This is a genomic window from Rhizobium sp. NPDC090279, assembly GCF_044769665.1.
Taxonomy (GTDB): Bacteria; Pseudomonadota; Alphaproteobacteria; order Rhizobiales; family Rhizobiaceae; genus Rhizobium.
In genome coordinates this window covers 572135-627221 of the sequence record NZ_JBIVYI010000001.1, presented here as the reverse complement: position 1 = coordinate 627221, position 55087 = coordinate 572135, and the positions used below count along the sequence as shown (strand labels likewise).

Below are 55087 nucleotides of genomic sequence, written 5' to 3'. Positions count from 1 at the left end.
TGTCCTTTTCGTCGGAGCGCGGGATCTCGCAGATCTTGCCGTCGGTGATTGGTGTCAGGTTATCGAAATACTTGCCGGCGATCGGCGCGCGCCACTCGCCGCCGATATAATTGCCGTATTTCAGCTTGAACGGAGATTCGACGATCTTCTGATGCAGCATGCCATCCTCCCTTGGTCGGCAGGTTCGCTCAACGAACCCAATGGGGGGAAGTCTGGTTGCATATGGCGGTGGGCGATAGGGGCGGCGTCAAGTGCTGCATCGCACAGTGTCGCAACTCTGCGACAGCTACCTCGCCGAAAGTGCCCTCACCGGCAATTCAGTGCAGATTGAGCCGTTTCATCTTCCGATGCAGCGTCGAGCGGCTCATGCCGAGCGCGGCCGCTGCCTGGGAAACATTGCCATTGGCACGCGAAAGAGCCCTGAGCAGGGCGGCACGTTCGGCCTCTGCCAGGTCTTCGCCCACCGCTGCCTGTTCGCGAAGAACGTCAGATGCAGGAACTCCGGCAGCAATGCTGTGATCGTCGAGTTTCAACGCGAGGCGCGCGGCCCGCGTGGCACCGAGCACGAGGTCGTTGCGATCGACCGCGAGCAGCGCCGAAGTGGATGCAGTGTCCGTGGGAACCATGACGAAGCGGGCCCCGGCAAAGGCGCTCCTGAACAGGTTGAGTTCGATACGCAGTGCGGCATCGCGTACGGTCTGCGACAGAATTGCCAAGGTTGCATCATTAACATCATCGCGGCAGGTGGAAATGTCGAGCGCTCCGGCCAATTGTCCACGATGATCCCGGATCGGTGCGGTCGTGCAGCTCAAGTCGATGTTAGCGCAAAGAAAGTGCTGATCGCGAAAGATCGCCACGGCCCGCTCGTCGGCCAGCGCCGTACCGATTCCGTTTGTACCGATGCTGGCCTCGGTCCAGACGGAGCCGGTCCACAGGCCCAGATCGTGGAACTCCTTGTCGTCGCCGGCAGCGCCGCGGCGTTCCAGTGCGATACCGTCCCGATCGGTCAGAAGCAGGCAGCAGCCGGCTTTACCAACCGCAAGGAAAAGGCGATCCAGCTCGTTGCTGGCTTCGGCGACCAGCCGCTCCGATCGCTCCAGCGCCGCTTGAAACTCCTGAGCGCCGAGACGCATCGGCATACGCTTTTCCTCCGGCGCGAGGCGATGCATGATCATGCATCGTCGCCAGGAGGCAACGACAGACGAACTCGCCGCCGCCGATTGCGCCGACGCGTAAACCTGATCCGCATGCGCGGAATACTCTTGCATTTGGCTCCTCCCACCGAACGCTACCTCGATTGTCGCTAAAAATGGCGGCTGAGGCAATCCTCCCCGCCGCTTTTGCCCGAGATCGCGCCTTTCAGGCGGCTGTCAGCGTGTTGCTGTAGCAGCCCCTTGCAAGGGAAACGGAGCGGAAGGCGATTGGTGAGGCCGGCTCCATGAGCGGCTGTATCGACAGCAACGGAAAGTCAGCTTTATGCAGGCATGGCAGCGGGGCCGACAGGCCGTGAAGGAAATGCTGGAGCGTTCCGCCGACACCGGTCGCAGGCGCATGACCGGCGGCCTGCGCTGCTTCTTCAACACACCGGCCGTTAAACCGCCCGCAAATCGCGCATTTCTCGAGCGTCCGATCGTCATCATCGCCATCTTCCTTGCGCTGTCGTTGCTCGTCATGTGGACGGCCGACTATCCCTTGGGCGTCTGGATGAAGTCGTTTCCCACGCAGTTGCGCGGGATGGCAAAATGGATCAGCAGCCTCGGCACGGGGCTGCTGGTGCTGTCATTCAGCGGCGCGCTGCTGATATTTGCGATCCTCGCACCCGCGCATAAATTGCGCAAATCCATGCGAACGGGCGCAGATCTCATCGCCACCGCAGCCGCCTTCGTTTTCCTGGCGGTCGCCGGCGGCGGCATCGTCGATTCGCTTGCCAAGAACATCATCGGTCGCGCCAGACCGGAACTCCTGGATACGAACGGCGCCTTCTCCTTCAAACCCTTTGCCTTCCAAGCTGATTTCGCCTCCTTTCCCTCCGGACATTCGGCAACGGCCGGGGCCATGGCGATGTCGCTGGCGCTGGTCTTTCCCCGCCTTCGCCCTGTCTTCATGCCTGTCGGCGTCCTGATCTGCCTGTCGCGCCAATGGGTGGGCGCGCATTGGGCAAGCGACACGCTGATGGGCTGGGGCGTTGGCGTCGCCTTCGCCCTGTGGCTGGCACACGCATTCGCCAGACGCCGTCTCCTTTTCACCTATGATGCCAGCGGTCGTCTGTGCCCGGGGGAACAATACAAGGCAATCCTCGCCGTCCTGCGCGCCTTCATCCGGCGCGTACCGATCATCGGCAAGAAAGCGGCCCCCACGGTAAAGTCGTGCCCATCACAGGCTCTCGAAATCCGATCCTGACCCGCGGCAAGCGCGGTTCTCTCGCAGGGCTCGCCGGCTCGTGCGCAGCAAATGCCGGCCCTTTTCATCTCATTGCAAAATGATCGAAATGCAGCGACGGATTTGCCGAACGCAGCCGTTTAAGCGCTGAAGGGATAACAGCGTAAGCTCTTCAAGGACGAATGAGGACATCATGAAAAAGATCATTTTGCTGGCTTTTGCCGCGACCGCCTGCTTTGCGGCCATCACGCCGGCCGAGGCCCGCGACGGGTGCGGTATCGGCTTTCATCGCGGCCCCTATGGCTATTGCCGCCCGGATGGACGGCCTGTCGTCGTCGTGCCCGTCGGCCCGGCTGTCGGCATCTTCTATCCCGGCCGCGGTTACTGGGATGGGCATCGCTATTGGGTGCATCGCGAGCGGTGGCATGGTGGCTGGCGTTATCGCTAAGCCACTCTTCTGACAGGTGCTCGGCCCGGTCCCGGAGATCGGGCCGCATGCCGACTGGCAGTTCGATTGCCTTGCTTCCTGCGATCCTCCCACGGCCTGCCCTGCTCCGCACGGCAAAGGGCATGGTCTCCTTCCAGTTTGACATGGCAGCCCACGGAAACGTGCAATTGACGGCGGGAACTCAACCGGGCAAAGCTGTGGTCAGACCGGTTTATAGAAGCGCCGATGCCAGCATGAGCGAAAGCAATACCAGCAGCGATCAAGGACCGATCATCGTATTCGACGCCATGTGCGTCCTGTGCTCGGCCAATGCTCAATTCGTGCTGCGCCACGATCGCGTCGGTCGCTTCCGGCTTGCCTCCATGCAGGGTGAAACCGGAGCCGCCCTCTACCGGCGCAGCGGGATAGACCCTGCCGATCCCGACAGCATGATCGTCGTCGATGGCCCGAAGGTGCTACGCGACAGCGACGCCGTACTCGGCATCTATGCCGGGCTTGGCTGGCCCTGGAAAGCGCTTTCCCTGTTGCGCCTCGTGCCCCGGATGTTGCGCGACCCGGCCTATCGTTTGCTTGCCCGCAATCGCTATCGCATTTTCGGCAAACGCGAGACATGCTGGCTGCCAACGCCCGAGCAGGCGAGCCGCATCCTTTGACAAAGGTCCTCGTTCTTGGGGGCTATGGCGGGTTCGGCTCGCGCCTGTCACGGCGCCTTGCCGGCGACGGTTTCGACGTTCTGGTCGCCGGTCGCAATCTTGAAGCAGCGAAGACGCTCGCCTCTCAACTGCGGAATGCGATTGCGCTGAAGGCCGATCGCAATGGCGATATCGCAGCGATCCTCGATGAGTATAAGCCCTTTCTGCTGATCGACGCGGCCGGCCCCTTCCAGCAAAGCGACGACAGGGTCGCGCGAGCCTGTATAGAGGCCGGCGTCCACTACATCGATCTTGCCGACGCCCGCGATTTCGTCGGCGCGATCGGCTGCCTCGACGACAAGGCGAAGGCTGCCGGCGTCGCCGTCATCTCAGGCGCGTCGAGCGTGCCGGCGCTATCGAGCGCCGTCATTGGCGAGCTTGCCAAGGACATGCAGGAGCTTCGTTCGATCGAGATGTCGATCAGCGCCTCCAACCGCGCGACAGCGGGCGCCTCGGTCGCATCGGCGATCCTGAGCTACGTCGGTAGGCCGGTGCGGCTCTGGCGCGGCCGGCGCTGGCAGAATACAACCGGCTGGCACATGATGAGGTGCGAAACCTACGCGGTCTCCGGAAGGCAACCGCTGCGCCGGCTGGTGGCGCTTGCCGACGTGCCGGATCACGACCTGCTGGTCGATAGCGTAGCCGGCCGGCCGCGCGTCATTTTCCGGGCCGGGCCCGAATTCGCTTTTCAGACGCTGGCTCTCTGGCTGTTGTCCTGGCCGGTGGTCTGGGGCTGGCTGCCGTCGCTGCGAAAGATAAGTCGCCTCCTGCTCCCATTGCAGGGCCTGACGGCACGGCTTGGCACCGCCTGCTCCGCCGTGACCATCGAAATCAAGGGAATCCGGCAAGGCGCCATGCGAGCCCGGCGCTGGACGCTCATTGCGGACAATGGCGACGGCGTGGAGATCCCGACCCTTGCGGCGCAATTGCTTGCGCGGGCCTTGCGTGATGGCCGGCTTTCGCCCGGCGCCCGTCATGCAGGAGGGCTTCTGTCCCTCGATGACTTCCGAACGCTGTTTCGCGATCTGGCGATCAGCGAGGAAACGACGGAGACGCCTTACACGCCGCTCTATCAACGCGTGATGGGTTCCGCGTTCACCCATCTCTCGGAGCCCGTTCGTGCCATGCACGACGTCTTCGGTGATGGCGGCGCGAAAGGCGAGGCTATCGTCACGCGCGGAAGGTCGCTTGCCGCCCGGCTGGTCGCGAAATTATTCGGCTTTCCCGCAGCGGGAACACATGAGCTCCATGTCTCCTTCGACGAGTGCAATGGCATCGAGCAATGGACGCGGGATTTTTCCGGTCAGCGTTTCCGCAGCCATTTGAGCGAAGAAAGGGGCCACCTCGTCGAACGCTTCGGCCCCTTCCGCTTTGCATTCGATCTTCCGTCTCGCGGCAATGGGCTCGGTATGGAGATCCGGCAATGGTCGTTCCTGCGCCTTCGACTGCCACTTGCTCTTGCGCCCCGGAGCATTGCTCATGAACGAACGCAGGACGCCCGGTTCCATTTCGACGTGTCGATCGCCCTGCCCCTCGTTGGCACCGTCGTTCACTACAGGGGCTGGCTACAGCAGGTCGATTGATCCAACCCGATATCTGCAGCCAACCATATCGGTCAAAGCCGGTCGCTGGCGATATTGCCAATCGTCAACCGACAGCACTTGCCGCGCTGAGGACGGCCTTGACCGTTGCTGTCGCTACATCGTCATCGATCCCGACGCCGAAAACCTGTCTACCGTCCGGCCGGGCGCATTGCAGATAGGCGGCCGCTTTCGCATCGCTGCCGCGACGCTTGCTGCCTTCTGCGAAACCATGCTTGGCGATCTCGCAAGCACGATCTTGATCGAAGAGGCGGCAACCACGCTCCATATGAGCCGGGCGACGCCTATGCGACTGTTTCAGCGCGAGACGGGATTGAGCTTCGGCCGGCGGCGGCAGGCCCGCATGCTGAAGGCTCTGACCTTGCCCGCGGAGGGTCGGAGCGTTCTCGATGTCGCACTGGACTGTGGCTATGACAGCCCAAGCGCCTTCTCAGCGATGTTCCGGCGGTCACTGGGGCGCTCGCCCCGGGATTATTTTCAATCCGCCACACTGCCTGGCCAAACCAGCCAGGGTCTTGACTAGGAGCTACTTCTGCCGGTCGCCGGCCAGGCAACCGAACATGCGGAAATCATGGAAGGCCTCCTTGAACCGCGCCTTCTGCCGAAGCGTGCCCTCATATTGAAACCCCGCTTTCTCAAGAACCCGGTCGGAGGCGGCGTTTCCCGGCAACGTCCAAGCCTCGATGCGGTTCAGCGAAAAATCGTCAAAGCCGCATCGGACGACAGCGCATGCCGCCTCGCTCATCAACCCTTTGCCCCAGGCCGCGGGATGCAGCTCATATCCCAGTTCCGCGCATCTGGCGCGCCGGTCGATACTGTTGAAGCGGATGGCACCGAGCAACAGGCCGGAAACCCGATCCTCGATGATCCATGAACAGCCAGCGCCCTTGGGAAAGATTTTGATCATCCATCGCAGGGAACGCTCGATCTGCGGCATTTTCGGCGTGTCGACCCAGTTCGAGAACCGAGTGATTTCCGGAATCGAAATCAGCGCATGGAAGTCATCGCGATCATCCATGCTTGCTTCGCGAAGCCGCAGCCGCTCCGTCAGGAGTGTGGGAAACTCGATCTTTGACGGTGCCATCTTCACGCTTTCAGGAAATTGGCAAGAATAATCTCGCGCCAGACGCGGGTAGGCGTGATCCAGGCGTCCCATGCATTATACTTGCCGGAATAGATGACGGCGGCAATGCCGGCATCGGGCATGAGCCAGAGCCGTTGGCCGCCATTGCCAAAACCTGCATACCACGTGCGCGGACCGTCGAACGCCGGCACCGGCGCATCCCCGGAGAACCACAATCTGCCATAATTCAAACCGTCCCCAGTCGAAATCGCCGGTGCGAGGGATTGCTCGATCCACGCTTCGGAAACGATCCTTTGGCCGTTCCACAACCCCTTCTGCAGGAAAAGCATGCCGATCTTCAGCAAATCGGGAGCAGTCAGGCGCAATCCGGATGCCGGCGACGCCACACCGTCATGTCCGGCCGACCAGTAGAACTTCGCAATGTCGAGCGGCTCGAAGAGAACCTCTCGCGCGAAATCGGGCAAGCGCTTGCCGGTGCGCCGCTCGATGATCGCCCCCACAAGCGCGACGCTGCCGCCGGAGTAAATCCAGCGCGTTCCCGGCTCGGCGATCACCGGACGCTCCAGAACGAAGCGATATCGGTCCGGCGCATTCTCCATCGCAATTTCGCTATTCAGCGGGTCGGTATAGGGACGATCCTCGTCCCACTCCATGCCGAGCGTCATCGTCAGGGCGTGACCGATGGTAATTTTGGCACGCGCGGGATCGCGGGCAAGATCGCCGTATTCCGGGAACTGCTCATAGAGGGATGCGTCCGCCGGCGGCACCAATCCCCTGTCGAGCGCGATGCCATAGAGAAGACCGGCGATGCTCTTGGTGACCGACCGCAGATCATGCAGCGTGTCCGCATCGAAGGCGACATCACCGAGCGGCACTCCCCAATTTTCGTCGGGGCCGACGGCATAATATTCCAGGCATACGCTCCCTGAACGAGCGGCAAGCACGACAAGCAGATCACGCAGCAATCCGGATTCGATACCGGCTTCAAATTTGCGGCGGAGCCCGGGATCAAAGCCCATGGCCTGCAAGGTTTCGCCATCCGGCGACGAAGGTGAATTGCTCTTGGTAATGACCATGAAATCTCTGCCCTTCGCTCAGTGGCTTTCGCCGGAAGCTACAATCGAAGCGCGTATCGAGCAAGATGACCGGACAGCAATTCGACATCCATGTTCGCTCGACCCTAAATTAGCCCTGCCCCATCTTCACGTCTTCTTCCGACCCCATCGCAAAGGCGGCCACCGTCCGGTTGCGGCCGTTCAACTTCGCCTTCAGCAGGGCACCATCCGCGCGGTTGATCAAGGTCGTGGTCGGCCCTGAAACCGGAGAGGAGGCGATGCCGACGGAGACGGAAAGCGGGCCGACAATGCGCGCGCGGTAGGAGAAGGGTGTGGCGAAGACCCGCGTGCGCAGCTTCTCCGCAAGCGCAAAGCCCTCTACGTCAGCAATGTCGGTGGCGATGACGGTCAGCTCCTCGCCGCCAAAGCGGTAGACCGTGCCGGCGTCGCCGACCGTATCGGCAACGATCTGTCCGACATGCCGCAATACCTCGTCGCCGGCATCGTGACCGAACTCGTCGTTGAAGCGCTTGAAGTGATCGATGTCGATCATCATGCAGATGACTGTGCGAGCGGATTGATCCCTGTGAAGATGATTGAGCGCCTCGTCCAGCGAGCGCCTGTTGAGCAGGCCGGTCAGCGCGTCGCGCACGGCGAGATTGATCAGCCTGTCGCGCAGCTGCAGGTTCGCGATGGCAAGACCGATATTCTCGGCAATCAGCTCCAGATAGAGCCGCGGCGCGTCGGCCGCGGTCGCATCCTTCGTGCGGTCCTCGAAGTAAAGCAGGCCGATTGCTTCGCCGAGCGCCGTCAAGGGAACGCAAAGACCTGGGACACCCGATTGATCCAGATGCTGGCAGGGAATGTCGGTGTCGGCCACATGGCTGACATGCGGCCTGCCGCGGCGCAGCCCCCAGCAGGCCGATGCGGCGAAGGAAGGCTCGGTATGTTCCGGCTCCAGCCACCGGCTGACTTCGCTCAGCGTCGTCCGGCTCTCGTTCATCGTGTAGAGGCACCCCGCAATGCCCGGAAAGATCTGCGGCACGAAGAGCGCAACGACGTCCGCGAGCTCGTTCTGGGCATAGCAGGCCTGGAGGCGATGCATCATCTGCAGGATAAGATCCTTCGTCGCCAGATCGCGCTTGCGCTCGGCATCGAGACGGTTCCGCTCCAGACCGTTCTCGCGGAAGATCTGTATGGCGTCGTTCATCTCGCCGATTTCGTCGCGACGGAGGTCGGTCGGCACTTCGACGGCATAATCCTGTTTTGCCAGCCGGTTGACGATCCCGGTCATGCGCACCAGCGGCAAGGCAACCCGGCGCCGCAATATGAAATAGAGCACGCCAAGGAATATCACGGCGGTCAAGGCAAGCATCACCTTGGCGATATTGGCCCAGAGATCGCTGCGCGCCTGGGCGGAACGAAAGGCCGCCTCTGTGCGCGCTGTCGCCAGAGCGCGGAACTGATTGACGCTGTTGAGCAGTGCCGACTGGATACGTTCGTGATCAGGGCCGAACAGCGTATCGCGCGCGCCGCTCTGATTGCCACTGGTATAGGCGGCAACCGCCGCTTCCTCTACCTTATCGAGCGCTTCAGCATTGGTTGCCACCTGCTCGACGACCTGAAGCTCGCCATCTGGGATGCCGAGGCCGCGCAGGGCATTGATCGCGGTATCGCGACGGCGCTCTTCACCCTCGTCGACGGTGAAGGCATCCAGATGCCTCTCGTCGCCGCGCATGACATAAAGACGGGCCTCATCGGTCGTTTCCTCGGCGCCGAGCGCAAGCTCCTCGCCCATACTGTTCAGCAGCAGATGCTGCTCCACGGCCTGCCGTTCCTGCGTAGCGCTTCGGGCCGAAAGGATGAAGGCCACGGCAGACAGAACGGTCAGGACCACGGTGATGCCGTAGGCCCAATTCGTAATCGTGGTAATTCTCATCTGCCGTCCTCTGCGCTAATTTCAGGCGCTCCTAAAGTACATGCCCCGCCGAACCCTCAGTTATGACATCCAGCCGCAGGATCAAGCGAGAATATGCAGCATGGAAAGCTTATTCCAGGTTCATGGGCGCAAACCGTCCGGCACCCGTCAATCAATGAACAGCCAGCACATCGCATTCTGGCATCCCGGCGCTCCCTGGCCTTCGCCTGCATCGCGTGAAACGAGGCGCTATGGGTATCGCTTTCTTCTGACGGGAATCTTGGTTGCAGCTCGAGGGCCGCTTCCAAGATTCCCGGCTGTCGTCAGGGGTGAGTACGACAGCCGGGCCAACAAATCGATTTTCAGACCGGCAATCCATAGGTCAACTGGAAGCTGGGAAACACATGCTTAAGTTCCACAAGTGACTGCTCCATTTTGGGACACCTTTCATGCAGAGACAAAATTTATCCTGACAAGATTAGTCCTGCTCCCGGCAATTGTTGTTCGGATCTCATACAAGGCCGATGATCTGAACTTTCCAACTTGGCCAATTTTCCTGAATAGCTCCTCGGCCTCTGCACGGATTCTGCAAAGACGGGCGTCATCGTCGCGCCATGAACAAGACGCCTGAGAAAACCACAGCTCCGCCCTCTCGCCTGCCCCGCAGTCTCCTCAAGGACGGTTGGTGGCTGGAGGACGATCGTCATCCTCGCGCCGATCCGCCCGCCCAGGGCTGCAGGATCATACCCTTCGTCGCTGCCCAGCGTCCCGCACGGAGCCGATACCGATGAGCCTATCCGACGCCCCTCGTCTTTCCGCCAATCCCGCAAGTAATTCCAATCGCAAATTCCTGATACTGATTGCTCTTGTCGCGCTGGCCGACATCCTCCTCTTCGACAGGGCGGCCGGACTCAATCTCTTTCTATTCGCCAATACAGTTGCAGCCGGTCTGCTGATCTCTTCCAGAAGAAGGCAATCCATTTCAAAAACCTCGGCGCTTCTCGGCCTCGGAGTTGTCGCGTCGGCGCCGCTTGTCGAGACCGCGTCCTGGATGGGCGTCGCGGTCAGTCTGCTCGGCCTTTCCCTGATCTCTCTTGGCGTCGGCGGATTGCTCCCCCGGCAATGGACGCGCCTGCCGCTGGTGTTGTTCCGCTTCCTCCTGGATCTGCCGCTGCGGCCCTTCCGTCAGGCAAGTTATCGCTGGCTGCAGCGCTTGCAGAGACCGTCATCTGGAGGTGTCCGGCATCATCTTAGCGGATGGATCATGCCGCTGAGTTTCGCCGCCGGCTTTCTTGCGCTCTTCGCAATGGCCAATCCGCTGATCGACAAGACGCTGCGCAGCATCGACCCGACCTTCCTGCTACAATTGTTGAGTATGTGGCGCGTCGGTTTCTGGCTCGTTGTTGCAGCCTTTCTGTCTCTGTTGCTTCACCCACGCCTGATGCGCCGCCACCGCCATCGACAAGAGATCGCACAGGTCGCCGTAGGGGTTGAGGATGGGCTGTTCGGCCATGGTGCGCTGCTACGTTCGCTCGTCGTCTTCAACGCGCTGTTTGCACTACAGACACTGCTCGATCTTGCCTATCTCTGGGGCGGAGCGAGCCTGCCTGACGGCATGAGTCACGCCGAGTATGCCCATCGCGGCGCCTATCCGCTGATGGTCACCGCACTTCTTGCGGCAGCCTTCGTGCTTGTCGCCATGCGCCGCGGCGGGCCGGGTGACCGCAGCCCGCTGCTTCGTGGACTGGTACATCTGTGGATCGCGCAGAACATCCTCCTCTGCTTTTCCTCCATTCTGCGGCTCGATCTCTATGTCGAAGCCTATTCGCTGACGGAGCTGCGCGTTGCGGCCGGCATATGGATGGGCCTCGTCACGATCGGTCTCTTCCTCATCCTCCTGCGCATTCTGCTGCGTCGCTCCAACGAATGGCTGATTGCGCTCAGCTCTGCGGCTCTGGTCATCACGCTCTATGCCGCCGCGCTTGCCGATATTCCCGCCTTCATCGCCCGCTTCAATGTCACCCACAGCCGCGAAATATCAGGCGAAGGCATTGTGCTCGACCTTGACTATCTCGCAACACTCGGCCCGGCGGCCATCCCCGCACTCGATACCTATCTGGCATCGCTTCCCGCCGACATAGATGTCCGCCGGATGCGCGAAGCACTCAGATGGCAGCATGCGGGTCGTTCGCCCGACTGGCGAAGCTGGACATATCGCGCCGCCCGACTCGACGGCTACCTCAAGAACGATGCAACTCTTGCAAGATGAGGCCGAAACGAAGAAAACGAACGAGTGAACCCGGAACTTTATCGCATGGCACAGCGCATCCTCGTCGTCGACGACGAACCCAATATCCGCGACGTGATCTGCTTCGCGCTCGATCGCGCCGGCATGAAAACGACGACCGCCCGCAACGGCACGGAGGCCATGATGGCCTTCCATCGCGGCGGTCTCGATCTGATCGTGCTCGACGTCGGGATGTCTGACATGGATGGGCTGGAAGTCTGCCGGCGCATCCGCAAGACATCGAATCTTCCGATCCTCTTCCTATCGGCGCGCGACGAAGAAATCGACCGGATACTGGGCCTGGAAATCGGCGGCGACGACTACGTCACCAAGCCCTTCAGCCCGCGCGAGCTGGTCGCGCGGGTCAGAGCCATTCTGAAGCGCAGCGGATATGGTTCAGAACCGGATACAGCCAATGGCTCGGTCGCCATGGGATTGCTACGGCTCAATCGTGGCGGCCACACGGCGAGTTTCGCCGATGTGCCGCTTGCCTTGACGGCGCTCGAATTCGCAATCCTCGAGACGCTGCTGACGCGCCCGGAAATCGTCTTCAGCCGTGATCAGCTGATGGAGGCGGCCTATGGTGCCGACATGCAGGTCGTCGACCGCACCATCGACAGCCATATCCGCAACATCCGCGCCAAGCTTTCGGCGGCCGGCGGCAAGGGCATCATTGCCACGGTACACGGCATCGGCTTCAAACTGACGACGGGCACGGAAGGAGCAACCTGATGCGCACGCCCCGCGTGAAGCCGAAATGGCGACCGCCGCTCGCCCTCATCGTCTATGCCGTGCTTCTGACTGTGATGATGCTACCGCTGCTGACGGTCATCTGGTTTCGCGTTGTGCGCGCCGCCTCCGGCGCCATGGCGCCAGCCGAGATCACGACGCTTGCCGCCGTTCTCATCCTGACCCTGATCGTCGCCTATGTTCTGACGCGGACGCTGACCGTGCCGATCAACGCCCTGATCGCGCGAACGGACGAGATTGCCCGAGGTGGACGGTCGGCAATCCGGCCGCTCGAAATCTACGGCACGCGCGAAGTCGCGACCCTCTCGCAGAGCTTTCTCGATCTCGCCGGCAAGCTGGTTGATCATTCCGATTATGTCCGCTCCTTTGCCGCCCATGTCTCCCATGAGCTGAAATCGCCCCTCACCTCGATCAAGGGCGCGGCTGAGCTCCTGCGCGACGATGACGACAGCAATCCGATGAGCCCGGAGCAGCGCAACCGCTTCCTCGGAAACATCATCGCCGATACCGAACGGCTGGACCGGCTGTTGTCGCGCCTGCGGGAGCTGGCGAAAGCCGAGATGCCAGCGGAGCAGGGTTCGAGCAGCCTTCGCGATATCGTCGCCCAGCTCAAGATACAGTTTCGCCAATTGGCTATTGACGATGAAGGCAGCGCAGATGAGACACTGGCACTGCCCGGCGAAGCGGCGGGCATCGTCTTTGCCAATCTCGCGGAAAACGCCTTTCAGAATGGCGCCACGACGCTTGCGATCAAGGCAAGCGGTGAAGGGCGAAGGATGACGATCCAGGTTCGCGACAATGGGCGCGGCATTGCCGACGGCAATCGGGATCGCATCTTCGAACCATTCTTCTCGACGCGACGCGACGATGGCGGCACGGGCATGGGCCTCGGTATCGTCCGCGCGATGCTCGCCTCGCATGGCGGCGGCATCGATCTGCTTGACAGCAGCAACGACGGCACGGCCTTTCAGGTCATCCTGCCGCGTATTTCCTAAGGCAATCTCCAATGTCAAGCCTCGATGGCGAAAAGCGGCCGGTGGTTCGAGCCACCGGCCGCTTTTTCGTTCAAGATCTGAAGTTTACGCCGCCTGTGACTGCGATTGAGCTTCCAGGGCCATGGCACGGGCCGTCACGAAATCGATCTTGCCGGAACCGAGCACCGGCACCTTGCCGACGGTCACTTCGGCGGGGACCATCATTTCGGTGGCACCCTTCGATTTGGCGAGGGCCAGGAAGTCGCTTCTGGTCGCATCCGGCGCGTCGGTCAGAAGCACGAGACGCTCACCCTTCTTGGCGTCAGGCACGGCCGAGACGACGCTGAGAGCGCCGGGCCAGAGCTGCGCGGCAAGCGTTTCCACAGCGGCGAGCGAGATCATCTCGCCGCCGATCTTGGCAAAGCGCTTGGCACGGCCGCGGATCTTGACGAAACCATCCTCATCGATGGTGACGATGTCGCCGGTATCGTGCCAGCCTTCCGGCAGCGGTTCGAGAACACCGGGATTGTCGGCCCGCAGATAGCCGGCCATCACGTTGGCACCGCGGATGACAAGGCGGCCGCCCTCGTCGATGCCGGGAACCGGCTCGAGCTTCCATTCCATGCCCGGCATGATCTTGCCGACTGTTCCCGTGCGGTTGTACATCGGCGTATTCAGCGAGATCACCGGAGCGGCCTCGGTGACGCCATAGCCTTCCAGGATGCGCAGGCCGAACTTCTCCATATAGACCTCGCGTGTCGAGGCCTTTACAGGCTCGGCGCCCGAGAAGATGTAGCGGATCGATCTCAAGTCATAGGGATGGGCGGTGCGGGCATAGCCGTTCAGGAACGTATCAGTGCCGAAAACGATGGTGGCGTTCGAGACATAGATCAGCTCCGGCACGATGCGATAATGCAGCGGCGACGGATAGAGGAAAATCGGCACACCGGAGACCAGCGGCAGGATCGTGCCGGCCGTCAGGCCGAAGGAGTGGAACATCGGCAGGATGTTGAACACCTTGTCGCCCGGATGGAAATCGATGCGCGAGGCCGCCTGGGCCGCGTTCGAGAGGATGTTGCGGTGGGTCAACACCACACCCTTCGGCGAACCTTCGGAACCGGAGGTAAAGAGGATGACGGCCGGATCATCGGCATTACGCTTGACCAGCGGCCGATATTTGCGGAGGAGACCGAAAATCTTGTCGAGGAAGGTGATCTGCGTGCGCAGCTCATCCAGCCAGACGAACGTCACCTGCTTTTCCAGCTCCTCGACCACCGGGCCGAGCTTGGCCTGCGTGATGAAGGCGCGCGAGCTGAGGACGTGCTTGACCTCTGCCGTCCGGCAGGCGGAGAGGATGTTGGCAGCGCCCGCCGTGAAGTTGAGCATGGCCGGCACCTTGCCCGCCGACATGACGCCGAGAACGGTTGCGGCGGTGCCGTTGGCGTTTGGCAGCATGACGCCAAGGGTCTTGTCGGCAGGGAATATCTTCTTGAACTTCGCACCCAGCACGGCAGCACCGGTCAGCAGCTTGGCATAGGACAGCTTGCCGGAGAGCGGGTCCTCCACGGCGAGTTTCTTGCCGCCATATTCATGGGCGCTTTCGATGACGCGACCAAGCACTGTGTTGTCGGTATCTGCCGTGCGGAACATCAGCGACGACATGATCTGATAGAGTGCTGCACCGGCCGCGATACGGCGCTTCCTGCCCTTCAACTCAGCCGGAACGTCGAGCTTCACCGGCTCGAGGATCGTCACCTTGACCTTGGGGAAGAGACGGCGGCGGACATGGCTCGACGTCAGATAGGAGGCGTAGCTCTTTTCCAGGCCGTCGATGCGAACGGGTACGATCATGGCACCGGTCTTGTCGGCCACCATGGCGGCACCGTCATAGACCTTCATCAGCGTCCCGGTGACGGTCAGGCGTCCTTCGGGGAAGATGCCGACCGGGCTGCCGTCCTGGATGACCTTGATGAGCGAGCGCGTCGCCATCGGCTTGGTCGGGTCGAGCGGCAGGAACTTGCACATTTTCAAAAGCGGCCGCACCCACCATTTCTTGGCAAATGCAGTGTCGATGGCAAAGACGGGCTCTTCCTCGGTGATGGCGAGCGCCAGCGCACCGTCGAGCAGGCTCACATGATTGAGCGCGATGATCGGCGCCGGACCTGCCTTGCGAATGTTTTCCAGGCCCTCGACCTCAAGCCGCATGAAGGCGCGGAAAATGATGGAGATGAGATCGCGGAAGGCATTGGTCGGCAGCATCTTCAGCATGAGCCAGGCAATCGCGATGTTGAGCACGGAGATACTGAGGATGATGACCGGGATCGACAAACCCACGGCCTGCAGCACGGCGACAAGGGCGAGGCCAACCGCGATGAAGAGAGCGGAGAGCACATTCGAGGCGCCGATGACGCGGGCGCGGCGATCCTCATTGGCCCAGCTCTGCATGGCGGCGAATGTCGGAACAGCCAAGAAAGCACCGCCGATCGCCATGCCGGCGAGATCGATGGCGACGCGGATGGTCTTCGGCCCCGCGAAGAAACCGAGGATGGTTTCGGCATGGCTGGTCGACTGAAGGCCCCACAGATTCCAGCCGAGATCGAGGCCGAAAAGCGCGATGATCAGCATACCGATCGGTGCCGGTAGCAGAACGATACGACCGGCAGCCATCCATCCGGCGATGGCGGAGCCGATAGCGACGGAGATCGCAAAGATCGCGAGATAGGCGGGCACGACGATTTCCGAACCGCCGAGAATGTCGGTGACCATGATCGGCAGCATCGACATGATGAAGGCGCCAACGAACCAGAACCAGCAGTTCATCAGCGACGCACGCCAGATACGGCTGTTGGCACGGAGTTCGTTGACCAGCCTGTAGCTCGAACGCACGACATTCTTGTCGACGATGAGATCCGGCGCCTTGGAACCGGTCGAGGGGATCATGCGGGCGGAGAACCAGCAAAGGATGGAAAGACCCATCATCATTGGCCCGAAGATCCAGACATTTTCGCCTTCGCGGAAGGCGACGGCCGCGACCATGGTGCCCGTCAGAATGGCGATGAAGGTGCCGCCCTCGATCCAGGCATTGGCCTTGGGAAGATCGCGGTTTGCCAGATGATCCGGCAGGATGCCGTATTTGATCGGCCCGAAGAGCGAGGAAATGACACCGAAGCCGAAGAGGGCAAGCATCAGTATCCAGATCGAGGAGAAGGCTATGCCGACGACCGAGATCGCCGCCACGCCAAGCTCGCAGCGCTTCAAAAGCTCGGCCATCTTGGCCTTGTCGTATTTGTCTGCAAGTTCGCCGGCAACCGCCGACAAGAGCAGGAACGGCACGATGAAGATGCCGCCGGCCAGCGTCACCAGCGCGCCGCCCTCGGCCGCCATCTGCGCGAGGATGACAAAAACCAGAGTCTGTTTGAGAAAATTATCGTTAAAGGCGGTGAGGAACTGCGTCCAGAACAGCGGCGCGAATTTCCTCGATCTCATCAAATGGGTTTGCATCACGTTCCCCTCGTTTAGCGATCAAGACGCCACAGAGTGGTTACGCAAAGGTTGAGCGCGAGCAAAACTCTGCGGCGTCGTTAATGAAGGTTAGTCCTGGCCGTCACGATTGAACTTAACGAGCAGCTTCTCGGTGCGGGCATCCTCGACCTTGCGGATCAGCTTGTCGGCCTCGGAATTATCGCGAACCGTCTTGGTGACGTTGACCGTGGTCTGTACCAGCATCAGGATGCCCATGGCGAGATAGCCTTTGCCCCAGAGATCGATTGGCATCATATAGAGGCCGACGAAGAGCATAAAGGCGGCGGCGGCGAAGGAGACATAGGAAAAGCTGACCCAAGCCTGGGAATGTTTCTGGAAACTGTCGTTCATGATCGTACCCTCTCTAGCATGTTTGGTGTGTTTGGTTTCAGGCTGCTGAATTGATGCGGCTGCGCAGGCGGGCAAGTACATCGTCGGCCGAAGGGCCGAGCGGTGCGCCGAAGCCGGCGTTGGCGAGCTTTTCGACGATGTGTGCCTGCCGGCTCGCGGCGTCCATTTCCTTCATGGCGGAGGCTGCGATCTCGCAGCGGCTCTGGTAGGCCTGCAGACGAGCCAGCGTTTCCTCGGCATCATCAAGTGTTGCGAGACCAGAATTATCGTCGCAGGCGGCATTGAGTTTCTGTGTCTGCTCGGTGGCTCGTGCCAGGCGCTCACCGCGCTGCAATTCCTGCAGCCGTGCTTCCGATGCACGAACCGTTGCCTTGAGCTTGTCGATCGTCTGCGCGAACTGCGCTTGCGCCTTCTCAGACGCATCGCGCTCGGCCTCAAGCTGGGCGATCGCCTCGGCCGCTTCCCGGGCAAGTTCGTCACTGCCCTTCTGAAGCGCTGCAACGGCCCGGCCTTCCAGATCCGCGATGCGGCCGACAATCGCGCCGTGCCGGCTCCTTTCCTGCTCATTCTGTGCGATGGCAATGGCCACCGCCCGCCGCGCCGACTGAATGGCGCCGGCGGCGTCGCGGATCTGCTGCGCTAGCAGAGACACCGCGTTGCGATCGATGAATGCCTGCTCGGCATCGTGGGCACGACCGCGGATGAGCGTCAGAATTGAATTGAACATTTGCCATCTCCCGTTTATGAACGATGTTCATGAAGTGATGTATGCCAGAATCATGAACGGCGTTCAAGAAAAATTTTGAACAGTGTTCAAGAAATCGGATTGGAATTGACAATGGCGAGAAAAACCCTGGAAAAGCGCGAGGATCTGAAGCTGCGGCTGATCGAGGCGGCACGCAATCGCATAGCGGCCGATGGCCTTTCCAACCTGCGGGCCCGCGATATTACACAGGACGTCGGCTGCGCCCTTGGAGGTCTCTACACGGTCTTTACCGATCTCGACGATCTGGTCATCCACGTCAATTCGGCTACGTTGAAGGGGCTCGAGGCCTCCCTGACGCTGACGGAGGTTAGGGATCACACGGCGACGGACCGTCTGCGCAACCTCGCGCGCGGCTATCTCCGTTTCGCAGTCACCCATCGCAATCTGTGGAAAGCGCTCTTCGACCATCGGCCGCCGGATGACCGTCCAAGCCCCGAATGGCATCTGGAAGAGCACATGTTCCTGATGGGCGTCATCGCCGAGCCGCTCGCAGAGCTGCAGCCTGCAATGTCGGAGGCGGCGCGCGCCATCCGCGCGCGAACTTTGTTCGGTGCAGTCCATGGCGTCGTCAGCATCAGTCTGGAAGGGCGGTTCGTCGGCCTGCCGATCGAAACCCTGGAACAGGAACTTGACGATTTCATCCTGACCGTTGCGGCCGGGGCCGCGGCGCGACAGGCCTAGCCGGGTCTACGACGTTTAAGGATTGGAGGGCGCATAATTTCTGATGTCGCCGAAAGCGTAGCCACGATCGCGCAGCTTGCGGATCAGGGACTGCAGGTTTTCGCGCCCGTTGAACTGGTCCTGAAACATCTGATCGTGCATGAGCAGGATCATCTTTCCGCGCTGGGTGAAGCGGCCGTACTGGAAAAGATGGTCAATCTCGTTGACAAGGTGGTCCACGGATTGGACAGGCTTGCCGTCATCGCTATGGACCCACTCGAAATCCCAGCCGTAGATATAGAATCCCGCTTCGGCGACGAGCTCGTAATCGAGCCATTCCCGCTCCCATTGAGCGACGTTGATGGACAGATCCTCTCTCGAAACGGTCGGAAGCCGAAAGACGTCCCTGCCCGGCAGTCGCGCATTCACCATCGGCGTCAGGCCGAGCACCTCGTTGGCATGCAGCATGTCCGCAACGACGGCCTGCGTGTCGGAATAATACCGCCGGTAGCGATTGTTGGCGTGGCTGTAGCTGTGGTTACCCACCGTGACCAATGGCATCGCCTTGGCTTGCGCAAGCAATTCGCGGCCCGCCGGGATGGTCTCCACATGCAGGCCGACCATGAACATGACGGCGGGAACATTTTCCTCGCTCAACACGGAAAGAATGTTGTTAGTTCCCGGCAAAGGGCCATCATCGAATGTCAGATAGATCGTCTTGTCGGCCGCCTGAGCAGAGATGGCGCAAGCGGCGAGAAAGATGCCGGCAAGCAGCCATCTGAAGACAGCATTCCATTGATGTTTCAATCCGCCCAAGCCAGCCGCCTCCCGCATTGTCGCTGCAAACTGGCATATCGCATCGGACAAGAAAAGCGTCGCGGATGCGACAAAAGCAAAGGGCGCTCTACCCATTTCTGGGGAGCGCCCTTGCTTTTTAACCCGGACAGCGAACACCGGCTCGACACAGAAATGTCAGCGCGGCAGGCCATCGATCAGGTGATGGCCCGCAGGTAATAGCGAATCGCACCTTTTGCAAGGGTAAACTTCGAAAAATTTCGAAGTTCCGCCAGGTGGAAGAGCCATGTGGCATCATTCGCACACATGGCCGGCGCCTCAGTAGCCGTCAGGCGGCCTGCAAGGTCGCGTCGCGCGGGATTTCGACGTCGATTTCCAGCATCGAGACATCCTTGTCGCGATCCATCTTCACCTGCACCTTGTCGCGGTCGACCTGGACATGCTTGGCGATGACGGCGAGGATTTCCTCTCTCAGCACGGATACGAGATCCGAGCCCACGGAGGAGCGTTCATGGGCAAGGAGAATCTGCAGGCGCTCGCGCGCCATGGGTGCAGATCTCTGCTTGCGGAACAGTCCGAAAATGCTCATGCGGCCCTCCTTGCGAAGATCTTGCCGAAGATGCCCCGCTTTTCGCCGGGAATGGTGATCGGCACCTGCTCGCCGGCAAGACGGCGTGCGGCTTCGAAATAGGCAAGCGACGGTGCGCAGCGTGCGTCGGCAAGCGTGACTGGCGAACCGAGGTTCGAAGCGCGCAGGACATCCGTGCTTTCCGGAATGATGCCGAGCAGCGGAATGGAGAGGATCTCCAGCACGTCGTCGACCTTCAGCATGTCGCCACGTTCAGCGCGGGCGGCATCAAAGCGGGTCAGCAGGAGGTGCTTTTCCATGCGCTCGCCGCGTTCCGCCTTCAGCGTCTTGGCGTCCAGCAGGCCGATGATGCGATCGGAATCGCGCACCGAGGAGACTTCCGGATTGGTGACGACGACGGCAACGTCGGCATGGCGCATGGCAAGTGTCGCGCCGCGCTCGATGCCGGCCGGGCTGTCGCAAATGACCCAGTCGAAATAGTTCTTGAGCTCGTTGATGACACGCTCGACACCCTCGGGCGTCAGATTGTCCTTGTCGCGCGTTTGCGAGGCCGGCAGGAGGAAGAGCGTCTCCAGCCGCTTGTCGCGGATCAGGGCCTGCGGCAGCTTGGCGTCGCCATGAATGACATTGACGAGGTCGTAGACGACGCGGCGTTCCGCACCCATGACCAGATCGAGATTGCGCAGGCCAACGTCGAAATCGACCACGACGACCTTTTCGTTTCTCTGTGCCAGAGCCGCCCCCAATGCGGCCGTCGAAGTCGTCTTCCCAACTCCGCCCTTGCCTGATGTGACGACGATTACCTTGCCCATCTTGCTCTCCTGTTTTGGCCGGCTTCGGCTCAGATTAGTTTTTCGGCCATGATCGTTTCACCATCCAGCCAGAGCTGAACGGCTTGCCCCCTGAGGCCCGGTGATACGTCTTCCGCCATCTTATAAATTCCATCGATCGCCAGCAGCTCGGCCTCGAGCTTGCGGCAAAAGATTCGCGACGATGCATTGCCGATCGATCCGGCCATGGCGCGGCCGCGAAGCGCGCCGTAGATATGAATGGACCCGCCCGCGATGACTTCCGCACCCGATGCCACCGAACCGATGACGGTAACATCGCCTTCCGGAAAGATCACCGACTGGCCGGAGCGCACCGGCTCGCGGATGATCAGCGACTGCGTCACCGGCCGGATTTCCGGCACCACCGGCTTCGGTTCGCTGTTGCGCAGTTCCACGACCGGCTCGGCCTCGGAGACTTCGAAATCGGCGGCCGGACGCCCGCCTTTCAGTATCGGCGGCATGCCAGGCCCTGATATAGACGGGCGACCGCCCTCGATGCCCATGATGCTGACGTTGCGGGCCGAAAGCTCTGATATCAGCTCCTTGAGCTGCGCCTTGTCGATCGGCAGGTCGGTGATGTCGAGCACGACCGGCCGCCCCAGAAAGAAGCCGGCCGAACGGGCTGCGAGGTCGTCAAGCCTGGTCAACCACTGATCCAGCGGAAGATCCGGCGAAAGCATGACCGCAAGAAAGGAGCGGCCCTTGATACGGATCGAGCGAGCGTCTGTTAGCACTTTGGTCATCTATGTGAATAAATCGTTGATCCTGTGTACCGCCGACATGGTTAACAAGTCGTTAACGCGAGGCTCCATTCGAGCCCGGACCGCCCCATAAAACAGCGATGCTCGCAAGCGCCGAAGGCTCGTTGGAGCCGGGGTCGTAGACGCATGGAGCGGCGAAAATCGCAACTCCTGCAAGGAGAAGAATGATAACCTTCATGTGACCCTCCGCGCACAAGGCATGACCTGCCCTACCTGAAATCCGATGTGATAAAAATTAACGATTCTGCGCGCCGCACCTTTCCGGCGCGGCGCGCAATGTCGATGCACGGGTGATTCTCAGGCGAGCTTCAGCTCGACATTGATGTTGCCCCGAGTCGCCTTCGAATAGGGGCAGGTCTGGTGGGCTTCTTCGACCAGCGTGCGGGCGAGCTCGGGCTCGATGCCGGGCATGCTGATAGTCAGGCGAGCCTGCAGGAAGTAGGCGCCTTCCGTGGTGCCGAGATCCACTTCGGCATCGACGGCGAGATCGGCCGGAAGCTTGACCTTGCGCTTGCCCGCGGCCAGGCCCATCGCGCCGATGAAGCAGGCCGACCAGCCAGCTGCGAAAAGCTGCTCGGGATTGGTGCCGGCATGGGCACTGCCCGGAGGCGAAAGCTTGACATCCAGCTGGCTGTCATCGCTGCGGGCAGAGCCATCGCGTCCGCCGATGGTGTGAGTCCTAGCGGTATAGAGAACCTTGTCGATCTTGGTCATGGAACACTCCTTTGTTGCGTTGCCCGCTCTGTCGTGATGTGGGGCAACGTCTGTTGACGGAGTTGTTTTTGATGGATCGACGTATCCGACATGTTTCCGGAAAAGCCAGAAATGTCACAAAACGTAGGGTCGAACAGACCGGATACAATGGCTTACAAATTGCCTGAAAATCTTTTGATGGATCGCTCAGGAAATGACGACTTCGGCGGCGAGGCCACCGCCTTCGCGATTGTAAAGCCTGACGGAACCGCCAAGCGTCTGAGCGAGCTGCTGGGCAATCGCCAGCCCAAGTCCGGTGCCGCCGGTGTTGCGGTTGCGCGACTGTTCCAGCCGGAAGAAGGGCTGCATTGCCGCCTCGATCTGATGCTGTGGAATGCCAGGGCCACGGTCGAGCACCGTTATGGCGATCTGACCCGTATCCCTGCGCTCCACGGCGATTTCCGCCGCGCCGGCAAATTTCAGGGCATTGTCGATGAAGTTGGTAAGGATGCGACGCAGCGCATGCGGTTTCGTCGTCGCCGTGCCCTGGATGAGACCAAGGATTTCGACGGATTTGCCGGTGTCCTGATAGTCGTAGCTGATGCTTTCAATGAAGGAGGCAAGATCGATGCGCGCGCTCTTCTCGCCATTGCCATGGGCGCTTCGCGCATAGGCGATCCCATCCTGCACCAGACGCTCGATCTCGCCGAGATCCTGTAAGAGCTTGGTTTTCTCGGGCGAATCGTCGGCGATATCGGCGCGCAGGCGCATGCGGGTGATCGGCGTCTGCAGATCGTGCGAGATGGCGGCAAGAATCTGCACGCGCTCCTCAAGATAATGCGCGATCCGGTCGCGCATGGCGTTGAAGGCCTTGGCGGCATGCGCCACCTCGCTCGGTCCCCGGTCGCTCAATGCCGGGCTTTTCCTGTTGGGATCGAGAGCATCCGCCGCCGCGGCGAATTCGGCGAGTGGCCGGATCGCCTGTCGCACGGCAAACCAGGTACAGAGAATGATCAGCAGCATCTGGACGACGAAGACATAGGGCAGCCATGCCGCGATCGGCATGATCCCCTTCGGCGTGACGTCGATCGTCAGCGGACTGCCATCGCTCAGATTGAGATGCGCCTGCAGCCGCGAGATCGGACCCGGTATCGATTCCATGCGGATGGGAAACCGATGACCGACGGCGTCCTCGATCTTGGCCGCGATTTCTGCGCCATGCACGGAGGTATCGGGCACGCCGGGCAGGCCATTGCCCAGCTCGAAAGTATAGTTGCCGCGACTCAGCCAATCGACAAAATTCGCCCTTTCATCAGCAGGCAGGCGATCAAGCACAGCGATCGAGGTTGCGACGTCGTTCTCCAGCGTGCCAAGCATGACGGCTTTTGCCGACATATAACGCTCGAGGTAGAGCACGCTGAAGGACAGGCCGTAGGCGATCGCCAGCCCGGCCAGCAGGATCAAAAAGATGCGCGAGCGCAAGGTGCTGGGCCACCACGGCCGGCGACCTGACAGGTCGACCATGCTCATGAGCGAAGCTCCGCGATCTCAACCGGAACGGAGAAGACATAGCCTTCGCTGCGAACCGTCTTGATGTACATCGGCTCGCGCGCATCATCCCCCAGACGCTGCCGAAGACGGCTGACAAGCAGGTCGATGGAGCGATCGAAGAGATCGGCGTCGCGGCCCTGCGTCAGGTTCAAGAGCTGGTCACGATTGAGCACCCGCTGCGGGTGGTCGATGAAGACGCGCAGCAGGCGATATTCCGCACCGCTGAGCGTGATCTCCGTACCGTCCTTGTCGAGAAGATGACGCCCGACCGTATCGAGCCGCCAGTCCCCGAAGACCAATAACTGGCCGGCTTCGCTGATCTGCAGGTTGGGCGGCAGCATGCGGGTGCGTCTGAGAACCGCCTTGATACGGGCAAGCAGTTCGCGAGCGGCGAAGGGCTTTGCCAGATAATCGTCCGCGCCCATTTCCAGGCCGAGAATGCGGTCCATTTCATCATCGCGTGCCGTCAGCATGAGGACGGGCGTCGCCTTGTGTTTTCCGGCGCGAAGCTCGCGACACAGCACCAGCCCATCGTCGCCCGGCATCATCACGTCGAGCACGATCAGATCGACCGAATTTGCTTCGAGAAAGCTGCGCATCTGCCGGCCGTCGGCAGCCGTCGTCGCTCGCAAACCGTTCTTTTTCAGATAGCTCGACACCAGCTCACGGATTTCCCGATCGTCATCCACGATCAGGATATGGTCGACATGATCCATTTCGATTTCCCACTCATCATCGTAAGCATCAAGCTACGAACATTCATCCCTTACGGCGCCAGCGGCTAAAGGCGCTAGCTTACGCCGGCGCCTTCCCGCACGCTACCGCCGAACTAGAAACGATCAACATCTATCACAGCCTGGGCGAAAGCCTGCGGGGCTTCCTGGGGCAAGTTATGGCCGATGCCGCCGGTGATGGTGCGGTGCTCGTACTTGCCCGTGAACTTGCCGCGATAGGCTGCAGGCTCCGGATGGGGTGCGCCGTTGGCGTCACCCTCCATCGTGATGGTCGGGATCGAAATAGCCGGGCCGCTGGCCAGCTTCTTTTCAAAGGCATCGAACTTCGCCTCGCCTTCGACCAGACCAAGCCGCCAGCGGTAGTTGTTAATGACGATCTCGACATGGTCGGGATTGTCGAATGCGGCGGCCGAGCGATCGTAAGTCACGTCATCGAACGCCCATTGCGGCGAGGCGGTGTGCCAGATCAGCTTTGCGAAATCGTGGCGATTTTCCTGGTAGCCAAGGCGGCCACGCTCGGTGGCGAAATAGAACTGGTACCACCAGGCAAGCTCTGCCTTTGGCGGTAGCGGCTTGCGGTTGATTTCCTGGCTGCCGATGAGATAGCCGCTGACCGAAACCAGAGCCTTGCAACGCTCGGGCCAGAGTGCCGCCATGATGTCGGCGGTACGGCCGCCCCAATCGTATCCGGCAATGACGGCCTTTTCGATCTTCAGCGCATCAAGGAGGTCGATCATATCAGCGGCAAGCGCTGCCTGCTGGCCATTGCGCGGCGTGTCCTTCGAAAGAAACCGAGTGGTTCCGTAGCCGCGAAGATAGGGAATGATGACCCGGTAGCCGGCACCGGCAAGCAGCGGAGCGACATCGACGAAACTGTATATGTCGTAAGGCCAACCATGCAGCAACAGCACGACCGGGCCATTCGTCGGTCCGGCTTCGGCATAACCGACATTGAGCACACCTGCATTGATCTGCTTCAACGCGTCGAAGGAGGTATGGCTACCGGCCTTGACGGCGGGCAAGGTCGATGCCGAGGCCTTGGTTTCCTCAGCGCCGGCGATGGCAGGTAGGCCGAACTCGGCGGCTGCGACAGCGATAGCGGCAATGCCAAAGAAGCGGCGGCGGTTGTGATTGATTTCGTCGGACATCTGTCCCTCCTGTCGATTGGATTGTGAGGCTGAAAAAACCAGCCGCATGTATCGCCGATGTGTCGCAGGCGGCAGCCTTTTGAATGCGTATGTAGCTTCAGACCGCACAGATACAGTCTGATACAATCCGCGTCCTTTGATCGGCCAGGTCCGGCAGCGCCTGACGCGCCGGCGAAATCACGCCCGCATCGTCCAATTTGTATCGCAGTGTATCGAAGCCGAGGGCACTGACGTTTCGGTACATTCTCCCATCCAGCCGGACACATTCGGGATACGTCGCCAACGACAGATGGCGTCACTGCTGAACACGGCACGTCGCCGTTAGCAGCCGGTCAATCGCTTCTAAAGGAACAAGACGATGACGCTTCTCATCATTGCCTATCTCGGCGGTGCGCTGACGATCCTCAGTCCGTGCATCCTGCCCATCCTACCCTTCGTCTTTGCCCGCGCCGGACAGCCCTTCGTCAAGAGCACGCTGCCCATGCTTGCCGGCATGGCACTTACCTTTGCCCTTGTCGCGACGCTGGCCGCGGTTGGCGGCGCCTGGGCGATCCGCGCCAATGAATACGGTCGACTCGCGGCAATCGTCCTCCTTGGACTCTTCGGCCTGAGCCTGATTTCACCACGCATAGCAACCGCGCTTTCGCGGCCAGCCGTCGATCTCGGCAACAATCTGCTGAATGCCGCCGGGGCTCAGCGCGCAACTGCAAGCGTCCGAAGCTCCTTCGTGCTCGGCATTGCGACCGGCCTGCTCTGGGCGCCCTGCGCCGGCCCGATCCTCGGTCTGGTCCTCACCGGCGCGGCCCTGAAGGGTGCCAATCTGCAGACGACATTTCTGTTGCTTGCCTATGGTGCCGGCGCCGCCACTTCGCTTGCAGTTGCACTACTCGCCGGCGGCAGGATCTTTGCCCGCATGAAGCAGTCCCTCGGTGTCAGCGAACGCATCCGTCAGTTCGCGGGAGCGGCTGTTCTGGCCGGCATTGCAGCCATCGCGCTTGGCCTCGATACCGGTCTGCTGGCCCGCCTCTCCTATGCGAGCACCGCCTCGTTCGAACAGGCTTTGCTGGAGAAGCTGCACAGCAAGCCTTCGACTCCCGAAACCGAGGTCGCCAGCAATGGCGCCATGAAGGTCGCAACCGACGCGGCCCGCCCCTTCCACAGCGATCTTCCGATCGAAGGCCCTGCCCCTTCGCTCGACGGCGCCGTCACCTGGCTGAACTCGGAGCCGCTCACCACTGCACAGCTTCGCGGCAAGGTCGTGCTCGTCGACTTCTGGACCTATTCCTGCATCAACTGCATCCGCACCATTCCCTATGTTCGTGCCTGGGCGGAAAAGTACAGGGATCAGGGTCTTGTCGTGATCGGCGTCCATGCTCCAGAATTTGCCTTCGAGAAGAATGTCGACAACGTCAAGAAGGCGATTGCCGACTTCCAGATCGGCTACCCGGTTGCGATCGACAACGATTACCGCATCTGGCGCGCCTTCGAGAACAACTACTGGCCGGCCCATTATCTGATCGATGCCAAAGGCCAGGTCCGCTACCAGCATTTCGGCGAAGGCAACTACCGTCAGACTGAGCAGGCGATCCAGGACCTCCTGCGCGAAGCCGGCAGCGACATGGCCCAAAGCGGCCCGGTCGTTCCCGATGCCAAGGGTGCTGAAGCAAGCCCAGACCTTGGCCATATCCGCTCCGGCGAAACCTATGTCGGCTACAGCCAGGCGACGGGTTTCGTCTCTCCCGAAGGCCTGAAGGCAGATACGGCCGCCGACTATTCCGTTGCCAACCCCGGCCTCAACCAATGGGGCCTGGCGGGCACCTGGACGGTCGGTTCGGAGGCAGCTTCGCTCAACAAGGCAGGCGGCGGCATCACTTACCGCTTCAGCGCCCGCGACCTGCACCTGGTGCTCGGCCCTTCCGCTGATGGCAAGCCGATCCGCTTCCAGGTGATCGTGGACGGAAAGGCGCCCGGCGCCAACCACGGCTCCGATGTCGACGCCGACGGTAACGGCACCGTGACCACAACCAAGCTCTACCAGCTCGTCCGCCAGTCTGGCGATGTCAGCGCACGCAACTTCGAGATCCGTTTCCTCGATCCCGGGGTCCAGGCCTACGCCTTCACCTTCGGCTGAAATGCCCTCTTCACCCCACGCATGAACCTCAACTGACAGGAGTTACAACCATGAAGACCCGTTTTCCTTCCATCGCCGCCCTCGGCCTTGCCGCAAGCACTTTTGCCTTTGCCGCACAGGCTGCCGAGATCAAGAATATCGTCATCGTCCATGGCGCCCTTGCCGATGGTTCGGGATGGCGCAAGGCCGCCGACATCCTTGAGAAGGATGGTTTCAACGTCACCGTCGTCCAGCAGCCGATCACCTCGCTTGCCGACGATGTCGCCGCTACCAATCGCGTGCTTGACCTTCAAAGCGGCCCGAGCCTGCTCGTCGGCCACAGCTATGGCGGCATGGTCATCACCGAGGCGGGCAACCGCCCGGATGTCGCCGGCCTCGTTTATGTCGCGGCGTTTCAGCCGGACAAGGGCGAGAGCCTGATCAGCCTCGCGAGCTCCAAGCCGGCAGGCAGCATGAACATCCGCGAAACCAAGGATGGCCAGTATCTCTATCTCGATCCGGCGACATTCGCAGCCGACTTTGCCGCCGACCTGCCGAAAGACGAGGCCGCTTTCCTGGCGAGGTCGCAGGTCTTTGCATCGAAGGCCGCCTTTACCGCCAAAGTCGGCGATCCTGCCTGGAAAGCAAAGAAGAGCTGGGCCGTCGTCGCGACCAATGACCGCTCCATCAATCCGGACCTTGAGCGCGACATGGCAAAGCGCGCCGACAGCGACGTCACCGAAATCAAGGGAAGCCACGCCGTCTTCGCTTCGCAGCCGGAAAAGGTCGCGGCCGTGATCGAAAAAGCAGCCAAGGAAGCCGGCAAGTAAAGCGAACGGGCGGCGGTCCCATGAATGGGGCCGCCGTTTTCCTTTTATGCGGGATCGTAGCGGCTGACTTCGATGCCGGAGCCGACCGGCAACAGAATGGACGTGATCCCCGGCTTGGCGCGAACGGCCTCGCCGTAACGCTTCACGTCCTCATTGCCGGGCATGAACATGTTGTCGGCAACGATGATCGCGCCGGGATTGAGCTTCGGATAGAAGGCTTCCAGGCAGGGAATGTAGAGATCCTTCCACAGGTCGACCAGAACGAAATCGACGCCGCCGGGAAGCGCCTTGATCATCTCGACGGCATCGCCGATCTGGAAATCGATATGCTCCGACAGCCCTGCCTTTTCGGCCATATCCCTGGCAAATTCGGTCTTGTAGGCGTGCAGCTCCATTGAGATGAGCTTGCCGCCGCTTGCGCGCGCGGCTTCGGCAAGCCAGATGCCGGAATAGCCGAAGGAAGTCCCGAGTTCCAGAATGGTAGGCGCCTTGAGGCTTTTCGCCAGAATATTGAGCAGACGACCGGTCTCCGGTCCGACCGCGCGCAGCCGGCGATCCTGACCGCCGTCGCGTCCGCCTGGCGGCATGTCCCTGGGTTTGCTGTGCTCCTCGCGGATAAGCTCATGATAGGCTTCAAGAACGGCTTCGATCTTCTGGTCCATAGCAAACTCACCTTCCCGGCAATGGTCTCGACGATATCTCAGCCAACATGGCTACATCCCGATACAACGCCACTCAAGCGCCAGGGACGTTCCTGTCTGAAACTTAATCTTTCGACGCTGCTCAGCGGGACGCGTTCTGCTCGCGGATCAGCTCGATCAACGCTCGCAACCGCGCCGGCATCTGGCGTCGCTGCGCGAAATACAGGCTGAGCCCGGGATAGGGCGGACTCCAATCTTCCAGCACGGAGATCAGATTGCCTGCGGCTATGTGTTCGATAATGGACGCCTCGCTGATATAGGTAAGCCCCGCTCCGTCGAGCGCAGCGCTCAGCATCAGGTCGGAAGCGTCGAGGATAAGGCTTCCCGGCGCATCGATGAGGATGGACTGGCCGTGGCGTTCGAACTCCCAGCGATAAAGCCTGCCGCTCGCCATACGGGCGCGGATGCAGCGATGCTGCAGGAGATCGCTCGGAACAAGCGGACGCGGCCTGCCGCTGAAATAGGCGGGCGAGCCGACAACGAGCGAGCGCATCGTCGGAACGATGTGGATTGCGACCATATCCGTCGGAACGGCATCGGCGAGACGCACGCCGGCATCGAAACCCTTGCCGATGACATCGACGAGAGCATTGTCGGTGACGATCTCAATCTCGACGTTCGGATAGCGCCGGCCATATTCCAGGATGAGCGGCACCAGAAGCATGCGGGCGGCACCAGGCGCCATGTTGAGGCGAAGCGTGCCCGAGACCGCGTTGGAAGACATGCCGGCATTTTCGATCGCCCTGTCGATCGCTGCCAACGCCGGGGTCAGCTCCGCCACGAAACGTTCGCCGGCATCCGATAGCGTGACACTGCGCGTCGTCCTGTTGAATATCCGCACGGAGAGACGCTCCTCCAAGGCGGCAACAGCATGGCTGAGCGCGGACGAGGACATGCCGAGCTCTCGTGCAGCCGCGCGAAAACCGCCATGGCGCGCAACGGCTGCGATCGCCTCCAGCTCCACCAGGCTTGCCTTCATTGCGCGATTTTCCTTATCAGCCCGTCCAGTTTTGTCCTACTAAACAGAACAGATAGCGCACCTTACCTCATTCGTGAAGAGAAAGGAGACGCTCATGCGTACCATAGACGCCATCTACATCAACGGCAGCTTCGTTCACCCTCATGGCAGGGAGGAAGCGCCGCTTTTCAATCCGGCTACGGAGGAGCAAATCGGCACCGTACGCCTCGGCAACGAGCAGGATGTCGACAAGGCCGTCAGCGCCGCCAAGGCGGCGTTTACCAGCCAGTCGCAAAGCTCGAAAGCCGAGCGCATTGCCATGCTGCACAGCCTGCACGATGCCGTCGCGGCCCGGGCCTCGGACCTAAGCGACGTCATGCGCGAGGAATATGGAGCGCCAGCGCCCTTCGTCGGCTTCTCGGTGCCGCATGCCGCAACCAGTTTTCTTCAAATGGCGAAAACGCTCGAAAACTACGAGTTCCGCCGCCGTATCGGCCATGCAGAGATCGAAATGCGGCCGGCCGGGGTCGCTGCCGCGATCACGCCCTGGAACAGCAATTACGGCTTCATCTGCAACAAGCTTGCGACCGCCATCGCCGCCGGCACAACCATGGTCATCAAGCCCTCCGAAATGAGCGCGATCCAGACGCAGATCCTCACTGAGTGCCTGCACGCGGCCGGCCTGCCGAATGGCGTCTTCAACATCGTCAACGGCTACGGCCATGTGGTGGGTGCGGCTCTCAGCGCCCATCGCGATATCGCCAAGATCAGCTTCACCGGCTCGACGGCGACGGGACAGGCGATCCTCCAGGCCGCATCGGCGACCTTGAAGCGCGTGACGCTGGAGCTTGGCGGCAAGAGCCCCAACATCGTTCTGGACGATGCCGATCTCGATGTCGTCATTCCGCAGGTGCTGGGAGCAGGCTTTGCCAACAGCGGCCAGGCGTGCATCGCCGGCACCCGTATTCTCGCACCGGAAAGCCGTCTTGCTGAAATACACGACAAATTAGGGAAAGCCGTTGCCGCGCTCAAGGTCGGCGATGCGATCGACCCCGCCGTCAGCATCGGCCCGATGGTCAGCCAAAAGCAATGGGACCGCGTGCAATCCTATATCCGCCTCGGCCAGGAGGAAGGCGCGCGCCTGATCGTCGGCGGAGGAAGCCGCCCCGAAGGGCTCGATCGCGGCTGGTTCGTGCGCCCGACGATCTTCTCGGGCGTCAACAACGACATGAGGATCGCGCGCGAAGAGATCTTCGGCCCCGTGTTGTGCATCATCCCCTATCGTGATGACGCGCATGCACTCGAGATCGCCAACGACACGGTCTACGGTCTGCAGGCCTATGTCTTTTCTTCGGACGTCTCCAGAGCAAAGCGGATGGCGGAAGGGATCGAAGCTGGTCGCGTCGTCATCAATGGTGCGCCGCATGAACCGCTGGCCCCGTTTGGCGGCTTCAAGCAGTCCGGCATCGGCCGCGAATTCGGCGCTTACGGGCTGGAATCGTTTCTTGAGCCACGCGCCGTGTTGAGCTGATATGATCGCCCCGGAGGATCTTCATAGGGTTGTCCGGGGCATGCCTGCGAACGCCGATGGCGGTTTTGCCGTCCCGGCTGCCAGGCGGCCCGGCACAGTTAACGGCAGCTTTCAGGTTCTCGTTAGAATCATGTTCTACCTTTAGAACAATTCCAATCTAAGGAGAGCCGATGCCTGCCAGATCGACCTATTCCGTTCCGCAACGCATTCTTCACTGGCTTATGGCCATCCTCATCTTCTTCAATCTCTTATTTCCCGATGGCATGAACGCCTGGCGGCGTCTCGTGCGCCACGGGCAGATCCCGACGCCGGCCGACATCTCCAACGCCAATATCCACGCCTATGCCGGGATCGCTATCCTGCTCCTGGCCATCGTGCGCCTTGGCTTGAGATTGGTGTCCGATGTCCCGGCGCTGCCAGACGGTCAGCCTGTGTTTCTGCACTACATTGCAAGCATCACGCATTTCCTGCTCTATGTACTGATCTTCGCAATGCCCCTATCGGGAATAACGGGCTATTATTTCGGCATCGATACAGCCGCCTTTGTCCATGGCGGTCCGATCAAGACGCTGCTTTGGATTGTCGTCGTGCTGCACATATTTGGAGCGCTTGTTCAGCACTTCTATTTCAAATCGGATGTCCTTAGACGTATGACAATGGGCTAGACAGTCTGCAAGATTGGCGGCTAAGCCGCTTGGCCGCCAAAATGCTTCTCGAACGAGAATAGGGCGGTGGGCAATGCGCTGCCGCCTTCAAGCGCCAGATCGGCGAGAATCTCGCCGACAACGCTCGTAAATTTGAAGCCGTGGCCGGAACAGGCCGAGGACACGACGACATTTGGCAGTCCGGGCACAGCGTCGATGAGAAAATCTTCGCTCGGCAGCATGGTATAGCGGCAGGTCGTCGCCCGTACGCGAAACGACGCTGCATCCGGCAGACGCTTGCGGGCAAAGCTGTCGAGCAGATCGGTATCGGTGTCATTGACCGGCGGATTGGACACCGTCGGGTCGATCGGCTCCCTGAAATGCGCGTGGCGGCCGATCTTCACGCCGTCGGCGCCGATCGCCGGGAAGCCGAAATAGGAGCCTTCGGCCCCTTCATCCCGCAGGAAGCAGGGCATGCGCTGTGGTTCGGCAACGAACCCATCCTTCGGCTGATACCAGGCGACCACCTGCCGGATCGGCTGGGCATGCGCCTTCAACTGCGGCACCAGCTCGGCGATCCACGCGCCGGTTGCGACGATGACCTTGCGCGCACGATATTTCCCCGTCGTCGAAACGACAGTCACACCCGTATCGTCCGGATCGATCGTGACAACGCGCTCGCCGAAATGCAAAGCCGCCCCATCTTCCGCGGCAAGCTTCAGATAGCCCATGATCGCCGCTTCCGGGCGCACATAGCCGCCCTGCGGATCAAGCAGGCCGACCTCGCCTTCCTCAAGCGCGAACGCCGGAAAACGGCGCTTCATGGCATCGCGATCGAGCATCTCGTGCGGCAGCCCGTGCATGTCGCAGGATGCGCGCGTGCCACTGACGATCTTGCTGTCGGGCGCGCCGATCTGCAGGACACCCGTGACGGTCAGGATTTCGGCGCGCAGTCTTGCCTCCAGCGTACGCCAATTGTGATAGGCCCGCTTCAGCAGGGGAACATAGGAGGGGTCTTCGAAATAGCCGAGGCGAATGAGGCGGCTGTCGCCATGCGAGGAGCTGAGGGCATGGGCGGGGAAATGCGCCTCGATCCCGATCGCCTTTGCGCCCCGCGCCGCAGCGAAAGACAGGGCCGCACCTCCCATCGCACCGAGGCCGATGACGGCAACGTCGAATTCCGCGGACATGTTACGCTCCAGTCTCAATTTCGGCAGGCGGCGCGACCTTGGCGATCATGGCCCGCAAGGCTTCGATATCCGCATTCAATGGGCGGTCGTCTCCATAAAGAGGAACGCGCGAGCGGACAGCGGCGTAGACACGCTCCGTTCCCGGCGCCCGCGCACCCTGGGAGACGAGAAAGTCGTGCGCCTGCGCCGCTGCCATCAGCTCGATCGCCAGGATGTATTCGGCATTGTCGATGATCGCGAGCAGCTTGTTGGCAGCAGCGGTCGGATGGGCCAGAAAATCCTCCTGAAGGCCGGAGGTCAGGCCGCCATCGAGGGAGGCGGGAGCGGCCAAGCGCCTGTTGTCGTTGCTTAGCGCCGCAGCGGTGTACTGCGCGATCATGAAGCCGGAATGGCTGCCGGCATCGCTCGCCAGGAACGGCGGCAGACCGCTGACCAGCGGGTTGACGAGGCGATCCATGCGCCGCTCGCTCATGGCTGCTATCTGGGCAATCGCAATCGCCAGACCATCTGCTGCCTGGCCGAGAGCCGGAGCGACCGCATGGGCTTCGGAGGAGACGAACGGCTGCTCCGGCGTGCCCGATACGGCAGGATTGTCCGTCACCGAAGCAAGCTCCTGATCGACGATGCGAGCCGTCTGTACGAAGACATCCCAAGCGGCGCCATGGGCATGAGGGACAGACCTCAAGCTCAACGCATCCTGCGTCCGCCGACCGAGCGCGGCAGCGACGAGGCCACTGCCATCCAGTCTGTTGCGCAATCTGCGTCCGACCTTGGCGATGCCTGCCGATGGACGCAGCGCCAGCACGTTCTCATCGAAAGCCGCGACCTGGCAGCCGGCGGCCTCGAGCGTCAGGGCGGCGATGGCGTCGGCCCAATCAAGCAGATGTTCGGCGCGGGAAACTGCAAGGGCTGACAATCCGGTGGCGCAGGCTGTGCCGTTGACGAGGCTCAAGCCCTCCTTGGCACCGAGAACCAATGGGCTCAAACCGATCGCCGCGAGCGCCTCAGCGCCGCTCATGGATATGCCCTTCACGACAGCCCTGCCCTCGCCGATCAAGACGAGAGCGGTGTGGGCATTGTGCGTGAGATAGCCGGCCGATCCCTTCGAGGGGACTTCCGGAATGCAATCGTGCTCGATAAATGCGGCCAAGTGCCCGATGATCTCCGGCCGCACGCCGGAATGGCCATGGGCGAAATTGGCAATTTGCGCCGCAACGATCGAACGCACCTCGCGCGCCGGCAGCAAAGGACCGACGCCGCAGGCATGGCTGAGGATAATGTTGCGCGACAGCCGGCTCTGCGAGTCTCGATCAACAACCGTGTCGGACAAGGCACCGACGCCAGTGTTGACGCCATAGGCACGCACGCCCGTTTCGACGATACGCTCGACGATGCGGCTTGCCTGCTCGACACGCTTCCATGCCGTATCGGATAGGGTCAGCGGTTCGCCGGCGCCGACACGAGCAACATCGCGCCAGGATAACGGCCTGTCGATAGTGATGGTCATTGTCCGGTTCCGAAATGCCCGATGAACTGGCGGAAAGCCGGTGACGCACCGCCGCCGAACATCTCGTCGGGCGTGCCGGTGCTTTCGACGAGGCCTTCCTTCATGAAGACGACGCGGTTCGAAACGTTGCGGGCAAAACTCATCTCGTGGGTGACGACCAGCATAGTCGTGCCCTCTTCGGCAAGCGAGCGCATGACGCGTAGCACTTCGCCGACAAGCTCGGGATCGAGCGCCGAAGTCGGCTCGTCGAACAGCATGAGCTTCGGCTTCATGGCAAGCGCGCGCGCAATCGCGGCACGCTGCTGCTGACCACCGGAGAGATGGGCGGGATAGGCGTGGCGCTTGTCGGCAATGCCGACCTTCTCGAGAAGCGCTTCGGCCTCGGCGACGCACTCGGCACGCGGGCGCTTCAGGACATGGATCGGCCCCTCGATCACATTCTGCAGGATCGTCATATGGGACCAGAGATTGAAGCTCTGGAAAACCATGCCGAGCTCGGAGCGGATATGATCCACCTGCTTGTGGCTCGCCGGGCGGCTTTTGCCATTCTTGTGGATCATGCGGATCTGTTCGCCATCCACCCAGATCTCGCCATCCGTGGCGATTTCGAGCAAGTTGATGCAGCGAAGGAAGGTCGATTTGCCCGAGCCGGAAGCGCCCAGCAGCGAAATCACATCGCCATCCTGGGCATCGAGCGATATGCCGCGCAGAACTTCATGAGTACCGAAGCTCTTGCGGATGTTGCGGACGGAAAGTCGGGTGACATCTGGCATGATTTGGCTGCTCCTGTACGCTTTAGGCCTTCAGCGCCGGCGGAATGGCGCGGCGATGGCGGGACAAGGAATATTCCAGCAAGGCCATGGCCTGCAGAATGATGAAATTCAGCACGAGATAGATGATCGCCGCACAGAGGAAGACCTCCATGGTGCGATAGGTGTGCGAGATCAGCCGTTGCGCAACGCCTGTCACTTCCCAGACGGTGACCAGACTGGCGAGCGCCGTCGATTTCATCATCAGGACGATTTCGGTCGAATAGGCCGGCAGGGCGTGCCTGAAGGCGATCGGCGCGATGATGCGGCGCACGAGCAGGAGGCGAGACATGCCGATCGAGCGCGCCGCCTCGATCTCTTTGGGCGAAACGGCACGAATGCCGCCACGGAAGATCTCGGCCGTATAGCCGGCCGTGCATAGCGCCAGCGACAGGATCGCGCAGACTACGGGCTCGCGCAGGAAGGGCCAGAGGAACGAATAGCGGATGATGGAAAACTGCGCCAAGCCATAGAAGATCAGGAACATCTGAATCAGCAGCGGCGAACCGCGAAAGACGAAGATGTAGCCTTTGGCAAAGCCCGACAGGATCGGATTGCTGCTGACGCGCAAGGCGACGATGACGAGCGCAAGAATACCGCCCGATACGATCGACAGAGAAAACAGCAGGAGCGTCATCGGCACCGCCTGCAGCAGCGTGATCATGGTGCTCGAGAGGAAGGTGAAATCCATGTGCCGCTCCTCAAGCCTGACCGATTGTCGCAGCTGGCATGCTGCGGTTGGCACGTCGTTCCGCCTTGTTGAAGACGCGGTCCGACAGGCTGGTCAGGATCAGGTAGAGTATCCCGCCGACGATGAAGAAGAGGAAGTACTGCCGCGTGGAGCCGGCCGCGACCTGGCTGGTGCGCATCAGCTCGGCAAGGCCGGTGACCGAGATCAAGGCGGAGTCCTTCAGGCTGAGCTGCCAGACATTACCGAGGCCGGGAATGGCGTAGCGCACGACCTGCGGAATGATGATGCGGCGCAGGCGCAGGCCGGCATGCATGCCGATCGCCGAAGCCGCCTCCAGCTCACCCTTGGAAATGGCAAGATAAGCGCCACGGAAAACCTCGGCTTGATAGGCGCCCGAAATGATGCCGACGGCGAGCGCACCCGCGGCGAAGGAAGGCAGACCGAGAAAGCCCTCATAGCCGAGCCACTGGCCGACCGAGGTGACCGCCGACGAGCCGCCGAAATAGATGAGATAGATGATCAGGAGTTCCGGTACGCCGCGAAAGACGGTCGTGTAGACATTGCCGAGGGTCTTCAAGACCAGGCTGCCGGAAAGCTTTGCCGAGGCGACGATCGCACCCAGCACAGCCCCGATAGCCAATGCCGTCGCCGTGACGGCGAGCGTCATCAAGGTGGCAACGAGCAGCAGCGCGCCCCACCCGTTCGAGCCGAAGCCCAGCAGTTGCAAGCTTGCCATAGATCCAATCCCTGTCCGTGGCAGTTTCAGGCGTCAGGATATCATAGGTCTCCGGCGGCAAAGCCGGAGACCTATGGTAACGGCCCGAAGGCCGCACCGATCATTCCGGGCTGACGTCGACCTTGAACCACTTCATCGACAGGGTCTTGATGGTGCCGTCGGCAAGTGCAGACTTGATCGCCTCATTGAGCTTGTCGCGCAGATCGGTATCGGCCTTGCGGATACCGAGACCTTCGCCCTCGCCCCAGATGGAGCCGGCGATTTCCGGACCGGTGAAGGCGAGCGAGTCATTGGCACTGGCGAAGGCGTTCGCGAAGTAGACCGCATCGTCGAAGCCGAGATCGATACGACCGTTCTGCAGATCGAGGTCGCGATCGGCGCCGGTCTTGTATTCGCGGATCGTGGCGATCGAGCCGAAATTATCGTAGACGAACTTGGCATAGACGGTCGCGGCCTGAATGCCGATCGTCTTGCCCTTGAAGGCTTCCTTCAACACGTCGATTTCTTTGACGCCGGTCTGGCCGGGCGTCATCTTGATCGTGGCTCCGGTGCCGGCAGCATTGGCAAGCGGGCTGTCCTTGGCGGTCGCGAAAGCGGCAGGCGTTGCAGCGTAGGGAATGGTGAAGCCGATGACCTGCTTGCGCTCGTCGGTGATCGAAAGAGCATCCATGATCACATCGAACTTGCCGGCGTTCAGCGCCGGGATCATGCCGTCCCAGTCGGAGGCGACAAGCTTGCAGTCGATCTTGGCGCGTTCGCACAGGACCTTGGCAAGCTCCGGCTCGAAGCCGCCGAGCGTACCGTCGGCATTCGTCATGTTCCACGGGGCGTAAGCACCTTCCAGGGTGATCGTCGCCGTCTTCCAGTCCTTGGCAACAGCCGGAGCCGCAAAAACGGCGGCGGCCATGACGCCTGACAAAAGAATTGCACTGAATTTCATCGTGTAGAGCTCCTCTGAGGTTGAAACAGGCCTTGCAGCACTTCCTACCGATCTTCGCCGGCTTGCCCGCTTTCCCAATTAATTTTTAGGATTGATTGCGAGGTTGTATAGGGTACCATATGAGATAATTTATGATATGCAAGTGGGAAAGTTGATTTCGAGGCAGATTCACTCGGTGCAAAGGGAATAGGCAATGAAGCGTTCCGGCGAGATGAAACGCGAGTTGGCGGAAAATGACACCGCGCCTCTCTATGCCGGCGTCAAGCAGATGATACTCGACCGCATCCACAGTGGCGAGTGGCCGCCCAAATATCGCGTTCCTTCCGAAAACGAATTGGTGGTCGAGCTTGGCGTCAGCAAGATGACAGCCAATCGCGCACTGCGTGAACTGGCCAGCGAGGGCGAGCTCGTCCGCATTCAGGGCGTCGGCTCCTTCGTCGCCGAACGCAAGGGCGCGTCGGCCCTGTTCGAGGTCCGCAACATCGCCGAGGAAATCGCCGAACGTGGCCATTCCCACCAGGCAATCGTGATCGTGCTGGCTCGGGAAGCCGCATCGCCCGATGTTGCCGACGCGCTGGAACTCGACATCGGATCACCGGTTTTTCATTCACTGATCGTGCATAGCGAGAACGGCGTGCCGGTGCAGATCGAGGATCGGCATGTCCACCCGGACGCAGCCCCCGACTATCTGCAGCAGGATTTCACCGACATGACGCCGAACGCCTATCTTTCCGCTGTTGCCCCCTTGAGCGGCTCTGAGCATGTGGTCGAGGCGGTCATGCCGCAGGCCTGGGAATGCAAGCTGCTAACGATCCTGAAGACTGAGCCTTGCCTGACGATCCGCAGGCGTACATGGTCGGGACGCGGCGTCGTTTCCACAGCAAAGCTGGTTTACCCCGGACATCGCTATCGGCTGGAGAGCCAAAGCGGCAAGCCTTCGGACCGATAAGTTGTATATGGAAGGAAAGGGTACCGCCTCGCTGCTGCGGATAGTGGTATAGGTGTTTCAGGGTGCTTTCCTGGCGAAGTTAAGAGACGACCTGCTGCATGAGCTCCATGAACACGGCTCCCAGAATCAGGCCCGACACCGTGGCGAGCACTTTCAGGATCGCGCGTTCTATCCTCAGACACTTCTTCGGCAGGATCAGCGCAAGCGACTCGCTTGCCGCTGCGACCGCTATGCACACAAGAGCAATGACGCGGCGATCTTCGGGGTAAGCCATGACAAACAGAAATCCCAAAAGGCCGAATGGGATGACGCTGTCGATGCTTGCCATTGCCATGAACGGATACTTCGTCCCGACCGGGACGACCGTGGTCAGTACGATCAGACCGAGCACGGTCCAGGCAAGGGCGTGGGCGAGCAAAGTAAGTTCCATACGAAATCATAACAACAAGCCGCGAGTTTTCAAGCGATGCGCGCGGCCTGCAATGGGTCTCGGTTCAAATCCGTTGGCTGAAGGCCCGACCTTGCCTAAAAGAACCCAATAGTGGCTCGTTGCATCCGGCTTCGCATCGGGGAGGATGCGCCGCACGATTGACAAAGCTCGGCGGCATTGGATTTATCGGCGTGTGGTTCACCGATCAGCGGCCCCTGCGCTCCTGCCGACATCTCTTGCAAACACGATAGGGTCAAACAATGTCTCATTCGAACCCAGCGACGCAGCCAGCCACCTGGCGCATCGTGCTTGCCGCCATCTTCGACTTCCTGACCGCCTTCCTAGTTTTGGGCTACATCATCGCATCGATCTTCGGCGGCAGGACGGAGGACGGCTTCCGGCTCAACGGCCTACCGGCCCTGCTGCTTTTCGTTCTGATCGCTGCCTATTTCATCCTGTTCAATCGCTTCCTGGGCGGCACTCTGTGGAAGCGCATATTGCGCGCGCGTCGTCCGTAAACAGGCACGGCGCAGACCGACCCATGGCGATCGGCAGCCTCTAAGGATGCGATCCGTCAGAGGCTGCTCAGCAAAAGGCTGGTCTCGCTGTTGGCCACGCCGTCGATCATGCGCACCTCACGCAAAACGCGGTCGAAGTCCGAAAGGCTGGTTGCGCGGATATTGGCGACCAGATCCCAGTTTCCGTTGGTCGTGTGCAGTGAATAGATTTCCGGCAGGCCGCGCAGCTTGCGGATGACCTGTGTCGTCGATTTTCCGACAACTTCGATCATCATGACGGCATGTACGGTCTGCTCGTCATAGTCTTCGCGGACCCTCACGGTGAAGCCGAGCAGTGTGCCAGTCTCGATCAGCCGATCCAACCGGTTCTGCACGGTGCCGCGCGCGACGCCCAGCGCATCCGACAGCTTGGAGAGGGAGGCACGGCCATCGGCACGCAGATGAGCGATGATACGACGGTCGAGATCATCGGGAATATATTTGGCGAGTGTCATCGCGCGATCCTGGTCTTGTCTATTTCGTCAAAAATTCTGGGCAATTTGTGCAAACCCATACCAGAACTGGCACAGTTTTGCGATTTCAGTCAATCGATCCGCTTGGTACCCTATGGGAAATGATCTCCATCGAGGATACGAGAATGCCCGCACCGCTCCCATCGGAAAGAGCTTTCATCCCCTTCGTCAGCGTCGAGAACATGATGCGGCTCGTCCATCATGTCGGCATCGAAACCGCGCTGGTCGAACTCACGGACGCTATCGAAGCAGATTTTCGCCGCTGGGACCTCTTCGACAAGACGCCCCGCGTCGCCTCCCATTCCCATGACGGCGTCATCGAACTGATGCCGACCTCGGATGGCGCGGTCTACAGCTTCAAATACGTCAACGGCCATCCGAAGAACATGGCGCAGGGGCTGCAGACAGTGACCGCCTTCGGCCTGCTTGCAGAGGTTTCGACAGGCTACCCAGTGCTGCTGACGGAAATGACGCTGCTGACCGCGCTGCGCACGGCAGCGACCTCGGCCATGGCAGCAAGACATCTGGCGCCCGCCAATTCGCGCCGCCTCGCCCTGATCGGCAACGGCGCGCAGGCGGAATTCCAGGCGCTGGCGATGAAGGCTGTTCTCGGCATCGAGGAAGTCCGCCTCTACGACATCGACCCGAGGGCGACGGAAAAGACCGTTCGCAATCTTGCGAAAACGGGCCTGCGACTGGTGCCCTGCACTTCGGCCCAGGCAGCCATCGAGGGTGCGGACATCATCACGACCTGCACCGCCGACAAGCAATACGCGACGATCCTTACCGACAACATGGTCGGCGCCGGCGTCCACATCAATGCCATCGGCGGCGATTGCCCTGGCAAGACGGAACTCCACCGCGACATCCTGCTGCGCTCCGACACCTTCGTCGAATATCCGCCGCAGACCCGCATCGAAGGTGAAATCCAGCAGATGGACCCGGATTATCCGGTCACCGAACTCTGGCAAGTCGTCAACGGCCGGGCACAGGGCCGCAGCAGCGACAGGCAGATCACGCTGTTCGACAGCGTCGGCTTCGCGATCGAGGATTTCTCCGCCCTGCGCTATGTCCGCGAGAAGCTGGCAGGCACGGATTACTTCCAGAAGCTCGACATCATCGCCGACCCCGATGATCCCCGCGACCTGTTCGGCATGTTGCTGCGGGCAGGCTGAGAAAAGACAATGGCGGTCGCTCTTACGACCGCCATCAAACCCATTAATCTTCACAGCAGCGATTTCAGCCCTTGCTGCCGGAAGCGACCAGTTCGGGTTCACCTACCCGGCCGCTCAGCGAGAAGGCCAGCAGAGCCGACAGCAGCATCAGCGCCCCGACGATGAACATCGGCAGCTCATAGAGACCCGTCGCATCCTTGACGACGCCGGTCACATAGGGGGCTGCAAAGCCGGCAATATTACCGATCGTGTTGATGAGGGCGATGCCGGCCGCAGCCGCCGGCCCGACCAGGAAGCGGGACGGAATGGCCCAGAAATTCGGCAAGGCGGAAAAGATCGCGCAGGCCGTCAGCGTAATCATGGCGATCGTCGCCTCAGGCGAATTCATATAGAGCGCGGCCGGAATGCTGAATGCGCCGATCAGCGCAGGAATGCCGATGTGCCACGGCCGCACCCCACGCCTGGACGCGTCGCGGCTCCAGAAGAACAGGGCAACCGCCGCCGGCAGATAAGGAATGGCAGTGATCAGCCCCTTGTCGAAGACATCGAACTTGGTGCCGAACTTGGTCTCGAAACCGGCAATGATCGTCGGCAGGAAGAAGGCCAGCGCATAGAGGCCGTAGATCAGGCCGAAATAGATGACCGACAGCAGCCACACACGGCCATCCGTCAGGGCGAGACCGGTCATCTTGCCGTGTGCGGCGGCTTTGGCTCTTTCCTCGCCGGCAAGCTCCCGGTTCAGCCAGTCCTTCTCGGCCTGCGTCAGCCATTTGGCGTCATTGGGCCGATCGGCGAGATAGAACCAGGCGACGATGCCGATCACGATAGCCGGAACCGCGACGCCGAAGAACATGACGCGCCAGCCCTCGAGGCCGAAGAGACCATGCATCTGGATTAGCATCGCTGCAAAGGGTGCGCCAACAACGGTCGTCAACGGCTGGGCAAGATAGAAGAGGGCCAGGATCTTGTTGCGATGCCTCGCCGGTACCCACATGCTGAGGAATAGGATGGCACCGGGAAAGAATCCGGCTTCGGCAACCCCGAGCAGAAAGCGCAGCACATAGAGTTCCGTTGCGCTCGATACCCAGGTAAAGAGCAGCGCCACGATGCCCCAGGTGACCATGATGCGGGCAAGCCAGCGGCGCGCGCCATATTTGTGGAGCGCGAGATTGCTCGGGATTTCCAAAACGATATAGCCGAAGAAAAAGATGCCGGCAGCAAAACCGAACTGCGCCGCCGTCAGGGCCAGATCCGTCGTCATGCCATTCGGGCCGGCAAAGGAGATCGCGGTGCGATCGAGGAAATTGATGAAGAACATCAAGGCGATGAAGGGCACCAGCCGCTTCGACACCTTGGAGATGGCCGAGCGCTCGACCTGTGACATTTCCTGAATACCGGGCTGCAATTTAAATCCTCCCCCCGTTCTCGACTGTCGGCGACGCTGCGACCCACTTGCGCCGTTGGCAGAACGGAAACTCCGACTCCCCTTCCGACTCCTGCCCTCGGTCGCGCGCCCTCGAATAACCTCGATCTCTAGCGGGATGGACATGCGGCAAGCAAACGATTTAATCTCTCCATCATGTGAAGAAAAATCACATCATAAGATAGATGGATTGAAAGATGAGCAGCCCTCTCCCGTCATTGAACGCACTGAAAGCATTTGAAGCGACTGCCCGCCATCGATCCATGACGCTCGCAGCCGATGAGCTGTGCGTGACCCACGGCGCGATCAGCCGGCATGTTCGCGGCCTTGAGGAGACGCTGGGCGTCGTTCTCGTCACTCGCAGGGCGCATTCGACGGAGCCGACGCTCGAAGGATTGCGACTGGCGGAAGGGCTTGCGAGCGCCTTCGGCCTGATGCAGGCAAGCGTCGAGCGCGTCCGCCCCAGCCCGCTGACGCTTTCCTGTTCCTCGTCGATCATGATGGGATGGATCATTCCGCGCATCGGCCAGTTCCATGAACGCCATCCGCAGGTCGCTCTGCAATTCAACATGAACTACGATCAGATCGATTTCGTTCGGGACAAGATCAGCCTGGCGATCCGCTCGAGCGTCATCGAGCCGCCGAAGGATGCGATCATCCGCGAACTCGGCGGCGAGGCGATCGGGCCAGTCTGTTCGCCGGAATATCTCAGCCGCTCCGGCATTCAATCTCCTGATGATATGGAGCGCGCCGCAATCCTCTCCACGCAGACGCGGCCGCAAGCCTGGAGCGATTGGCAGGCGATCGCCGGGCAGGCGGATCTAGATCTGGCGCCGCAGGCGGCCTTCGACCACTTCTATCTGCTGATCCAGGCCGCGGCATGCGGCCTCGGCATGGCGGTCGTGCCGCAGATGCTGGTGCTGGATCAACTTGCCTCCGGGCGACTTGTGGCGCCATTCGGCTTTTTGCCCGGGCCGCGCCGCATGGTGCTGTGGATCGCGCCGCATATCGCCGGCAGGCCGGATGCGCTGGCGCTCGAAAGGTGGCTGACGGCCGAAATGCATGCAAGGCCGGACACCTGATAGCCCTCTTGAAACAACGCCAAATCGAATCCCACTCACGGCCAAGGTCCATTGCCGGCGGCCGCCTCGCAGCACTCGAAACATTCATGGCGGAAGCCGCGTATGTTACTTAAAAAACATTGAAATCAGACGATTTTCTCTCTGCTCTTCGCGAGCGGGAATATGCTATGAATCCTCACAAGCATGAGCGGAACCGGGCAATCCTTGCGGGGGTGCCGTCGCTCAAGAGAGGATGCGTCCTGAACATCGTGCCCGAACTGACAAGTCAAACCAACGAGATGGCAGCGCTTATCTCTGGCTTCGACTGGGCAGCGACCAGTGTCGGCCCGAAATCGGCATGGCCCCCATGCCTGACCGCCGCAATCGACATCATGCTGTCCGCCCAAGCCCAGATCGTCATGTTCTGGGGCGAGGATTTTGTCGCTTTCTACAACGATGCCTATGCGCCAACGATCGGCGACAAGCATCCGCAGGCCCTGGGGCATCCCGCGCAGGAAAATTGGACCGAGCTCTGGAGCGACCTGGAGCCGCTTTTGCGCTCCGTCCTTCACGACGGCCAGACGGTCGTCGCCAAGGATCGACCCTTCTACATCGAGCGCTACGGCTACCCCGAAACGGTTTACTTCGACATTTCCTACTCCCCCGTTCGCGATGCAGACGGCAAGGCGCTAGGTGTCTTCTGTATCGTCAACGAAACGACGGAACGGGTCCGCTCGGAGCAGGCGTTGCGAGAAAGCGAGGAGCGGTTTCGCGCCGTCATCTCGCAATCGGCAACAGGAATTGCTCAATGCGAGCTCGATGGCCGTTTCGTTTCGGTGAACGAGCGCTTCTGCGAAATTACCGGCTACTCCGAGAGTGAACTCCTCGGCATGCATATGCACGACATTACCTATCCGGACGACCTGCGCGAGAATACTCGCCTGTTCGAGACGATGATGGCAACCGGCGAAAGCTTCGAGATCGAAAAGCGCTACACGCGCAAGGATGGCAGCCTCGTCTGGGTGGCGAACTCCGTTTCAGGCTTGCGCGACAATTCCGGACGCGTCGAGCGGGTCGCCGGTGTCGTTACCGATATCACCGAGCGCAAGCGCGCCCAGCAGGTGGAGCAACGCCTGGCGGCCATTATCGCTTCGTCGGACGATGCCATCCTCAGCACTGACCTCAGAATGGTTATTACCAGCTGGAACAACGGCGCCGAAAGGCTGTACGGCCACTCGGACGAAGAGGCTATCGGCCACTCGGTCATGATGCTCGTTCCAAACGATCGCCGCGAAGAGGAACCGGCAATCCTCGCCCAGATCCGCGCGGGGCAGAAGGTCGAACCCTACGAAACCAAGCGGCGCCGGAAGAATGGCGAGCTTGTCGACGTGCTGCTTAGCGTTTCCCCGATCTACGACGCCTATGGCCGCATCATTGGGGCATCGAAGATCGCCCATGACATCAGCGCCAAGAAGGAAGCCGAACGCCTGCAGACGATGTTGGTGGGCGAACTCAATCATCGCGTCAAGAATGTTCTTGCGACCGTTATGGCCATCGCGCGTCAGACCCTCGGGCGAGACGATGTGGGCAAGGTATCCGTCGAAACATTCGAGGCACGCCTCTCCTCGATGGCGCGCGCCCATGATCTGTTGATCCACGGTAAATGGGAGCAGGCGGAATTGACCGCCGTCATCGCCCAGGCGCTTTCCCCCTATCCAAAGGACAGGTTCGAAATTTCCGGGCCGGCGATCAAGCTCGCGCCGAGAGCCGTCGTCTCCATATCGCTTGCACTGCATGAGTTGGCGACGAATGCCGCCAAATACGGAGCGCTTTCGGTAGCGGATGGCCGGGTTGCGATCACATGGTCACTGGAAACGGGCAAGACGGATCATCTCAAACTGCGCTGGCAGGAAACGGGAGGGCCAACCGTTAAGCCCCCGACCCGCAAGGGCTTCGGCTCCCGCCTGATCGAAAGCCTTCTGGCGGCGGAATTGAACGGCAAAGTCCATGTCAGCTACGAGCCGAGCGGCTTGATCTGCCAGGTAGATGCCGCGGCGGGCATCGGCTGGGATCAGGCGCGCGATACGGTGGAGTGAAATCGCTCCAGACGCCAGATACCATCGACCCATTCATCGCAGCCCCTTCGGCCGCGTCGCCAGCACATTGCGGATCGAGAAGCTCGAATGTATCCGCAGCACTCCCGGCATGGTCGATAGAATATCCTTATGGATGCGTTCGAAGTCGCCGGGATTGGCGACCTCGACACGCAGCAGATAGTCGGAACCGCCGGTCATCAGAAAGCATTCCTTGATCTCGGGGTGCTTGCGCACCGCCGCCTCGAAGCGATCGAGATGCTCTTCCGTCTGCCGTTCGAGCGTGATGTTGATGATGACGGCGATCGCTGCTTCCGCCTGCGACGTATCGACCAGCGCCGTATAGCCCCGGATCACCCCCGCCTGCTCCATCAATTTGATGCGCCGCAGACAGGCCGAAGGCGACAGTCCAACCTCGCCTGCCAGCTTCGCATTGCTGACGCGGGCATCGAGGCGAAGCAGACGGAGAATGTTGCGATCGATCGCGTCCAGAGCGGCCATGTGGATTCTTTCAAAAATTCGCAGATCATTTCAATAGCAATCCAAATACACAATAATCAATCACTGTATGGCGAGCAATTTCACGATCGTTTCAATAATCTTGGCTTGAAAGACGAGGGTGGACATGGACGGCGGCATAGTGGATTCCCGGGCGCTGAAATTGGCGATCGACAGCGGAGCTTGTGGTTATCTCACGATCGATCCGGCCGCCTTGTGCCGGAACTACGACAAGCTATCCGCCATCGTCACGCCGGCGCGAACAGCCGCCGTCGTCAAGGGTGACTCCTACGGGCTTGGCGCCGATCAGGTGTCGAAAGCGCTCTACGGGCGTGGGTGCCGGCACTTCTTCGTCGCCCACTTCATCGAGGCACTGCGGCTGCGCCCGCAATTGCCGGGCGATGCCACCATCTTCGTGCTGAACGGTCTGTTGCCCGGCAATGAGGCAGCTTGCGCCGATGGCGGCACCGTGCCTGTTATCAATTCGCTCGATCAGCTGCGGCAATGGTCGGAGACCGCACGCTCCCTCCAGCGCAGGCTCCCGGCGGTTCTGCAATTCGACACCGGCATGTCGCGGCTCGGCATACCGCCGGAAGATAGAAGCGCCGTTGCGGCTTATCTGGCGACGTCCTATGATCTCGATATTCTCTTCGTCATGAGCCATCTCGCCTCCGCAGACGAGGTTGGCAGCAGACAAAATGCCGATCAACTTGCCGAAATGCGTCGCGTGGCCGCGGAATTCCCGAGTTATGACGTCTCCTTCGCGAATTCCGGCGGCATCTTCCTCGGTGGAGATTTTCACGGCGTGCTGGCGCGGCCGGGCATCGCCCTTTATGGCGGTGCTCCCACGAGCGGCGTCGCCAACCCAATGGAAGCCGTGGTCAAGCTCGACGTCGCCGTGGTGCAGACGCGAACCGTTCCGGCCGGCGCGCGTGTCGGCTACGGCGGCGTTCACGTGACGGAGGGCGAGACCCGGCTCGCGACGATCGCCGGCGGCTATGCCGATGGCCTTCCGCGTGGCCTCAGCGATCGGGGCGCGGTCTACTATGACGGCATCCGTCTGCCGGTCGTCGGCCGCGTGTCGATGGATAGCACGACAATCGATATCAGCGCTCTGCCTGAAGGCACGCTCTCTTTCGGAAGCATGGTGGAAGTTCTCGGAGATCATCAGACCCTCGATGATCTTGCGCGGGATGCCGGCTTGATTTCCTATGAGATCCTGACCAGTCTCGGTCATCGCTTCCACCGTCAATATTGCTGACCTTTCCAAAGCTCAATTCTCTGAGGACATCATGAAAGTCGTCGTTCTGGGTGCCGGCATCGTCGGCGTGACTTCAGCCTATCAGCTTGCCAAGGCGGGCCACGAAGTGACCGTCATCGACCGGCAACAGGGGCCGGCGCTGGAAACGAGTTTTGCCAATGCCGGCGAGGTCTCCTTCGGCTATTGCTCGCCCTGGGCGGCTCCCGGCATTCCCATGAAGGCGATCAAGTGGCTGTTCATGCACCACGCGCCGCTTATCCTGCGCCCGAAGGTCGACGGCGCCATGCTCTCATGGCTCGTCAAGATGCTGTCGAACTGCACGTCGGAACGCTATGCGATCAACAAGAGCCGGATGCTGCGCCTTGCCGATTACAGCCGCGTCTCGCTCGCCCAGGTGCGCGAAGAGACCGGCATCGCCTATGACGAGCGTATGCAGGGCACGCTGCAGCTCTTTCGCACCCACCACCAGCTCGATGCCTCCGCCAAGGACGTCAAGGCCCTGGCCGCCGACGGCATCCCCTATGAAGTGCTCGATCCCGATGGCTGCATCCGCGTCGAGCCGGCACTCAGGCATGTCCGCGAGAAGATCGTCGGCGGTCTGCTGACGCCGAAGGACGAAACCGGCGATTGCTTCAAGTTCACCAATGCCCTTGCCGCCAAGGCGATCGAGCTCGGTGTGCAGTTCCAGTATGGCACGACGATCAAGGGGGTCGACGTCCAGGGTGGGCAAGCGCGTGGCGTCATGACCGATCGTGGACGCGTGGCCGCCGATGCGGTCGTCGTCGCGCTCGGCAGCTATTCGCCGCTGCTGCTGAAGCCGCTCGGCATCAAGCTTTCCGTCTATCCGGTCAAGGGTTATTCGCTGACGATCCCGATCACCGACGCCTCGCGCGCGCCGGAATCGACCGTGATGGACGAGACCTACAAGATCGCCATTACCCGCCTTGGCGATCGCATTCGTGTCGGCGGGATGGCCGAGATCTCCGGCTATACCAACGATCTCGGGCTTCCCCGGCGCCAGACGCTCGAACATTCCGTCACCGATCTCTTCCCCGGCGGCGATGTCGCCAAGGCGTCCTTCTGGTCGGGCCTGCGGCCGATGACGCCGGATGGAACGCCGGTGATCGGACCGACCAAGATCAAGGGACTGTTCCTCAACACGGGTCACGGTACGCTTGGATGGACCATGAGTTCCGGTTCGGCGCGCGTCATCAGCGATCTCGTCGGTGGCCGCAAGCCCGATATCGACGCGACCGATCTTGCCATCAGCCGCTACGCCTGACGAACCGGATTCGACATGTAAGCGCATGGAAGGCGGCGGGCTGATTGCCCGCCGATATCGATCAATGTCGCGAAATGCGCGGTAGGAAGATCGTAAACAAGCCGAGCAACGGCAGGTACGAGCAGAGCGTGTAGACGAAGGAGATGCCGCGCGCATCGGCGAAATCGCCGAGCCAGGCCGCGCCAAGTCCACCCGCGCCGAAAGCAAAGCCGAAGAAGATGCCGCCGATCAGGCCGACACGGCCGGGAATCAACTCCTGTGCAAAGACCACGATCGCCGGGAAGGCCGAGGCAAGCACGAGGCCGATGATAACCGTGAGGACGCAGGTCCAGAACAGGTTCGCATAGGGCATCATCAGCGCAAACGGGATGACGCCGAGGATCGAGAACCAGATCACGAAACGCGCACCCAGACGGTCGCCCACCGGGCCGCCCATAATCGTTCCGACGGCGACCGAACCGAGGAAAAGGAACAGCATCAGCTGTGCGTCGCGGACATCGAGGTGGAATTTGTCGATGACGTAGAAGGTGAAATAGCTGGAGATGCTCGCCATGTAGACGTTCTTCGTCGCCGTCAGCAGGATGAGGATAGCAAGCGCCCACATCGCCTTGTTGCGCGCGATCGGCAAGGCGCGGCTCGGTGCAGGGCGAGCAGACTGCTGGCGACGATGATTGATGAACCAGTTGCCAACCCAACTCAGAACGATAAAACCGATGACGGCAAGCACGGAAAGCCACGCAACGCTCTTCTGGCCGTGCTGCAGCACGAAGAAGGCGGCGATCAAAGGCCCGATGGCCGAACCGGCATTGCCGCCGAGCTGGAAGAGCGACTGCGCCAGGCCGTGACGTCCGCCCGAAGCCAGACGGGCAACGCGAGACGCCTCGGGATGAAAGACGGCCGAGCCGAAGCCGATCAGGCTTGCGGCCACCAGCAACATGCTGAAGCTCTCGGCATAGCCGAGCAGCAGCAGGCCCGAAAAAGTGCTGACCATGCCGGCGGGCAGCGAGTATGGCATCGGCCATTTGTCGGTGACGATGCCGACCACCGGCTGCAGCAGCGATGCAGTGATCTGGAACATCATCGTCAGCAGGCCGATCTGCACGAAATCGAGCGCATAATTCTCCCTGAACATCGGGTAAAGCGATGTCAGCAGCGATTGCATCGTGTCGTTCAGCAGATGACAGGTGCTGACGGCCATGACGATCGACATCGTCGTCTTTTGATATCGGGCCTGCGTACCCGAAATTTCCGCAACCATAAGGGGGAATCCTTCCTGTGCCGGCAAGCCTTGCCAAGCATATGTCTTGATCCGCCTTTAACACGTCTTGCGAGTGTCCTTCTTTCGTGTTTTGGTCCAATAGTTTCTCGATTGGGCCAAAATGGAAAAGCTATCGAAACAGTTGCTGGCAACGCTCGACGACGACCATGTCCGGAACGTGCGCTGGATGGAAGAGTCGCCGGCCGATGTGCTCGTCCATAGCGCCGAGCCACCACAGGGCTACACCGTTCCCTGGCATCATCACCGCCGCACGCAATTGCTTTGCATCTTCTCAGGCGTCGCGCTGATCATGACGGCACGCGGCCGCTGGATGGTGCCGCCCGGTCACGCTCTCTTCATCCCGGTCGGAATGGAGCACTCGATCGAAATCCTGAGCAATGTCAGCATGAAATCCGTCTACGTGACGCCGCGCGGACAACCGCAAAAGGACGAAGCACCGCGCGTCGTGGAGGTGACGGATCTTGCCCGCAGTCTGCTTCTGGAGGCCATTCGGCTGGGTGAAGCGCCCGTCAGCCATCGCAAGGCCAAGCTCGTCCTTTCTCTTCTTGTCGAGGAGATCGCGACGCTGCCGGAGCGTCCGCTCGGCCTCCCCTTCCCGTCCGACCGCCGGTTGACGGCACTCTGCCGAGACTATCTCGCCAATCCATCGCCCAATGCCAGACTGGACGACTGGGCCGAGAAGCTTTCGGTGAGCCGTCGCACCTTCACCAGGCAGTTCCGCAAGGAAACCGGCATCAGCTTCACGACATGGCGCCAGCAGGCGAGCGTCTTTGCCTGCCTGCCGCAGCTTGCCGAAGGCCAGCCGGTCACCAATGTCGCGCTCGAGGCCGGCTATGAGAGCGTGGCCGCCTTTACCACCATGTTCCGCCGCATGCTCGGCACCTCACCGCGCAGCTATATGGCGAGCCGCTGGACTTTCGACCGACCACCGGCTTGAGCGATTCCTCTTGAAGTGCTCGGGCTCTTGAAATGATCGACCGCTTCCGGCAAACAGCGCTTAAGAGCGAGGGCAAGCATATGCGGCATATTCACATCGTCGGTATCGGCACGGGAAATCCCGAACATCTGACCGTGCAGGCGATCAATACGCTGAATGCAGCCGATGTCATCCTCATCCCCAGCAAAGGCGCCGCCAAAAGTGAGCTTGCCGACGTCAGGCGGGAAATCTGCCAGCGCTATGTCACCAACAAGGCCACGCGCTTCGTTAGCTATGACGTGCCCACACGCCAGATGGCGGAACGCAGCTATGTGCAGAGCGTCGACGAATGGCATGAGGCGATTTCCGCGACCTATGAACGGCTGTTTCTGGAACACCTGACGGAAAGCCAGAGCGCTGCCTTCCTCGTCTGGGGCGATCCCGGCCTTTACGACAGCACGCTGCGCATTCTCGAGCGTGTCGTCGGTCGGGGGAATGTTGCCCTCGATTATAGCGTCATTCCCGGCATCACCAGCATCCAGGCGTTGACGGCAAGCCATCGCATCCCGCTCAACCTCGTCGGCAAGCCGGTGCAGATCACCACCGGCCGGCGGCTCACCGAAAGCTTTCCGGGCATTGCCGAAACGGCCGTCGTCATGCTCGATGGCGAGCAGGCTTTCAGCAAGATCGACGACCCCGATGCCTATGTCTATTGGGGAGCCTATCTCGGCACCAAGGACGAGATTATCATCGCCGGCAGGCTTGCCGATGTCTCCGAGCGCATTCTTACCGTTCGGGCAGAGGCCCGCGCCCGACACGGATGGATCATGGATATCTACCTGATGCGCAAGGGGCAGGATTTCGACGATCGCGAATAAGGGCCAGGTGCCAAATCGTTTGCCCGCCGATCCGGTTTGTGCAAGGAAATGTTCCTTATGAGGGCCAGGCTTATGGTTGCAGCCGATGCGCAGACGGTAAAGGGACAAGCGTGCCTCTCGCAGGAGGCGGCCGACCGTTCTGACGTTGCGTCGCCCCTGCCCTCCATGGTGCGTGGCGCCTGCCCGTCGCTCAGTGCGCCGATGCAGACGGGCGACGGCCTGCTGGTGCGCTTGCGGCCATCGACGCCGGGCTTGACCACAGCGCAATTGCGCGCGCTGGCGAAGGCCGCGGAAGAACATGGCAACGGCCTGATCGAGATCACGGCACGCGGCAATTTTCAGCTGCGCGGCATGACATCGCAAAACGTGGCCGCGCTGGCGGCCGACATCGACCGCGCCGGCATAGAGCCGGAGAGCGGCGTCGCGATCGAAGTCCCGCCGCTCAGCGGCGTCGATCCGTCGGAAATTGCCGACGCACGATCACTTGCCAAACAGCTGCGGAGCGCGATCGCATCACTTCATCCGCAGCCGCTTCTGGCCGCCAAGCTCGCCATTATCGCCGACGGCGGCGGTCGGCTCACGCTCGACGAACTCTCGGCAGATATCCGGCTGAAGGCTACCAATGCTGCTGATCGCCCTCAACTGTGGACGCTCGCCATCGCGGGAACGGATGCGACGGCCACACCGCTTGCCGCTCTGTCCGGCGAACAGGCGATTGCCGGTGTCATCACGCTGCTCAAAACACTCGCCGCCATCGGACCGCGCGCCCGTGGCCGCGATCTGGATGCTGCCTCTCTGCAGGCACAATTTTCCACCCTTCCGAGCCTTGCGCGCAGCCCAACCGCTCCATCGTCCTCGCCTGTCGGCCTCATCCCGCTCGACAAGGAACGTGCCGCGCTCGGCCTGCGCCCTGCCTTCGGTCAGATCCATGCTCAAGATCTCATCCGTTTTCTTGGCTTGGCGGAAGCGGCTGATGTGCGTGAGATAAGGACCGGACCGGAGCACAGCCTGTTGCTGCTCGGGCTTCCGCGCGATCGGATCGAAGATCTTCTGGCCGTAGCAGTCGATTGCGGTTTTCAGACGCGAGCCGACGATCCGGCAAATTATGTCATCCCATGCTCCGGCGCCGGCGCATGCGCCTCCGCCCACTATGCAACAAAGCAAGCCGCCGCCGATCTGGTCGATGTGGGAGCCGAGCTGCTTGACGGCTCGCTCAAGGTGCATCTATCCGGCTGCATAAAAGGCTGCGCCCACCCTTCTCCGGCGATGCTCACCATCGTCGGGGCTGCAACAGGCTATGCTATTGTCGTAAATGGGTCATCATCGAGCGAGCCTGTGGCTTACATCGGCAAGGAAAAACTGAAATCGGCACTGGCAACGCTCGGGAAACTGGTACGAAACAACAAAGCTGCTGGCGAATCGGCACAGCGGTGTCTTAAACGGCTCGGCCGGGACGCAATCGCGACGGCTTTACGACAGGGATAGAAATGCCTGACTATGATTATATCCGCGAGGGGGATGCGATCTATGAACGCTCCTTCGCGATCATCCGCAGCGAAGCCGATCTCCAGCGTTTTCCAGAAGCCGAGGCGGATGTCGCAGTCCGCATGATCCATGCCTGCGGGTTGGTGGAGGCGGCAGAGCATTTTCAATTCTCCCCCGATTTCGTCGCATCGGCCCGCAAGGCGCTGTCCGACGGCGCGCCGATCTTCTGCGATGCGGAAATGGTCGCCCGCGGCGTCACCCGCGCCCGCTTGCCGGCCGCCAACGAGGTGATCTGTACATTGCAGGACTCGCGCACGGCCGAGATCGCCAAGTCGATCGGCAATACGCGCTCGGCAGCCGCCATGCATCTTTGGACCGAACGCCTTGCCGGTTCCGTCGTTGCCATTGGCAACGCACCGACCGCCCTCTTCCATCTTCTGGAAATGCTGCGCGACGGTGCGCCGAAGCCTGCCGCCATCATCGGCATGCCCGTTGGCTTTGTCGGCGCGGCGGAATCGAAAGATGCCCTTGCCGAGAATTCCTACGGCGTTCCCTTTGCCATCGTGCGAGGCAGGCTCGGTGGCAGCGCCATGACGGCAGCCGCCCTCAATGCCTTGGCGAGGCCAGGCCTATGAGCGCGCCGTCGAATGGAAGCCTGATCGGCGTCGGCACCGGCCCCGGCGATCCAGAGCTGCTGACGGTCAAAGCCGTCAGGGCTCTGGAGCGCGCCGACGTCGTCGCCTACTTTGCTAAGCAAGGCAGAGGCGGCAACGGCAAGGCAATCGTCGGCGAGCTTCTGAGAGCAGACGTAAAGCTGCTGCCGCTCTACTATCCCGTCACGACCGAGATCGACAAGGACGCGCCGGAATATCTCCGTCAGATCACCGCCTTCTATGACGCCTCGGCCGAGATGGTGGCGGCGCATCTGCGCGAAGGAAAGACGGTCGCCGTGCTCAGCGAGGGCGACCCACTCTTTTACGGCTCCTACATGCACCTGCATGTGCGCCTTGCCGATCGTTTCCCGACAGAAGTCATACCGGGCGTGACGGCCATGTCCGGCTGCTGGTCGCTCGCCGGATTGCCGATGGTGCA

At 61.1% G+C, this 55087-nt stretch carries 56 protein-coding genes (2 of these 56 cut by a window edge); 25 read left to right on the top strand and 31 right to left on the bottom strand.

Features of this window, described 5'->3' with window-relative positions; translation table 11 throughout:
* A protein-coding gene (gene adh, locus ACIQWP_RS02865; protein ID WP_402782028.1) for an aldehyde dehydrogenase crosses the window boundary here: on the bottom strand, positions 1-160 show its 5' portion. 1349 nt of this gene lie to the left of the window's left edge; the window shows 160 of its 1509 coding nt (coding positions 1-160); its start codon is at positions 158-160; its stop codon lies beyond the left edge, outside the window.
* Positions 161-317: 157 nt separating this feature from the next.
* A complete protein-coding gene (locus ACIQWP_RS02860) occupies positions 318-1268 on the bottom strand; it encodes a helix-turn-helix domain-containing protein (RefSeq protein WP_402782724.1) in 951 nt (316 codons plus the stop codon).
* 208 nt (positions 1269-1476) lie between these two features.
* Here ACIQWP_RS02860 and ACIQWP_RS02855 point away from each other — a divergent pair, with 208 nt between their 5' ends.
* From ACIQWP_RS02855 to ACIQWP_RS02840, 4 genes are all read left to right on the top strand, one after another.
* On the top strand, positions 1477-2400 hold the full coding sequence (locus ACIQWP_RS02855; RefSeq protein WP_402782025.1) for a phosphatase PAP2 family protein: 924 nt from the start codon (positions 1477-1479) through the stop codon (positions 2398-2400).
* A 172-nt stretch (positions 2401-2572) separates the two neighbouring features.
* Complete coding sequence (locus ACIQWP_RS02850) at positions 2573-2827, top strand: GCG_CRPN prefix-to-repeats domain-containing protein (protein WP_402782022.1); 255 nt, start codon at positions 2573-2575, stop codon at positions 2825-2827.
* Positions 2828-3060: 233 nt separating this feature from the next.
* Entirely contained in the window at positions 3061-3480 is a 420-nt protein-coding gene (locus ACIQWP_RS02845; protein WP_402782722.1) for a thiol-disulfide oxidoreductase DCC family protein, read from the top strand.
* Positions 3477-5102: a DUF4166 domain-containing protein gene (locus ACIQWP_RS02840; RefSeq protein WP_402782019.1), complete on the top strand. Its 1626-nt coding sequence runs from the start codon at positions 3477-3479 to the stop codon at positions 5100-5102. The genes ACIQWP_RS02845 and ACIQWP_RS02840 overlap by 4 nt, the downstream gene beginning before the upstream one ends.
* A 64-nt stretch (positions 5103-5166) precedes the next feature.
* Here ACIQWP_RS02840 and ACIQWP_RS02835 read toward each other — a convergent pair whose 3' ends face one another.
* Positions 5167-5277, bottom strand: coding sequence for an alpha-isopropylmalate synthase regulatory domain-containing protein (locus ACIQWP_RS02835; RefSeq protein ID WP_402782720.1), 111 nt, complete (start codon positions 5275-5277; stop codon positions 5167-5169).
* Between ACIQWP_RS02835 and ACIQWP_RS02830 the strand changes: the two genes are divergently transcribed.
* Entirely contained in the window at positions 5272-5643 is a 372-nt protein-coding gene (locus tag ACIQWP_RS02830; protein ID WP_402782015.1) for a helix-turn-helix transcriptional regulator, read from the top strand. The genes ACIQWP_RS02835 and ACIQWP_RS02830 overlap by 6 nt on opposite strands.
* A gap of 3 nt (positions 5644-5646) precedes the next feature.
* On the opposite strand, the gene ACIQWP_RS02825 is transcribed toward ACIQWP_RS02830, so the two are convergent.
* The 3 genes from ACIQWP_RS02825 to ACIQWP_RS02815 all read right to left on the bottom strand — a co-directional run bounded on the left by ACIQWP_RS02825 (position 5647) and on the right by ACIQWP_RS02815 (position 9198).
* Entirely contained in the window at positions 5647-6204 is a 558-nt protein-coding gene (locus tag ACIQWP_RS02825) for a GNAT family N-acetyltransferase (RefSeq protein WP_402782012.1), read from the bottom strand.
* Positions 6205-6206: 2 nt separating this feature from the next.
* The gene (locus ACIQWP_RS02820; protein WP_402782009.1) at positions 6207-7280 is read right to left on the bottom strand and encodes a serine hydrolase domain-containing protein; all 1074 of its coding nucleotides are present in this window, start codon (positions 7278-7280) and stop codon (positions 6207-6209) included.
* A gap of 109 nt (positions 7281-7389) precedes the next feature.
* Positions 7390-9198, bottom strand: coding sequence for a diguanylate cyclase (locus tag ACIQWP_RS02815; protein ID WP_402782006.1), 1809 nt, complete (start codon positions 9196-9198; stop codon positions 7390-7392).
* 766 nt (positions 9199-9964) lie between these two features.
* On the opposite strand from ACIQWP_RS02815, the gene ACIQWP_RS02810 reads away from it, so the two are divergent.
* Genes ACIQWP_RS02810 through ACIQWP_RS02800 form a run of 3 tightly spaced genes read left to right on the top strand, consistent with a single transcriptional unit; the run spans position 9965 to position 13209 of the window.
* A complete protein-coding gene (locus ACIQWP_RS02810; protein ID WP_402782003.1) occupies positions 9965-11446 on the top strand; it encodes a DUF4173 domain-containing protein in 1482 nt (493 codons plus the stop codon).
* A gap of 45 nt (positions 11447-11491) precedes the next feature.
* Complete coding sequence (locus ACIQWP_RS02805; RefSeq protein WP_402782000.1) at positions 11492-12196, top strand: response regulator; 705 nt, start codon at positions 11492-11494, stop codon at positions 12194-12196.
* Entirely contained in the window at positions 12196-13209 is a 1014-nt protein-coding gene (locus tag ACIQWP_RS02800; protein ID WP_402781997.1) for an ATP-binding protein, read from the top strand. Before ACIQWP_RS02805 ends, ACIQWP_RS02800 begins: the two co-directional genes overlap by 1 nt.
* 84 nt (positions 13210-13293) lie before the next feature.
* Here ACIQWP_RS02800 and ACIQWP_RS02795 read toward each other — a convergent pair whose 3' ends face one another.
* From ACIQWP_RS02795 to ACIQWP_RS02785, 3 genes are all read right to left on the bottom strand, one after another.
* Positions 13294-16689 (bottom strand): acyl-[ACP]--phospholipid O-acyltransferase, encoded by a 3396-nt coding sequence (locus ACIQWP_RS02795; RefSeq protein ID WP_402781994.1) that lies wholly within the window; start codon positions 16687-16689, stop codon positions 13294-13296.
* 90 nt (positions 16690-16779) lie between these two features.
* Positions 16780-17061 carry a YiaA/YiaB family inner membrane protein gene (locus ACIQWP_RS02790; protein ID WP_034506376.1) on the bottom strand — a complete coding sequence of 94 codons (282 nt, stop codon included), beginning with the start codon at positions 17059-17061 and terminating at the stop codon, positions 16780-16782.
* A 37-nt stretch (positions 17062-17098) separates the two neighbouring features.
* Positions 17099-17788 (bottom strand): PspA/IM30 family protein, encoded by a 690-nt coding sequence (locus tag ACIQWP_RS02785; RefSeq protein ID WP_402781986.1) that lies wholly within the window; start codon positions 17786-17788, stop codon positions 17099-17101.
* Between the two features lie 111 nt (positions 17789-17899).
* On the opposite strand from ACIQWP_RS02785, the gene ACIQWP_RS02780 reads away from it, so the two are divergent.
* Positions 17900-18508: a TetR/AcrR family transcriptional regulator gene (locus tag ACIQWP_RS02780; RefSeq protein WP_402781983.1), complete on the top strand. Its 609-nt coding sequence runs from the start codon at positions 17900-17902 to the stop codon at positions 18506-18508.
* A gap of 15 nt (positions 18509-18523) precedes the next feature.
* On the opposite strand, the gene ACIQWP_RS02775 is transcribed toward ACIQWP_RS02780, so the two are convergent.
* The 9 genes from ACIQWP_RS02775 to ACIQWP_RS02735 form a co-directional block, all read right to left on the bottom strand.
* The gene (locus ACIQWP_RS02775) at positions 18524-19303 is read right to left on the bottom strand and encodes a polysaccharide deacetylase family protein (protein ID WP_402781980.1); all 780 of its coding nucleotides are present in this window, start codon (positions 19301-19303) and stop codon (positions 18524-18526) included.
* A gap of 307 nt (positions 19304-19610) precedes the next feature.
* The gene (gene minE, locus ACIQWP_RS02770; RefSeq protein WP_402781977.1) at positions 19611-19871 is read right to left on the bottom strand and encodes a cell division topological specificity factor MinE; all 261 of its coding nucleotides are present in this window, start codon (positions 19869-19871) and stop codon (positions 19611-19613) included.
* Positions 19868-20683 carry a septum site-determining protein MinD gene (minD, locus tag ACIQWP_RS02765; RefSeq protein WP_402781974.1) on the bottom strand — a complete coding sequence of 272 codons (816 nt, stop codon included), beginning with the start codon at positions 20681-20683 and terminating at the stop codon, positions 19868-19870. The genes minE and minD overlap by 4 nt, the downstream gene beginning before the upstream one ends.
* A 29-nt stretch (positions 20684-20712) precedes the next feature.
* Positions 20713-21444 carry a septum site-determining protein MinC gene (gene minC, locus ACIQWP_RS02760; protein ID WP_402781970.1) on the bottom strand — a complete coding sequence of 244 codons (732 nt, stop codon included), beginning with the start codon at positions 21442-21444 and terminating at the stop codon, positions 20713-20715.
* 52 nt (positions 21445-21496) lie between these two features.
* Positions 21497-21640, bottom strand: coding sequence for a hypothetical protein (locus tag ACIQWP_RS02755; RefSeq protein ID WP_402781967.1), 144 nt, complete (start codon positions 21638-21640; stop codon positions 21497-21499).
* Positions 21641-21759: 119 nt separating this feature from the next.
* Positions 21760-22176, bottom strand: a complete 417-nt coding sequence (locus tag ACIQWP_RS02750; RefSeq protein ID WP_402781964.1) for an organic hydroperoxide resistance protein — start codon at positions 22174-22176, stop codon at positions 21760-21762.
* Between the two features lie 186 nt (positions 22177-22362).
* A complete protein-coding gene (locus tag ACIQWP_RS02745; RefSeq protein WP_402781961.1) occupies positions 22363-23685 on the bottom strand; it encodes a sensor histidine kinase in 1323 nt (440 codons plus the stop codon).
* Entirely contained in the window at positions 23682-24422 is a 741-nt protein-coding gene (locus ACIQWP_RS02740) for a response regulator (protein ID WP_402781958.1), read from the bottom strand. Before ACIQWP_RS02740 ends, ACIQWP_RS02745 begins: the two co-directional genes overlap by 4 nt.
* A gap of 113 nt (positions 24423-24535) precedes the next feature.
* The gene (locus ACIQWP_RS02735) at positions 24536-25588 is read right to left on the bottom strand and encodes an alpha/beta fold hydrolase (RefSeq protein WP_402781955.1); all 1053 of its coding nucleotides are present in this window, start codon (positions 25586-25588) and stop codon (positions 24536-24538) included.
* Positions 25589-25946: 358 nt separating this feature from the next.
* Between ACIQWP_RS02735 and ACIQWP_RS02730 the strand changes: the two genes are divergently transcribed.
* Together ACIQWP_RS02730 and ACIQWP_RS02725 are read left to right on the top strand one after the other, a co-directional pair.
* Positions 25947-27719: a cytochrome c biogenesis protein DipZ gene (locus ACIQWP_RS02730; protein ID WP_402781952.1), complete on the top strand. Its 1773-nt coding sequence runs from the start codon at positions 25947-25949 to the stop codon at positions 27717-27719.
* Positions 27720-27769: 50 nt separating this feature from the next.
* Positions 27770-28528, top strand: coding sequence for an alpha/beta fold hydrolase (locus ACIQWP_RS02725; protein WP_402781949.1), 759 nt, complete (start codon positions 27770-27772; stop codon positions 28526-28528).
* A gap of 44 nt (positions 28529-28572) precedes the next feature.
* Here ACIQWP_RS02725 and ACIQWP_RS02720 read toward each other — a convergent pair whose 3' ends face one another.
* Together ACIQWP_RS02720 and ACIQWP_RS02715 are read right to left on the bottom strand one after the other, a co-directional pair.
* The gene (locus tag ACIQWP_RS02720) at positions 28573-29190 is read right to left on the bottom strand and encodes an O-methyltransferase (RefSeq protein ID WP_402781946.1); all 618 of its coding nucleotides are present in this window, start codon (positions 29188-29190) and stop codon (positions 28573-28575) included.
* Between the two features lie 121 nt (positions 29191-29311).
* A complete protein-coding gene (locus ACIQWP_RS02715) occupies positions 29312-30208 on the bottom strand; it encodes a LysR family transcriptional regulator (RefSeq protein WP_402781943.1) in 897 nt (298 codons plus the stop codon).
* 94 nt (positions 30209-30302) lie between these two features.
* On the opposite strand from ACIQWP_RS02715, the gene ACIQWP_RS02710 reads away from it, so the two are divergent.
* Both ACIQWP_RS02710 and ACIQWP_RS02705 read left to right on the top strand, forming a co-directional pair.
* Positions 30303-31718, top strand: coding sequence for an aldehyde dehydrogenase family protein (locus tag ACIQWP_RS02710; RefSeq protein WP_402781939.1), 1416 nt, complete (start codon positions 30303-30305; stop codon positions 31716-31718).
* Positions 31719-31888: 170 nt separating this feature from the next.
* A complete protein-coding gene (locus ACIQWP_RS02705) occupies positions 31889-32383 on the top strand; it encodes a cytochrome b (protein ID WP_402781936.1) in 495 nt (164 codons plus the stop codon).
* Between the two features lie 20 nt (positions 32384-32403).
* Here the strand turns inward: ACIQWP_RS02705 and solA are convergent, their stop codons facing one another.
* From solA to ACIQWP_RS02675, 6 genes are all read right to left on the bottom strand, one after another.
* A complete protein-coding gene (solA, locus tag ACIQWP_RS02700) occupies positions 32404-33552 on the bottom strand; it encodes an N-methyl-L-tryptophan oxidase (protein WP_402781933.1) in 1149 nt (382 codons plus the stop codon).
* A 1-nt stretch (position 33553) separates the two neighbouring features.
* The gene (gene hutH / locus ACIQWP_RS02695) at positions 33554-35059 is read right to left on the bottom strand and encodes a histidine ammonia-lyase (protein ID WP_402781930.1); all 1506 of its coding nucleotides are present in this window, start codon (positions 35057-35059) and stop codon (positions 33554-33556) included.
* Positions 35056-35832: an ABC transporter ATP-binding protein gene (locus ACIQWP_RS02690; protein WP_402781927.1), complete on the bottom strand. Its 777-nt coding sequence runs from the start codon at positions 35830-35832 to the stop codon at positions 35056-35058. The genes hutH and ACIQWP_RS02690 overlap by 4 nt, the downstream gene beginning before the upstream one ends.
* 22 nt (positions 35833-35854) lie before the next feature.
* Positions 35855-36559 carry an ABC transporter permease gene (locus ACIQWP_RS02685; RefSeq protein WP_402781924.1) on the bottom strand — a complete coding sequence of 235 codons (705 nt, stop codon included), beginning with the start codon at positions 36557-36559 and terminating at the stop codon, positions 35855-35857.
* Between the two features lie 10 nt (positions 36560-36569).
* The gene (locus tag ACIQWP_RS02680; protein WP_402781921.1) at positions 36570-37295 is read right to left on the bottom strand and encodes an ABC transporter permease; all 726 of its coding nucleotides are present in this window, start codon (positions 37293-37295) and stop codon (positions 36570-36572) included.
* A gap of 100 nt (positions 37296-37395) precedes the next feature.
* On the bottom strand, positions 37396-38235 hold the full coding sequence (locus ACIQWP_RS02675; RefSeq protein WP_402781918.1) for a transporter substrate-binding domain-containing protein: 840 nt from the start codon (positions 38233-38235) through the stop codon (positions 37396-37398).
* 193 nt (positions 38236-38428) lie between these two features.
* Here ACIQWP_RS02675 and hutC point away from each other — a divergent pair, with 193 nt between their 5' ends.
* Positions 38429-39184, top strand: coding sequence for a histidine utilization repressor (hutC, locus tag ACIQWP_RS02670; protein ID WP_402781915.1), 756 nt, complete (start codon positions 38429-38431; stop codon positions 39182-39184).
* 79 nt (positions 39185-39263) lie between these two features.
* Here the strand turns inward: hutC and ACIQWP_RS02665 are convergent, their stop codons facing one another.
* Positions 39264-39614, bottom strand: coding sequence for a hypothetical protein (locus tag ACIQWP_RS02665; protein WP_402781912.1), 351 nt, complete (start codon positions 39612-39614; stop codon positions 39264-39266).
* A 260-nt stretch (positions 39615-39874) separates the two neighbouring features.
* On the opposite strand from ACIQWP_RS02665, the gene ACIQWP_RS02660 reads away from it, so the two are divergent.
* Positions 39875-40132, top strand: a complete 258-nt coding sequence (locus tag ACIQWP_RS02660) for a hypothetical protein (RefSeq protein WP_402781909.1) — start codon at positions 39875-39877, stop codon at positions 40130-40132.
* Positions 40133-40188: 56 nt separating this feature from the next.
* Here the strand turns inward: ACIQWP_RS02660 and ACIQWP_RS02655 are convergent, their stop codons facing one another.
* Positions 40189-40626 (bottom strand): Lrp/AsnC family transcriptional regulator, encoded by a 438-nt coding sequence (locus ACIQWP_RS02655; RefSeq protein ID WP_047631933.1) that lies wholly within the window; start codon positions 40624-40626, stop codon positions 40189-40191.
* 143 nt (positions 40627-40769) lie between these two features.
* Between ACIQWP_RS02655 and ACIQWP_RS02650 the strand changes: the two genes are divergently transcribed.
* Entirely contained in the window at positions 40770-41819 is a 1050-nt protein-coding gene (locus tag ACIQWP_RS02650; protein WP_402781902.1) for an ornithine cyclodeaminase, read from the top strand.
* A gap of 64 nt (positions 41820-41883) precedes the next feature.
* Here ACIQWP_RS02650 and ACIQWP_RS02645 read toward each other — a convergent pair whose 3' ends face one another.
* On the bottom strand, positions 41884-43203 hold the full coding sequence (locus ACIQWP_RS02645; protein ID WP_402782718.1) for an MFS transporter: 1320 nt from the start codon (positions 43201-43203) through the stop codon (positions 41884-41886).
* Between the two features lie 236 nt (positions 43204-43439).
* On the opposite strand from ACIQWP_RS02645, the gene ACIQWP_RS02640 reads away from it, so the two are divergent.
* Together ACIQWP_RS02640 and ACIQWP_RS02635 are read left to right on the top strand one after the other, a co-directional pair.
* A complete protein-coding gene (locus tag ACIQWP_RS02640) occupies positions 43440-44324 on the top strand; it encodes a LysR substrate-binding domain-containing protein (protein WP_402781899.1) in 885 nt (294 codons plus the stop codon).
* 278 nt (positions 44325-44602) lie between these two features.
* Positions 44603-46399: a PAS domain S-box protein gene (locus ACIQWP_RS02635; protein WP_402782716.1), complete on the top strand. Its 1797-nt coding sequence runs from the start codon at positions 44603-44605 to the stop codon at positions 46397-46399.
* 33 nt (positions 46400-46432) lie between these two features.
* Here ACIQWP_RS02635 and ACIQWP_RS02630 read toward each other — a convergent pair whose 3' ends face one another.
* On the bottom strand, positions 46433-46897 hold the full coding sequence (locus ACIQWP_RS02630) for an Lrp/AsnC family transcriptional regulator (RefSeq protein WP_402781896.1): 465 nt from the start codon (positions 46895-46897) through the stop codon (positions 46433-46435).
* A gap of 124 nt (positions 46898-47021) precedes the next feature.
* Between ACIQWP_RS02630 and alr the strand changes: the two genes are divergently transcribed.
* Both alr and ACIQWP_RS02620 read left to right on the top strand, forming a co-directional pair.
* Positions 47022-48155 (top strand): alanine racemase, encoded by a 1134-nt coding sequence (gene alr / locus ACIQWP_RS02625; protein ID WP_402781893.1) that lies wholly within the window; start codon positions 47022-47024, stop codon positions 48153-48155.
* A gap of 31 nt (positions 48156-48186) precedes the next feature.
* A complete protein-coding gene (locus ACIQWP_RS02620) occupies positions 48187-49437 on the top strand; it encodes a D-amino acid dehydrogenase (protein WP_402781890.1) in 1251 nt (416 codons plus the stop codon).
* A gap of 61 nt (positions 49438-49498) precedes the next feature.
* Here the strand turns inward: ACIQWP_RS02620 and ACIQWP_RS02615 are convergent, their stop codons facing one another.
* A complete protein-coding gene (locus tag ACIQWP_RS02615; protein ID WP_402781888.1) occupies positions 49499-50695 on the bottom strand; it encodes an MFS transporter in 1197 nt (398 codons plus the stop codon).
* A 121-nt stretch (positions 50696-50816) separates the two neighbouring features.
* Here ACIQWP_RS02615 and ACIQWP_RS02610 point away from each other — a divergent pair, with 121 nt between their 5' ends.
* From ACIQWP_RS02610 to ACIQWP_RS02590, 5 genes are all read left to right on the top strand, one after another.
* Complete coding sequence (locus tag ACIQWP_RS02610) at positions 50817-51653, top strand: AraC family transcriptional regulator (protein ID WP_402781886.1); 837 nt, start codon at positions 50817-50819, stop codon at positions 51651-51653.
* A gap of 80 nt (positions 51654-51733) precedes the next feature.
* Positions 51734-52510, top strand: a complete 777-nt coding sequence (gene cobF, locus ACIQWP_RS02605; protein ID WP_402781883.1) for a precorrin-6A synthase (deacetylating) — start codon at positions 51734-51736, stop codon at positions 52508-52510.
* Between the two features lie 57 nt (positions 52511-52567).
* The gene (cobG, locus tag ACIQWP_RS02600; protein WP_402781881.1) at positions 52568-53995 is read left to right on the top strand and encodes a precorrin-3B synthase; all 1428 of its coding nucleotides are present in this window, start codon (positions 52568-52570) and stop codon (positions 53993-53995) included.
* Between the two features lie 2 nt (positions 53996-53997).
* Complete coding sequence (locus ACIQWP_RS02595; protein ID WP_402781879.1) at positions 53998-54630, top strand: precorrin-8X methylmutase; 633 nt, start codon at positions 53998-54000, stop codon at positions 54628-54630.
* On the top strand, positions 54627-55087 hold the 5' portion of the coding sequence (locus tag ACIQWP_RS02590; protein WP_402781876.1) for a precorrin-2 C(20)-methyltransferase. 277 nt of this gene lie beyond the right edge of the window; the window shows 461 of its 738 coding nt (coding positions 1-461); the start codon lies at positions 54627-54629; its stop codon lies beyond the right edge, outside the window. The genes ACIQWP_RS02595 and ACIQWP_RS02590 overlap by 4 nt, the downstream gene beginning before the upstream one ends.

What these genes read in the sequence shown, in the direction of transcription:
- ACIQWP_RS02860 (WP_402782724.1), bottom strand. Translation starts at nt 1,268, where the DNA reads ATGCAAGAGTATTCCGCGCATGCGGATCAGGTTTACGCGTCGGCGCAA.
- ACIQWP_RS02855 (WP_402782025.1), top strand. Translation starts at nt 1,477, where the DNA reads ATGCAGGCATGGCAGCGGGGCCGACAGGCCGTGAAGGAAATGCTGGAG.
- ACIQWP_RS02850 (WP_402782022.1), top strand. Translation starts at nt 2,573, where the DNA reads ATGAAAAAGATCATTTTGCTGGCTTTTGCCGCGACCGCCTGCTTTGCG.
- ACIQWP_RS02845 (WP_402782722.1), top strand. Translation starts at nt 3,061, where the DNA reads ATGAGCGAAAGCAATACCAGCAGCGATCAAGGACCGATCATCGTATTC.
- ACIQWP_RS02825 (WP_402782012.1), bottom strand. Translation starts at nt 6,204, where the DNA reads ATGGCACCGTCAAAGATCGAGTTTCCCACACTCCTGACGGAGCGGCTG.
- ACIQWP_RS02820 (WP_402782009.1), bottom strand. Translation starts at nt 7,280, where the DNA reads ATGGTCATTACCAAGAGCAATTCACCTTCGTCGCCGGATGGCGAAACC.
- ACIQWP_RS02815 (WP_402782006.1), bottom strand. Translation starts at nt 9,198, where the DNA reads ATGAGAATTACCACGATTACGAATTGGGCCTACGGCATCACCGTGGTC.
- ACIQWP_RS02810 (WP_402782003.1), top strand. Translation starts at nt 9,965, where the DNA reads ATGAGCCTATCCGACGCCCCTCGTCTTTCCGCCAATCCCGCAAGTAAT.
- ACIQWP_RS02805 (WP_402782000.1), top strand. Translation starts at nt 11,492, where the DNA reads ATGGCACAGCGCATCCTCGTCGTCGACGACGAACCCAATATCCGCGAC.
- ACIQWP_RS02800 (WP_402781997.1), top strand. Translation starts at nt 12,196, where the DNA reads ATGCGCACGCCCCGCGTGAAGCCGAAATGGCGACCGCCGCTCGCCCTC.
- ACIQWP_RS02795 (WP_402781994.1), bottom strand. Translation starts at nt 16,689, where the DNA reads ATGCAAACCCATTTGATGAGATCGAGGAAATTCGCGCCGCTGTTCTGG.
- ACIQWP_RS02790 (WP_034506376.1), bottom strand. Translation starts at nt 17,061, where the DNA reads ATGAACGACAGTTTCCAGAAACATTCCCAGGCTTGGGTCAGCTTTTCC.
- ACIQWP_RS02785 (WP_402781986.1), bottom strand. Translation starts at nt 17,788, where the DNA reads ATGTTCAATTCAATTCTGACGCTCATCCGCGGTCGTGCCCACGATGCC.
- ACIQWP_RS02780 (WP_402781983.1), top strand. Translation starts at nt 17,900, where the DNA reads ATGGCGAGAAAAACCCTGGAAAAGCGCGAGGATCTGAAGCTGCGGCTG.
- minE (WP_402781977.1), bottom strand. Translation starts at nt 19,871, where the DNA reads ATGAGCATTTTCGGACTGTTCCGCAAGCAGAGATCTGCACCCATGGCG.
- minD (WP_402781974.1), bottom strand. Translation starts at nt 20,683, where the DNA reads ATGGGCAAGGTAATCGTCGTCACATCAGGCAAGGGCGGAGTTGGGAAG.
- minC (WP_402781970.1), bottom strand. Translation starts at nt 21,444, where the DNA reads ATGACCAAAGTGCTAACAGACGCTCGCTCGATCCGTATCAAGGGCCGC.
- ACIQWP_RS02755 (WP_402781967.1), bottom strand. Translation starts at nt 21,640, where the DNA reads ATGAAGGTTATCATTCTTCTCCTTGCAGGAGTTGCGATTTTCGCCGCT.
- ACIQWP_RS02750 (WP_402781964.1), bottom strand. Translation starts at nt 22,176, where the DNA reads ATGACCAAGATCGACAAGGTTCTCTATACCGCTAGGACTCACACCATC.
- ACIQWP_RS02745 (WP_402781961.1), bottom strand. Translation starts at nt 23,685, where the DNA reads ATGAGCATGGTCGACCTGTCAGGTCGCCGGCCGTGGTGGCCCAGCACC.
- ACIQWP_RS02740 (WP_402781958.1), bottom strand. Translation starts at nt 24,422, where the DNA reads ATGGATCATGTCGACCATATCCTGATCGTGGATGACGATCGGGAAATC.
- ACIQWP_RS02735 (WP_402781955.1), bottom strand. Translation starts at nt 25,588, where the DNA reads ATGTCCGACGAAATCAATCACAACCGCCGCCGCTTCTTTGGCATTGCC.
- ACIQWP_RS02730 (WP_402781952.1), top strand. Translation starts at nt 25,947, where the DNA reads ATGACGCTTCTCATCATTGCCTATCTCGGCGGTGCGCTGACGATCCTC.
- ACIQWP_RS02725 (WP_402781949.1), top strand. Translation starts at nt 27,770, where the DNA reads ATGAAGACCCGTTTTCCTTCCATCGCCGCCCTCGGCCTTGCCGCAAGC.
- ACIQWP_RS02720 (WP_402781946.1), bottom strand. Translation starts at nt 29,190, where the DNA reads ATGGACCAGAAGATCGAAGCCGTTCTTGAAGCCTATCATGAGCTTATC.
- ACIQWP_RS02715 (WP_402781943.1), bottom strand. Translation starts at nt 30,208, where the DNA reads ATGAAGGCAAGCCTGGTGGAGCTGGAGGCGATCGCAGCCGTTGCGCGC.
- ACIQWP_RS02710 (WP_402781939.1), top strand. Translation starts at nt 30,303, where the DNA reads ATGCGTACCATAGACGCCATCTACATCAACGGCAGCTTCGTTCACCCT.
- ACIQWP_RS02705 (WP_402781936.1), top strand. Translation starts at nt 31,889, where the DNA reads ATGCCTGCCAGATCGACCTATTCCGTTCCGCAACGCATTCTTCACTGG.
- solA (WP_402781933.1), bottom strand. Translation starts at nt 33,552, where the DNA reads ATGTCCGCGGAATTCGACGTTGCCGTCATCGGCCTCGGTGCGATGGGA.
- hutH (WP_402781930.1), bottom strand. Translation starts at nt 35,059, where the DNA reads ATGACCATCACTATCGACAGGCCGTTATCCTGGCGCGATGTTGCTCGT.
- ACIQWP_RS02690 (WP_402781927.1), bottom strand. Translation starts at nt 35,832, where the DNA reads ATGCCAGATGTCACCCGACTTTCCGTCCGCAACATCCGCAAGAGCTTC.
- ACIQWP_RS02685 (WP_402781924.1), bottom strand. Translation starts at nt 36,559, where the DNA reads ATGGATTTCACCTTCCTCTCGAGCACCATGATCACGCTGCTGCAGGCG.
- ACIQWP_RS02680 (WP_402781921.1), bottom strand. Translation starts at nt 37,295, where the DNA reads ATGGCAAGCTTGCAACTGCTGGGCTTCGGCTCGAACGGGTGGGGCGCG.
- ACIQWP_RS02675 (WP_402781918.1), bottom strand. Translation starts at nt 38,235, where the DNA reads ATGAAATTCAGTGCAATTCTTTTGTCAGGCGTCATGGCCGCCGCCGTT.
- hutC (WP_402781915.1), top strand. Translation starts at nt 38,429, where the DNA reads ATGAAGCGTTCCGGCGAGATGAAACGCGAGTTGGCGGAAAATGACACC.
- ACIQWP_RS02665 (WP_402781912.1), bottom strand. Translation starts at nt 39,614, where the DNA reads ATGGAACTTACTTTGCTCGCCCACGCCCTTGCCTGGACCGTGCTCGGT.
- ACIQWP_RS02660 (WP_402781909.1), top strand. Translation starts at nt 39,875, where the DNA reads ATGTCTCATTCGAACCCAGCGACGCAGCCAGCCACCTGGCGCATCGTG.
- ACIQWP_RS02655 (WP_047631933.1), bottom strand. Translation starts at nt 40,626, where the DNA reads ATGACACTCGCCAAATATATTCCCGATGATCTCGACCGTCGTATCATC.
- ACIQWP_RS02650 (WP_402781902.1), top strand. Translation starts at nt 40,770, where the DNA reads ATGCCCGCACCGCTCCCATCGGAAAGAGCTTTCATCCCCTTCGTCAGC.
- ACIQWP_RS02645 (WP_402782718.1), bottom strand. Translation starts at nt 43,203, where the DNA reads ATGTCACAGGTCGAGCGCTCGGCCATCTCCAAGGTGTCGAAGCGGCTG.
- ACIQWP_RS02640 (WP_402781899.1), top strand. Translation starts at nt 43,440, where the DNA reads ATGAGCAGCCCTCTCCCGTCATTGAACGCACTGAAAGCATTTGAAGCG.
- ACIQWP_RS02635 (WP_402782716.1), top strand. Translation starts at nt 44,603, where the DNA reads ATGGCAGCGCTTATCTCTGGCTTCGACTGGGCAGCGACCAGTGTCGGC.
- ACIQWP_RS02630 (WP_402781896.1), bottom strand. Translation starts at nt 46,897, where the DNA reads ATGGCCGCTCTGGACGCGATCGATCGCAACATTCTCCGTCTGCTTCGC.
- alr (WP_402781893.1), top strand. Translation starts at nt 47,022, where the DNA reads ATGGACGGCGGCATAGTGGATTCCCGGGCGCTGAAATTGGCGATCGAC.
- ACIQWP_RS02620 (WP_402781890.1), top strand. Translation starts at nt 48,187, where the DNA reads ATGAAAGTCGTCGTTCTGGGTGCCGGCATCGTCGGCGTGACTTCAGCC.
- ACIQWP_RS02615 (WP_402781888.1), bottom strand. Translation starts at nt 50,695, where the DNA reads ATGGTTGCGGAAATTTCGGGTACGCAGGCCCGATATCAAAAGACGACG.
- ACIQWP_RS02610 (WP_402781886.1), top strand. Translation starts at nt 50,817, where the DNA reads ATGGAAAAGCTATCGAAACAGTTGCTGGCAACGCTCGACGACGACCAT.
- cobF (WP_402781883.1), top strand. Translation starts at nt 51,734, where the DNA reads ATGCGGCATATTCACATCGTCGGTATCGGCACGGGAAATCCCGAACAT.
- cobG (WP_402781881.1), top strand. Translation starts at nt 52,568, where the DNA reads ATGAGGGCCAGGCTTATGGTTGCAGCCGATGCGCAGACGGTAAAGGGA.
- ACIQWP_RS02595 (WP_402781879.1), top strand. Translation starts at nt 53,998, where the DNA reads ATGCCTGACTATGATTATATCCGCGAGGGGGATGCGATCTATGAACGC.